Origin of the sequence: Candidatus Frackibacter sp. WG13 (assembly GCF_900114655.1) — a bacterium.
Lineage (GTDB): Bacteria > Bacillota > Halanaerobiia > Halobacteroidales > Acetohalobiaceae > Frackibacter.
On sequence record NZ_FOTT01000027.1, the window covers coordinates 1 to 45,906 of the forward strand.

Consider the following 45,906-nt stretch of genomic DNA (forward strand, 5'->3'; position numbering starts at 1 on the left):
TCAGATGGCAAGGCTGAGGGCGTTCAAACATAACGGAGGAAATAAGGATAAATTACAAGAATTAATTTTAAATAATAAACGAAAGAATAAAAAGGAAGAAGTTTTAGCAAAATTAGAAGCAAAAATTACAACAAGCAAATTAAAAAAGAAATTTGGAGAACCAAAAGAAAATGTTCCAGCTATCAAGCGTGGTAAAAGAACTGGATTATTTCATGCATTAAAAGCTCTTGCTTAAAATTTAGAGAATAAATAAGTTTTATAGATAGTTTGCGTTCATAATCAATTGATGTTAGCCATTTAAAATGGAGCAGACTGGAATGAAGTTGAGCATGAATAAGGCTGTTTCATGTTTGACCGAAGGGAGTTTGAAACAGCCCATGCTCAACTTTATGGAAGTCGTCGCGGAATTTGTAGGCGGTATCAATTGATTATGAGAGCACAGGAATAACAGTCTTATCATAGAGGGAGTCAAAAATAATTTGAGTTATTTCCTATAGTAACTTGACACAATCTAGTTTTTAGGAGAATTTGACAACAAGGTTTAAGTATGATATCATGCCAAATGATGTTTGAAAAAGAAGATAATTTTGTAAGGAGGTATTAGTTATGGTTTCATTAGGTGAGATTTTAGGTGATGATGCTGAAGAATTTTCTGATTCAGCTTCTGAAGCAGAGCAGACTGGTCAAGTAAAGTGGTTTGACACTAAAAAAGGTTACGGTTTCATTGAACAAGAAGATGGCGATGACATTTTTGTTCATTATTCTTCAGTTCAAGGCGAAGGTTTTAAAGACCTTGAAGAAGGAGCGAAAGTAAGCTTCGAAGTTGTAGAAGGAGACAAAGGCTTACAAGCTGAAAATGTAGTCAAACTATAAGATAATATCAAGTATATTATCTTAATATATTACTTAATTAGAAATGTTTAATTAGAGACCTAAGTGGAAATTTTGATCCTTCCATTTAGGTCTTTTTGATTTGAAATAATTTGCAGGAGAACTACCATGCATAGAGAATAATTTAAGTATACGCTATAGAAAAATTAAGAATGAATATGGTATGGGGAGATGAACTATCATATGTCACAAATAAATCAAGTACTAACTATTGCTGGCTCTGATTCAAGTGGCGGTGCTGGGATTCAAGCTGATATTAAAACAGTAACTATGCTAGAGAATTATGCTGCTTCTGTAATTACTGCTGTTACTGCCCAAAATACTCAAGGTGTAAGAGGAGTTTCTATGTTAGATGGAGAGTTCGTTAAGGAGCAGTTAGAGACGATCTTAAATGACTTAGATATTAAAGCAATTAAAACCGGAATGTTAGGAACAAGTGAAATAATTGAAATTATCGCTTCAATTGTAGAGGATAGAGAATTAGAAAATTTAGTAGTTGATCCGGTAATGGTAGCAACTAGTGGTGACAGACTTTTAGATGTAGAAGCTGAGGATCTTTTAAAGGCGCGACTACTACCTTTAGCAACTGTAGTAACACCAAATATAGAAGAAGCTAAAGTATTAATTGATAGAGAAGTTAGTAGTCCAGAAGATATGGAATATGCAGCTAAACAGATAAGTCAACTAGGTCCAACAGCGGTTTTACTTAAAGGAGGTCATAGTACTGGTGAGGAAGCTGTAGACCTTCTTTATTATGATAAAGAGATACATTATCTATCAGCTGCAAGAATTAATACTACTAATACTCATGGAACAGGTTGTACTTTGTCAGCAGCTATTGCTTCTAATTTAGCGAATGGTATGGAAGTTGTTACTGCTGTAAAAGAAGCGAAAGACTTTATTACTAATGCTTTGAGAAATGCAAAGCAGATAGGTCGGGGTAATGGACCAGTTAATCACTTATGGAAGTTCGATCAAAAATAATTGTAGTTAAAATTTGGGTTTGTCACATTTTTGTAAAGAAGATTATGTATAATTTAGTTAGTAAGATATAATAATGAAATAGAGGAGGAATAGTATGAAGAGTTCATTAAATTTTGACAAAGCATCATTAGCTAATTACTTAGTTATTGCTTTAGTAGGATTACTAGTAGGTGGCCTATTAGTTAGTGTAAATTCTGAAAGAGTAGTTGCTAAAAAGAATACTAATGTATCGCCACAGATTTTTAAACAGAATGTCTTTGCTGATATAGCCTCTGAAGTTGATTCAGCAGTGGTGAGAGTTAATGCTAAAATTAAGATCGATTCTAAAAAGATGAAACGACAGAATCCTTTTTATAATGACCCTTTCTTTAAGAAGTTTTTTGGTAATGATTTTCCTAAAGGAAAGAATGGACATCCAAGAATTAGGCAAGGGTTTGGCACAGGATTTATCATTAGTAAAGATGGATATATTTTAACTAATGAACATGTGATTCATAATGCTGACCAGGTTACTGTTAAATTGACTGATAGAAAAGAACCAGTTAAAGCTGAGCTAGTAGGTTCTGATTTTCGTTTAGATTTAGCTGTTTTGAAGATTAATTTAGATGAAGAGTTGCCAACAGTAGAGTTAGGCAATTCTGATAAGATTAGACCAGGAGATTGGGCAGTAGCTATTGGTAATCCTTATGGTTTAAATCATACGGTTACAGCTGGAGTGATTAGTGCATTAGAACGTCCATTACGTATTAATCAAGGCGATAAACCGCGACTATATGAGAATATGATTCAGACTGATGCTGCTATTAATCCTGGTAATAGTGGTGGGCCATTATTAAATATTAACGGTAAAGTAATTGGGATTAATACTGCAATTAATGCGCAAGCGCAAGGAATTGGATTTGCAATTCCAATTAATGAGGCTAAAAAAGTGTTAAGTGAGTTAAAGAAGAAAGGCAAAGTTATTAGACCATGGATGGGAGTCTATATGCAGCCTGTTACTAAAGAGATTGCTGACTACTTTGGGTTAAATAGTACCCGAGGTGCTTTAATAGCTGATGTAATGCCAGGTAGTCCAGCTGAAGAAGCAGGTTTAAAAGCTGGTGACGTAATCTTAGAATTTAATAAAAAAGAAGTAAAGAGTCCTGATGATGTAGTAGATTTAGTAAATAAATCTAAAGTGGGTAAAGATATAATATTAAGAATTTCAAGAGATGGAAATAAGTTATTCTTAACAATGAGTTTAGGAGAAAGACCAAAAGAATATTAAGATTTTTATTAAAGAGCCAAGGAATCAAATTTGATTCCTTGGCTCTTTTTTATATTATTTAACTTGACATGAAAGGTTTGGGTATTATATAATTAATCAAAGAATTAAATACATATAGGATTACTCGGGATTAAAGAGATTTTATAGAGTTTGTTATAAGAGAGTATAAATTTAATGCTTCACAATTGCATATTAATGAATAGGAGTAACTAAAAGTAGGTTTATATCATATTATAAGAATAGAGGGTTTATAAAATTAAAATATTATTTATATTTGTGAGGTGGTTGTTAAGATGGAAAAGGAACTTGATATAGAAATTATTAAAAAAGAGACTGATTTGTTAATCATTGGTGGGGGAGCTGCCGGGATCTTTGCAGCGGTTAAAGCTAAAGAAATGAAGCCAGAATGTGAAGTAACGATTATGGAGAAATCAAATATTAAGTGGAGTGGTTGTCTAGCAGCTGGGATTAATGCTATCAATGCTTATATCACGCCAGATGAAACGCCAGAAAGCTTTCTGGAATATGTTAAGAATGATAATAACGGAGTTGTTCGGGATGATTTAGTTTATACGATTGCTCAGCAGTTAAATCAAGTAACCGAAGAGGTAGAAAGATGGGGTTTGCCAATTAAGAAAGATGAAAATGACAATTACCTAGCACGAAGTAGGCGAAGTATTGAGATTAATGGTGATGAATTTAAGCCGATTTTAGCAAATAGAGTTGAAGAAGAGGATGTTGAAATTTTAAATAGAGTAGTTGCTACTAATTATTTAGTAGAAAACGGTGAAGTGTACGGAGCATTTGGATTTTCGATACGAGAGAATAGATTTTATGTGATTAGAGCTAAAGCTGTAATCTGCGCTACCGGGGGGGCTAGTGGTATCTATAAGCCTAATAATGAAGGGGGAGCTAAGCATAAGACTTGGTATCCACCGTTTAACGCAGGTGCTGGTTATGCAATGGGAGTTAGAGCTGGAGCGGAGATGACTAGTTTTGAGATGAGATTTATTGCTTTACGTGTTAAAGATGTGATAGCACCGACAGGAACTTTAGCCTTAGGTGCTGATGCTAATCAGATTAATGCGTACGGAGAGAATTATCTAAAGGATTATGATAGAATAACAACACCGATTCGTTTGCAGGCTACTTTACGTGAAAATAAACTTGGTAGAGGACCTTGTTATCTAGATGTAAGCCATCTAGATGAAGAGGGGTGTGAAGGATTAAGGAAGAAGTTCTTAAATATGAGTCCTAGTATTGTTTTACAATGGGCTGACCGCGAAGTGGAACCAAATGAAGAGCCGATTGAAATTACTGGTTCAGAGCCCTATATAGTAGGAGGTCATGGTCAAGCTGGTTACTGGATTGGAGTAGATCGGAGCACTACTTTAAAAGGGCTTTATGCGGCCGGGGATGTAGCAGGTGGAGCGCCAAAGAAATATGTAACCGGAGCTTTTGTAGAGGGGAAGATTGCTGTAGAGAACGCTCTAAAGTTGATTAAAGAGAGAAGTGAGAAAAAAGTTGACGAACGATTCATTTGGCAAGAGTTCCAACGAGTCTATGAGCCATTACAGCAACCTGGAATACTAAAGCCACAAGAATTAGAAATTAGACTACAAAAGGTAATGGATGAGTATGCAGGAGGAATCAGTAGTGGTTATCAAGTTAATAGAAAAAAGTTATTAATTGCTAAAAAGAGATTAAAACAGATTGAAGCAGATGTGGAACGATTAAAAGTAGAAAACTTACATCAATTGATGGCAGCCCACGAAGTGGTTGACAGAATTTTAATAGCTAAGGTAGTAGTTGCTCACTTATTACATAGAAAAGAGACGAGATGGCCGGTTTACCAAGCAAATTTAGATTTTCCTGAACAGAATAATCAAGAATGGTTTAAATTTGTTAATTCAGTCTATGACTCTAAACGTGAAAAAGTACTAATTAAGGAGAGGAAGTGTCATGACCTAGAGGAAGTAGGTGTTCAGTATGAGTGTGCGTATTAATAATAAATCATGTAATTTATGTGGAATATGTATTGATATTTGTCCAGGTAATCTTTTATTAAAGAAAGAAGATAAAGTTGTAATTAGAGCACCAGAAGAGTGTTGGGATTGTGCTGCTTGTGTTAAGGAGTGTCCTACCCAAGCAATCGAATTATATTTACCTTCGGAGATTGGGGGGCGAGGGGCTACTCTACGAGCTAAAAAGGAAGGAAATGAGAGAATTTGGGCTTGTAAGAACCCTGCTGGTGAAATAAATGAATATCGGATTAAGATTAAATAGATAATAAAGTAGTACCTATTTATTTCACAACTTATCACAAAGGAGTGGTTCTTTAATGAAACGCTATAAATGTGTAGAGTGTGGTTATATATATGATCCAGCAGAAGGTGATCCAGCCTCAGGAGTCGAGCCAGGAATCTCTTTTGCAGATGTCTCTTATAGTTGGGTATGCCCACAGTGTGGAGCCGATAAAGAGATGTTTAGAGAAATAAATTCATAGTTTAATCTCCTCTTCTCTTTAGTAATTGGGTAAATTAATTGTTAATTTAAAAATTATATGTTATAATTTAAATTAACAAATTTACTCAAAGAGGGGAGGGGAATTAATGGCTAAAAACGATAGACAAAAAACGATTGCTACTTTTATGGTGGTTATTTTTGTTGCTTCTATCTTTGTTGCGGCTGCAGGATATTTTAGTTCATCTAATAATGGACAATCATCTAACTCTCAACAGCCTAACTCTCAAGCTGGGAATGAGACAGCAACAATTGCTAAATATAAAGAGCAATTAGCTAATAATCCACAGGACGTTAATGCTATGGTGGCTTTAGGAAATGCTTACTATGACCAACAGAATTATAGACAAGCTATTAATTATTATGAAGCAAGTTTGAAGTTTGAATCTGATCATCCACATGTATTAGTGGATTTAGGAACTGCTTATTATTATCAAGCAAATTCAAATCCTAAGAAAGCAATAGAAGTGTATAATAAAGCATTGGAGCTAGATCCTAAATTTAAGAATGCTTTATTTAATAAAGGGGTTGTTTTACATTTTGGTTTGCAAGATTATCAAAAATCAATTAAGGCTTTCGAAGTATTTTTAGAGAAATATCCTAATGGAGAACTGGCTAATAAGGCTAAACAGTTTATTACAGAAGCAAAAAAGACAATGAAATAATTTTTTTATTTTTACCCCCGGCTATACTGTTCGGGGGTTTGACTTTTGTAGTGAAAAGTGTTATTATTAATTCAAAATATTTTGAAATCTGTATATAATATGAGAGGAGAGAGATTGAGTGAAAAAGACAATTGTGGGGATGTTGTTGACAATCTTAATTCTAATAGTAGTTGCTTATTTAGAATCTCCACTACTGCCATTAAAAGGTTTCAAAGTAGGGTTAATAATGACAATTAAGATTATACCATTATTAATTTTTGCTTTTATTATTGCTGGTTATATTCAAGTATTAATTCCGCAAGAAGTAATTGCTAAGTGGCTAGGAGAGGAATCAGGGTTTAAAGGGATAATTTTAGGCAGTATTGCAGGTGGTATTATTCCAGGCGGTCCTTATGTAAGTTACCCAATTGCTGCATCTTTTTTAAAAGCTGGTTCTGACCTAGGAACTGTAGTGGCTTTTGTAGCAGCTAAGCTGTTATGGTCGATAAGTAAATTAGTAATGGAAGGGGCTATTTTAGGTTTTAGACTAATGGCAATCAGGTTAGGAGTAACATTAATCTTTCCACCTCTAGTTGGTTTATTAGCTAGTCTATTCTTTGGAAGGTTTAATGATAGATTAGTTGCTAGGGAAGCAGGTGAGAATTAGTGCTGAAATCCACTATTATCATGGCTGTTATTGCTCTATTCTTATTTATTATTGCTTATGTGAAAGAGGGTAATTTACATATTGAAGGATTAAAGGCTGGTAGTCAAATGTTAATTAGAACAGCGCCGTTACTATTAATAGCTTTTGTTTTAGCTGGATTATTACAAGTATTAATTCCACAATCATTAATAATTAATTGGTTAGGTGAAGGCGCAGGAGTAAAAGGAATTTTAGTTAGTTGCATTGCTGGTTTAATTACTCCAGGTGGACCTTATGTTGCGTTTCCATTGGCAGCGGCCCTTTTTAAAAGTGGAGCTAGTTTAATGACTATTATTACTTATATAACTGCATGGTCAGTTTGGAACGTAAGCTCACTTTCATTTGAAGTTGCATTGATTGGCCCTAAATTTACATTAATTAGACTTGTAACCATGGCTTTTATTCCTCCATTAGTAGGTTTAGTTATGTACCTTTTTGGATAGTATGATTTTTCACAAATGATGGAGGATAATTTTAACTTATATAGAATAAATATTATTGATGTGTAATTAATAGTATATCTTGAGAGGAGTGTTCACAGAGTGATTAGAGAAAAGAAGATTGGTGATTTTATGGAAGAATTTGCATCTAGCTCACCTACTCCTGGTGGAGGGAGTGCAGCGGCTTTAAGTGGAGCTTTAGGTGCTGTATCTACTTGTATGGTAGCTTCTTTGACGGTAGGTAAAGACGATTATGCAGATGTGCAAGAAGAGATGGAAGAGTTAATTGAGGCAACTACTCAGCTTAAAGAGGATTATCTTGACTTAGTAAATCAGGATATGAAAGTCTTTGGCGAGTATATGGAGGCTTTGCAGATGCCAAAAGAGACTTCAGAGGAAGAAGAAAAACGGAATAAAGCTATGAAGAAGGCATCAATAGAAGCAACCGAAGTTCCTTTTTCCATGGCTGAAAAGAGTGTAGAAATTCTAAAACAAGCACTAATTGCTGCAAAGAATGGTAATACCCATGCGGTCAGTGATGCTGGAGTAGGTGCTATCGAAGCATGGGCTGCTTTAGAGGCTGCCGAGTTAAACGTGAATATTAATCTAGCTTTTATGAACGATGAAGAGTATGTTACAGAAAAGAGAGAAGCAATGGAAGCTTTAAAATCAGAAGCAAAAGAATTAAAAGAAGAAGTATTGAAGATTACTAATGAAAAAATAGGTGGTTAAGTAATTAGAAATGTATAAGTGCAACCAGTGAGATAAATTTTCTCGTCTGGTTGCATTTTTTACATTTTGAAAGGAGTTTGAAGAGCGAAGTGTCTAGTTTATTCATTGTTATGGACCTTTTCGAGTTGATGATATTGCTCTATTAATGCTTTTATATATTCTTGACGAGTAATTTTTTTATCTATTAATTTATATATTAACTGCGATTCATGTTTTAATTTTTTCATTAACATTCAACTCCTTTAATTTTTAGTGTCACTGTTCTACTATTATTCTGGTTATTAAAAGTTTTTTAATACTAGTATATCTTAACAAGGATAATGATGGTGTTTAAAACATTAATTTAAAGTTATAAAAATGATAAATTGCGACAAGCTAAGAAATAATAAATTTTATAATTTAAAAGGAGGCAGATTAATGACTACAAAAGATGATCTACAACAAGCAGTAAGTGCGGCTGAAGGTTTAAAGACTCAATTGGAGACTTTTGCTCAGGATACTAATGACCAAGAAGCAGCCCAGATGTTCAAAGGTTTAGCGCAGAATCTGGATAATTGTACCCAACAGTTAAATGGTAGATTTGATTATGTTAAGCAAGAAGAACCACAATATCAAGGTCAATAGATAATTATAAATTAAATATTTTTTATGATAGGCGTTCATCTTGATTGGTGAACGCCTGTTTTTATATTCAAATTCAGCATAAAATTCAATATATTTCATATACTATTAAAAAGCTAGGAGGTGTAATAATAATGAAAGCAACAGGAATAGTAAGAAAAATAGATAATTTAGGTAGAGTTGTAATTCCTAAAGAAATACGCAAAGAAATGAAGATCAATAATGGAAACACTTTAGAGATATTTGTAGACCAAGATGATAGTGTGATATTAAAAAAGTATAGTCCAGTAGAAGAGTTAGACCGGGTAGAAGACTATATTGATACCTTAGTAGAAACTACCGATTGTGATGTTATGATCACTGATGCAGATAAAGTAGTAGCGAGTTCTGAAGATATGGAATGTTATGTTAAGAAACCAGTTGGTCATGGAGTTAAGGAAGCTATGCAGAGTAGGACAACTAAAACAATTAAGACAGCTAAAGAAGAAGATATTTGTGAAGAGTGTGGGAAACAAGAAAAATGTCAATTAGAATCAGTCTTAATAGCTCCCATTATTAAACAAGGTGATGTATTAGGTTCAGTTATTTTATCTACAACAGGAAGAGAATTAGGTGATTATGAAGGGAAAGTAGCAGAAACAACTGCTAAAATTTTTAGTAAGCAATTAGGATTATAATAAATTAATAGTAGTTCAATTTTACATCAAGGGCCTTCAATCGAGAAGGCCCTAAACGCTATGTGACAAAAATCACATAAAAATATGACTTTTAAACTTTCATTCTCTAATTAGATAAGTTAAAATATTATATATAAGCTTAATATCTAATTGGAGGGATAGTATATGGAAAAACAGAAATGGTATAACAATATAGTAAAAGTTAGGAATATAGTTCAAACTATTTTTTCTCTTTTTTTACTGTATGCAGGATGGCAATTTTATCGTTTTGTACGTTACTTTGAAACTGGAGGTAAGACAGAGTTTGTAACTAGACCAGAAGCAGTAGATGGTTTTTTACCAATTAGTGCTTTATTGGCTTTAAAACAATTATTGGTTGCTAAGGTTTTTGACCCGCTTCATCCAGCAGCGTTAGTAATATTTTTAACGATTATATTAATTTCGTTCTTATTTAAGAAAGGTTTTTGTAGTTGGTTATGTCCGGTAGGAACAATTTCAGAATGGCTTGGTAAATTAGGAGAAAAGCTTTTTGGCAGAACATTTGAACTACCAAAGGTAGTAGATTGGTTACTAATGATTCCTAAGTATTTGATTTTAGGTTTTTTTGTGAAAGTTATCTTAATCGATATGCCCATTATGTCGGTAATGGGCTTTTTACAATCTCCTTATAACTTAATAGCAGATGTAAAGATGTTACATTTCTTTCTTGATTTAAGTTCATTTGCAATTAAAGTTTTAATCTTTTTGGCTGTTGCTTCAATTTTAATTAAAAATTTTTGGTGTAGGTACTTATGTCCGTATGGTGCTTTATTAGGAGTAGTTAGTTTAGTCAGCCCAATTAAAGTTACTAGAAATGAAGAGACATGTATTAATTGTGGTTCATGTACAAAAGTTTGTCCTAATCAAATAGAAGTGCACAATCAAGAGCGTATCAGTTCACCTGAATGTAATGCTTGCTTAAATTGTATTAGTAATTGTTCGCAAGAGGATGAAACTCTAAAGCTTTCAATCTATAATAAATTAAAGGTGTCTACAATGACATATCCAGTCTTATTATTAGGAGTATTTTTATTAATGATTACAATTGCTAAATTAACTGGGTATTGGGAGAGTGGAATTACTAAAGAGATGTATCAACAATTTATTCCTAAGGCGGAGTACTTTAACCATTAGATATTTAAAAGCAATTGCTAATTAGCAATTGCTTTTGTTTATGGTATAATTAAATTAAATATTAAAAAGGTTGGGATCTAATATGGAAGAAGTCTTAGTTATGAGTCTTTTAGCTGGATTAGCAATTGTTTTAGGTGGTTTATTAACTTTTATTATGGATAAATTAAGTTCAAAGTTATTAGCTGCTATATTGGGTTTTTCTGCAGGAATAATGATATTTATATCTATTTTTAAGTTTATACCATCTTCATGGAATAATAATACCCCCTTGGTTACAATATTAGGTTTAGGAATGGGGATTACTTTAGTCTGGTTATTAGATATCTTTATACCTCATCACTGTTTGCATCGTTCACATTCTGAAAATAATGGTAGTTCAAATAACGATGGTCAATTGATAAAGATAGGTTTAGTAATCGGTTCGGGAGTAGCTTTACATAATTTAGTAGAAGGCTTGGCGGTAGGGGCAGGACACTTTGCAGAGGAACATTTAGGAATCTACATTGCATTGGCTTTAGCCTTACATAACTTACCGATAGGGGTTGCTATTGCTACCCCCTTGAAACTAGGAAGATTGAATAATATTAATATATTATTGATTACGACTTTAGTAGGGTTATTTACCCCTTTAGGAGCACTTATTAGCCTTTATCTATATAAAATATCAGAAGCTTTTATTTCTTTTGGTTTGGCATTATCAGCAGGACTAATGTTAAATATTATTCTTCGAGAGTTAATTCCTGAAGCATATGAGTATAATAAAGGATTTGCTAGTTTAGGTTTAATTTTGGGTATTATACTTCTTAAACTATTACATTAGATAGGTTTTGTGGTCAAACCATTCGATCATTAGACATAACTATTGACAGGAGGCTGATTATTATTTATAATTAATAATAGTTTAATGGTAAGTTAAAGTAATTAAGTAAAAAATATTGAAGCACTAGGTGATTAAAATGACAATCGAAAACAAAGAAAAAGTTAACTAGGAGGAGTTATTATGCGTGTAGTAATGTTAGAATCATTATCAGTAGAAGAAGAGATTATTAATGATTTGGCAGGTGAGCTTAAGAGTAAGGGACACGAATTTGTGGCTTACGATGACCGTGTAGAGGACGAAGATGTAATTATAGAGCGAGCCGCTGATGCAGATGTTTTAATCATAACTAATCTGCCTCTTTCTAAAAGAGTCATTGAGTCATGTCCAAATCTTAAATTCATTTCTGTTGCTTTCACGGGAATCGATCATATTGCTGTAGAAGCATGCAAAGAGCAAGGTATTACGATCTCTAATGCACCAGGTTATTCAACTCATTCAGTAGCTGAATTAGCAATCGGTCTTATAGTATCAGTTATGCGTAATATAGTTGCTTGTGATGCTGCTACAAGAGAGGGGAAGACTAGAGAAGGATTGATTGGGAACGAATTATATGGTAAGACGCTTGGCATTATTGGAACTGGAAGTATAGGTTTACGAGTTGCTGAGATTGGAAAGGCTTTTGGTTGTGAGTTAATTGCTTATAGTCGTTCTGAAAAGCAAGAAGCTAAGGACTTAGGGGTTACATATGCTGACTTAGAGACTGTGATGTCTAAGAGTGATATAGTAAGTCTTCATGTTCCGTACACAAAGGAGACAGAAGGACTTATAGATGAAGAATTGATTTCTTTGATGAAAGAGTCAAGCGTCTTTATTAATACGGCTCGCGGGCCTATTGTAGATAGTGAGGCGTTAGCTAATGCCTTAAATGAAGGTAGGATTGCTGGAGCAGGTATTGATGTATTTGAAATGGAGCCTCCGATTACGGAAGATCACCCATTATTAAATGCACAGAATACGGTTGTAGCTCCACATGTTGCTTTTGCTACCCCAGAAGCTTTCTATCGAAGAGCTCAAACTGTTTTTGAAAATATTATTAACTGGGATGCAGGAAATCCACAAAATATAATGGTGTAAGTAAAGCTTAGAAAAAATTAAAAGATATTGATTAAAAATAATAACTTCTATCCTTCTATTATACTTTGGGAAGGATAGGAGTTTATTATTTTATAGAGGAAAATCAAGTAATTTCACAGTAATATTGTTGTAGGGTAAAGGGTTGAGAAATAGTAAATTAGAAAGGAAGATATAAATGTCAATTATGGATAATGAAAAAATAGGTTATATTTTTATTATTTCAGCTATGTTAATTTGGGGGAGTGTTGGGGTATTTGCTCGTTTTATTCCTCAACCTTCAATAGTTATCGTTTTTTATCGTGTTTTATTTGCGTCTCTTTCTTTATTATTTATGTTAGCATATAATAAGGATTTAAATTTTGATTTAAAAGGGAATAATAAGATTCTTATATTAACGATGGGGGTTGCTTTAGCTCTAAATTGGATTTTCTTTTTTAAAGCAATCAAGATCACCACTATTGCTAGTGCTACTCTAAGTTATTATTCTGCGCCTATCATACTAACTATGTTATCAATTATATTTTTAAAAGAAAAGTTAACTAAACAAGGGACTGCAGCTTTGCTATTAGGTTTTATCGGTATTTCAGTTATGTTACTAGGTGGGAGTAGTAACGGTTTAACAACAATACAGCTAAAAGGAATAGGCTATGGATTAATAGCAGCTGCCTTTTATGCTTTATTTACTTTAAATAATAAATTAGTTTCTAATCTTTCTGCGCAGTATTTGACGTTATTACAAACAGGAATATCCTGCTTGATTTTATTGCCATTTATTATACATTATCCATTACCAAACTTAAAGTCATTATTCTTATTGTTAATTATGGGGGTTGTACATACAGCAATTGGACTAATTTTATATATTAAAGGTTTAAGGATTAGCAAGGTGCAGGATGTAGGAGCTTTGAGTTATTTAGATCCTTTAAGTGCTATATTTTTTGGTATTATTGTATTTGGGGAGATTCCTAGTCTTGCTACTTTGATTGGAGGAGGACTAATTTTGTTTGGGAGTTATATAATTATTTCTAAGTGATTAAGGCTAGTGAAGATATGATGTATATAAATAAGGTTAATTGAAATAATAAAAAATGATAAGGTTATTTTTAGATGGTAGGAGAAGTTGATAGAAGACTAAGGGTGGTTGGGTTAAGGAGTGAAAAAAATGGCCCACAAATACGTAAGTTGGAAAGTGTTGATTGTAGCTTTAGTTGTAGTAGGAGTTTTAGGATATGGAACTATTAAGTATACTGAACGTCCAAAATTTTGTGCCAGTTGTCATGAAATTGAACCTGCATATAATAGTTGGAGTACTTCTACTCATGACGGTATTAATTGTATGGAATGTCATGCTGACGAAGGAAAAATTGGATTAATTAAGCGCAAATTGGCTGCCTCAAAAGAAATCTATAAACATCTGCTAGGTGAGACTGAAAATATTGAGGGAGATGTACCTAGTGAGCGTTGTATAAAATGTCACGAAGAGATTGAAACAGTAAGCGAGAGCGACCAAATTAATATTCCTCACCAAAAACATATAGGTGCTAATATTGAATGTACTGCTTGTCATGCAGAAGTCGTTCATGGAAGTACAGGGTATAGAAGTCCTGGGATGGCGGTATGTTCTAAATGTCATGATGTTTATAATCCTGACAAGTGTATTAAATGCCATCAAAAAGTTAGTTAAAGACGTTATAGAATTAATTTTACAATATTCTTAGCTAGTGTTTAATATGGATATGGAAGTAATATCGAAGCATCTCTTCTATATAGAAGAGATGCTTTTTAGTCTAAGTTAAAGTTAAAGGAGATGATCAAATGTCAGAAACGGTTTTCTTTATAATTGCCTTAATTGCTGGTATATCAATGGCTATTCAAGGTTCATTAAATTCAGTATTTGGTAAGATAGTTGGTCTTTGGGAAGCAACATTTGTAGTTCATATAATTGCTACTACTTTAGTGGCGATTATTATATTTATCTTGAATTTAAATAAAGGAGATTTTAGTAACTTAGCAGAGGCACCGTGGTATACGTATTTAGGTGGAATTTTAAATGTTATTATCTTATATGGAGTTGTAATTAGTATGCCAGAATTAGGAGTTGCTAATGCTACAACAATAATTATTGCGGGACAGGTTACTACAGCAGTAATTATTGATCATTTTGGTTTTTGGGGTTTAGATGCTGTACCTTTTCAATGGATTAAGTTATTAGGAGCAGCCTTTTTAGCGGTCGGGGTTAGATTGATGTTAAGTACTGGATAAAAATAATTATATTAAAGACAAATCTATTGACAATTCTTTTAGGAGACTATATAATATTATTAAAAGCACCCCAACTGGGAGGGGATAGAGTGATTAAAAGGGCTTATATAGATTTAGAAGCTTGTAATCAATCACGTGATTGTGAAGCGATGAAGCATTGTACTAAAGAGGCTATTAATTTTGATGATGGTAAGCTATTTATTGACCAACTTTGTAATGGGTGCGGAAAATGCAAAAAATATTGTAGTAATCAAGCAATTAAGTTAGTTTGATAAGTAATTATGATTAATAAAGAGGAAAGAAAAGAGTTTTATAGAATAAATTACTTAGTTAATAATAGTTAAAAGGAGGCGTTTAAGTTATGGCAGGAGAAAATGTGATTGAATTAAATGAAGATAATTTTCAAGAAGAGGTTTTAGAAGTAGAGGGAAAGGTATTAGTTGATTTTTGGGCTCCTTGGTGTGGACCTTGCAAACAGATAGCACCATTTGTTGAGGAACTAGCTGATGAGTATGCTAGTGAATTAAAGGTAGGAAAGGTGAATGTTGATAATAATCAAAATTTAGCTGCTGAGTATGGTGTAATGAGTATTCCTACGTTACTTGTATTTGAAGGTGGAGAGATTATTGAGAAGCAGGTTGGCTTTACTAATAAGGATGGTTTAAAGGAATTAATTAGTGATTAATTATTTCTAATTAAACGTATAAACATTAAGTAGGAGTAGAGTTCTTTCTCTACTTCTATTTTTTAGTCTGATTTTTATTTAAATTAATATTGGGAGGGTATAGTAAAGTGAATAATAAAGTTGTAGTAATTATATTACTTTTATTAGTAGGTTTTGTAATGTTTAGATCATTTTCGATGACAAAGAACCAAGGGTATCAAGATATTACTGCTTCAGAAGCTCAAAGAATGATTAAAAATGGAGATGTATTAGTAATTGATGTTAGACAGCCTTATGAGTTTCAAGAAGGACATATTAATGGTTCACAATTAATTCCTTTAGGCAAGATTAAGACTGCTTATAAGGAACTTGACCCTAATCAAAAGATTATCTTAGTTTGTACAAGTGGATCACGAAGTTCAAGTGCTGCTAATTTTCTGTCGCAACAAGGCTTTACTAAAGTTTATAACTTAGATGGAGGTCTTTTAGCGTGGAGTAAACTATAATAGTATTAAAATTATGGAAATGAATTGTTTATTTCCTTGACAATTTAGATTATATACTATATAATTTAAATGTAAGTACCCCAGCCCCATGGGGGAACAAAAAATAAATAAGCTATGAGTATCCCCTTATAACCCCTATCAATTTTTAAAATTATACCTCTCAGTTATAATTTTTTATAAGGGGATATTTTTTTTATTTTAGTAGATACTAAGATAAAAGCTGAGAGGAGGCTTAATAATGAATCATGAGATTAAACTTTATACTACTCCTACCTGACCTGCTTGCCACCAGGTGAAAGAGTTTCTTTCCCGCAAAAATGCAAATTATACTGAATTTGATGTAGCTAAGGATACAAATGCTAGAGAAGAGATGATTAATATGACTGGGAAGTCGGCGGTGCCAGTGGTTTTAGTAGACGATGAAGTGATGGTAGGGTTTGATCCGAATAAATTGAATGAAATTTTACACTAGAGGATTATTTTGAAGGAGCTGGTAAAAAACTAGCTCCTTTTTTTGTCATTTAAGCAGGTATTTTATATGTTTAAGTCTAAATAATATATCAGTGAGAAAAATCACATATAAAAAGTTTGAATTTCTAGGGTGAAAAATGTATAATGATATATGTTATACATTTGAAATGAACTATTTTAAAGGAGGTATAATTAACTTGAGTTTAGAGTTGTCGGAGAATGCCAAAAATTTATTAGAGAATAGATATTTAAGGAGAAATGAATCAAGAGAGATAATCGAAACACCAAAAGAGCTTTTTGAAAGGGTAGCTAAAAATATAGCTGATGCTGAAGAAGATGAGGAGAAAGAGAAGTATTATGAAGAAGAATTCTATAAGTTAATGACTGAATTTAAATTTTTACCTAATTCACCAACATTAATGAATGCGGGAACAGAATTACAACAGTTAGCTGCTTGTTTTGTTTTGCCGGTACCAGATAGTATGGAAGGAATCTTTGATGCTGTTAAGAATGCTGCTTTAATACATAAGTCTGGTGGAGGTACAGGTTTTGCTTTTAGTAGGCTTAGACCTCAAAATGATGTAGTTAAGAGTACAGGAGGAATTAGTTCTGGGCCACTTAGTTTTATGGAGGTCTTTAATACTGCAACTAATACTGTAAAACAAGGTGGAAAGCGTCGTGGCGCTAATATGGGGATGCTGCGAGTAGACCATCCGGATATTTTAGATTTTATTAATTGTAAAGGTGAATTAAATGAAGCTAATCAAGAGTTATATGACCAATTTAAAGAACGTTTAGAGTCTACTTATTTAAATCAAGATAAAGTGAAAGAAGAGTTAAAAGAATATAAAAGAAAACTTCTAGATAAACAATTTTCTAACTTTAATCTTTCTGTAGCAGTAACGGAAGAATTTATGCAGGCTGTAAGAGAGGAAGAGAATTATGATTTAATTAATCCTCGTAATGGACAAGTAGTTGGACAATTAGATGCTAGGGAAGTATTTGATTTAATCGTTGGTTATGCTTGGAAGAATGGAGAGCCAGGAGTAATATTTCTTGATGAAATTAATGAAAAGAATCCGGTACCTCATTTAGGTGCAATAGAAGCAACTAATCCATGTGGAGAACAGCCACTTTTGCCTAATGAGGCATGTAATTTAGGTTCAATTAATTTATCTAAGTTTATAAAAGGGGGAGGAGTTGACTGGGAGGCTTTACAAGAAACTGTTCAAATGGCAGTTCGTTTCTTAGACAATGTGATCGATATGAACAATTATCCACTCCCTGAGATTGAAGAGCAAGTTATGAAAGCAAGAAAAGTTGGTTTAGGTGTTATGGGCTTTCATGAGATGTTAATTAGACTAGATATTGCTTATAATAGTCAGGAAGCTGTTGATATGGCTAAGAAGGTGATGGAGTTTATTAAAGATAATGCTCATCAATATAGCCAAGAGCTAGCAGAAGAAAAAGGACCATTCCCTGCTTGGGAGGATAGTATTTATGATAAGCCACAGCGAAATGCAACCTTAACTACTATTGCTCCGACGGGGTCAATTTCATTTTTAGCTGGAACGAGCGGAGGTATAGAGCCGTTCTTTGACTTCTCTTATACTCATACTGATGGTGAAGGAAATGTATCTACTTTTGAATATGACTTTACTGAAGATGCTAATGAGGAAGTATTAGTGACAACAATGGATATAGAGTCCGAATGGCATATTAAGATCCAGGCTGCTTTTCAGGAATATGTAGATAATGCTGTTTCTAAGACTATAAATCTACCATATTCAGCTACTAAAGAAGATGTAGCTAATTCATATCTATTAGCTCATGAGCTAGGTTGCAAAGGTTTAACTGTTTATCGAGATGGTTCAAGAGGTAGTCAGGTTTTAAAATCTAGTTCTGCTGAAGAAGATGAAAATATAACACAGACAGATAAGATCTATCCACAAAAACGACCATTAGCTGCTTTAGGAGAGACGATAAAGTATGACACAGGCTGTGGAAAGTTATATCTTACTATTAATATTAATAAAGAAGGAGAGCCGATCGAAACTTTCTTAACTACAGGGTCAGATGGTGGCTGTAATGTTATGACTGAAGCAGTAAGTAGGTTAACTAGTATGGCTTTAAGAGCAGGGATAGCACCTGAAAAGGTAATTGATCAGTTGCGCTCTACTAGTACTTGCCCAAGCTTTATGTATCGAAAGGGTAAGGGTAAGAACTTAACGGGACGTAGTTGTTCAGATGTAGTGGGGAGAGCTTTAAATGAAATTTTAAAGTCTAATGAATTTAGAGATATGTCTAGTGAGGTAACTGCTGTCATTGAAGAAGAAGTTGTAAGTAGTTATCAAGATGAATCTGCTGATTATGAAGTTGAAAAACTGAAGGATAAAATTTCTATTCAAAGACCGGATTGTCCGGAATGTGGTCAAACCTTACACTTTGAACAGGGATGTAATTCTTGCAAAAACTGTGGTTATAGTAGTTGTGGTTAATAAAATATCGAAATTTAAAAGCCTTGTTGGAAAACCTCTGATAAGGCTTTTATTATATTGAATAGATAGACGGTTGTTTCCTCCTAAGTTAGTATAAATTACTATACCAAATCTTCTGGATGTTTGTTATAATCACTATGTAAAAGCCTAAATTAGGGAGTGAATCTAGAAATGAATAGAGTAATATTGAAGAAATTAATTACTTACGTTTTACTAGTAAGTTTAATGGTACCTTTCTTAACAGGGGTTCTATTAATTGAACCTGCTATGGCTTTTGATGGTGATGGATGGAATTATAAGAAAGTATTAAAAGGATTACTTATGATGTTTTTATTATCATTTGTCAGTAAACAAAATTCGGAAGCAGAACCACCTAATATAGAGTTGCCAGATTCTGATGCCCAGGCTAAAAAGCAAGGTGAAAATTATATTCGTTATCAGCCGCAACCTGGTGAATTAGAGACCTTGGCTAAGGCAATTTATTCTGAAGCTAGAGGAGAAAGCTATACTGGACAAGTTGCTGTAGCGGCAGTAATCTTAAATCGAGTTGATAGTTCACTTTTTCCTGATACGATTGATGGAGTTGTTTATCAGAAAGTTGATGGTTCTTATGCTTTTTCAGCAGTTTTAGATGGCCAAATTAACTTAACTCCTGATGCACAAGCCTATGATGCGGCTAGAGATGCACTAAATGGTTGGGACCCTTCAGAAGGAGCTCTTTATTATTATAATCCACGAACAGCAACCGCAGATTGGATCTTTAATAATACAGAAAAAATTAAGAGAATAGGTGAGCATGTATTTGCTAGAAGAAAATATTAACGGTAGATAATAAAGATTAAGACACTATCAAATTTGGTAGTGTCTTTGATTTATGATGAAAAGTTTGGTATAATATAACTATATAATAGTACCACCCTGAAGTGTGGGGTAGGAGAGGAGAGATAGGAACTATGAAAGCAATTAAATCAAAAATAAGTAGTATTGGAGCAGTAATTTCAGCATTTTTTACTGGGATTTGTTGAATTACGCCAGTTATTTTTGCACTACTAGGGCTTAGTGGTGTCGGCTTAGGTCAATTGGCTATCTTAGGTAAGTATCAACCTTACTTTTTGTTTTTAACTGTAATTATGTTAAGTTATTCTCATTATTCTTATTATGTTAAGGGACAGGGAGATAAGAAGACGAGGAATATTCTATGGTTTAGTACAATCATGGCTGGTAGTTTAATTCTGTATACTTATCGCTATCTTTTTATATAATATAGATACCTAAATTAGCACCTATGATAGGTGCTAATTTAATATTAAAAACATAATATTTATAAAAGGGAGAATAAATAATGACTAATGACCATACAGATAGAATAAAAAAAAGATATAATCGAGTAGCAAGAGTTTATGACCTTTTAGAAGCACCGATGGAATTGATGGCGCAAGGACGCTTAAGGGAAGAAGTCTTTTCTCATGTAGAAGGAAGAGTTTTGGAGGTAGGGATTGGGACAGGAAAGAATATCGATTACTATCCAGAAGGAGTAAAGGTAGTAGGAATTGATTTTAGTGAAAAAATGTTGGAACGTGCGAGAGAGAAGTTGCATAGAATAGATGTAAAGATAGATTTAATCGAAATGGATGCCCAAGATATGACTTTTGCTGATAATACTTTTGATACATTAGTGACTACTTGTGTTTTTTGTTCTGTGCCGGATCCAATTAAAGGTTTGAAGGAGATTAACCGGGTATGTAAGCCAGAAGGTAAAGTAATCATGTTAGAACATGTTCGTAGTAAAAATTTAGTCTTAGGAAAGTTTATGGATCTAATCAATCCAATTCCAGTGAGGTTATGGGGAGCTAATATAAATCGTAAGACTGTAGAAAATGTTAGAGAGGCAGGGTTGAAGATTGTAGAAGTAAAGGATGTAGCTACTTCATTAGTTAAGTTAATCATTGCTAAGCCTAGTTAATGGTTAAATTTATAATTAATGTAATTAATTTCTTGACAAAGTCTAATGTATGTTATATAATACAGTTAAGATATTAAAAAATAGAGATAATTAGTTATATTTTTCAGTTAAGGTCAATATATATTAAATAAGTTAAAATTAAAGATTAATTAAGTCCAGCGACGAAAGAGTCCAGAGGCCATAGAGCCCAGAGGCCATTCAGAGTCCAGAGACCTTTAGAGTCCAGAGGCCAAGTAATTCGTTCCGTTTAAAGGAGTGAGTTACTTGGCCTTTTTTATATTTTGTGAAAAAATAATCATATTTTAGAGAGAAAGGAAATATATATTTAGTAAGTAAAGTTAAATATTGGTAAGTCCAGCGACGATGGAGCCCAGAGGCCTTTAGAGCCCAGAGGCCATTCAGAGTCCAGAGACCTTAGAGTCCAGAGGCCAAGTAATTTGTTCTTTTTTAAGAGAACGGATTGCTTGGCCTTTTCTATTTAAATAAATTGAAAGGAGGTGAAGTAGTAGGAGATAAGTGAAAGGTTATAATTAATTAGGAGAGTCTTTAAGAATGGGAGGTTTGAATTAATGGTTACTTTAAATCATTACTTACTATTAGCAGCAGCTTTGTTCTGTATTGGCTTATTTGGAGCATTATCTAAGCGTAATGCTATAGCTGTATTGATGTCAATTGAATTAATGTTAAATGCTGTTAATATTAACTTGGTAGCATTTTCACATTTTCTCGCTGATACAGTGGGGCAGGTATTTGCAATCTTCGTTATTGCTGTTGCAGCTGCAGAGATAACTGTTGGAATAGCAATGGTTATTGCTATCTATCGCAACCGCTTTTCAGTTAACGTCAATGAGTTTAATCTATTGAAATGGTAATTAATAAAGTTAGAGAGGGGTGACCCTGTTAATGGTAGAATATGCTTGGTTGATTCCGGTATTGCCACTGTTTTCTTTTTTAATCATCGTTTTATTTGGGCGATACCTTAAAAATGACAGTGATAAGATTGGGATAGGATCTTTATTTATCTCGTTCTTATTAGCCATTGGAGTATTATTAGAAGTAATCAATGGATCTACTATAACAAAAGAATTTGTCTGGGCAACACATGGAGATATTGAAATTGCTTTTGGTTATAGTGTAGATGCATTGACTGCCATGATGTTTGTGGTAGTTACATTCGTAAGTTTGATGGTACATGTATACTCTAAAGGCTATATGGAAGGAGATAGTAGATACAAACGTTTTTACGCTTGTTTATCATTATTTACTGCGTCAATGTTAGGTTTAGTAATTGCTAATAATTTACTTTTACTCTTTATCTGTTGGGAATTAGTAGGATTATGTTCTTACCTATTAATTGGTCATTGGTTTGAGGATATTGAAAATGTTTTGGCAGCAAATAAAGCCTTTTTAACTACTCGTGTTGGAGATATTGGAATGTTAATAGGTGTAATTATGATCTTCGCCATGGGTAAGACCTTTAATTTTGCTGAGTTAACGCATCTTGTTGAACATGGAGAAATTGCAGGGGTGGGTTTAACTGTAGCAACAATATTTCTTTTTGTTGGTGCTATAGGTAAATCAGCTCAGTTTCCACTACATGTTTGGCTACCTGATGCTATGGCTGGTCCGACACCGGTGAGTGCTTTAATTCACGCTGCTACTATGGTAGTAGCTGGAGTTTATTTAGTAGCAAGAATGTTCTTAATCTTTGCTGCGGCTAAGACTACATTAACAGTAGTAGCATTTATTGGTGGCTTTACAGCTATCTTTGCTGCAAGTATAGCTTTAGTAGAAGAGGATATAAAAGGGGTCTTGGCTTACTCAACGATCAGTCAGTTAGGTTATATGGTTTTGGCTTTAGGAGTAGGAGCTTATACAGCTGGAGTATTTCATCTTATGACTCATGCTTTCTTCAAAGCACTATTATTCTTAGCTTCTGGTAGTGTAATCCATGCAGTGCATACCCAGAATATGCATAAGATGGGTGGTTTATTAAAGAAAATGAAGGTTACAGGTTGGACTTGGATTATAGGTTCGGCTGCCTTAGCTGGAGTACCACCTTTTAGTGGATTCTGGAGTAAGGATGAAATTCTATTAGGCGCTTATCATTCCGATTATAAAATTCTATTTTGGATTGGAGTTATTGCAGCTTTCTTTACAGCCTTCTACATTACTAGAGCAACAATTATGACTTTCTTTGGAGAACCTAGAGATGATCATGCTTATGAACATGCACATGAATCACCATCAGTTATGACTATTCCATTAATTCTTTTAGCTATATTAGCATTTGGATCTGGATTTGTGAATTCTCCATTGACAGATATGGCATTTGGAAAGTTTATAGCTCTTGAACATGGTCACCATGCTTCACCAAGTAGTTTTGTCCAGATGACAGCAGTTGGAGCGACGCTATCAGGAATTATTTTAGGTTGGCTTATCTATGGACTTAGGATCATTTCACGGAAGTCAATTATTAAGTTCCTATATCCGGTTTGGCGCTTATTAAAAGGAAAATACTTTATCGATGAAATTTACAATGTAGTTGCTATTAGAGGTTCTTTAGCTTTATCCAAATTAATTGGTGCGTTTGATAAGTATGTAGTAGATGGAATAGTTAATTTAACTGGTAGGCTAGGCGTCTTTATAGGTGATTTAATAGGTGACTTTGATAACAAGGTGGTTGATGGTGCAGTCAATGGTGTCAGAAATACTTTCTATGTTGGAAGTAGGTTAATAAGGAATGCACATACTGGTTATTTACAGTCATATGCTTTAACATTATTTTTCTCTGTGCTAATTGGTTTAATTATTATAGTGATAGGAGGATAAGATTATGTTATCTACATTAGTATTTGTTCCTTTAATTGGAGCGATTATCACTATGTTCTTGCCAAAAGAAGAAGATAGGATAATTAAGATATTTGCTCTGTTAGTAAGTTTAATTCCTATTGTATTGGTAGGAATGATGTGGTTAGATTTTGATATGGCTGCTGCAGGAATGCAGTTTGTTGAAAAAGCAGAATGGATTCCAAGTTTAGGGGTTACTTATCATTTAGGAGTTGATGGGATCAGTTTTCCTTTGTTAGTCATTAGTGCTTTAATTACTACTATGGCAATCATTACATCCTGGAATATAGACCATCGAGTAAAAGACTTCTTTGCTTTTGTTCTTTTGTTAGAAACTGGTCTATTAGGATTGTTTGTTGCTCTTGATTATGTATTATTCTATATCTTCTGGGAGATTGTTCTGGTTCCTATGTATTTCTTGATAGGAATTTGGGGTGGACCTAGAAGACGTTATGCTTCAATTAAGTTCTTCATCTATACCTTGTTAGGTAGTGTAGTGATGCTAGTTGGTATTTTGGCTCTATACTTTGGGAGTGGGTTACAGACATTCGATATATTAACTATTGCCCAACAGGCTAATCTATCTCCAACCTTCCAATGGTGGTTGTTCTTGGCTTTCTTCTTAGGATTTGCAGTCAAGGTACCAGTCTTCCCGTTTCACACTTGGTTACCTGATGCTCACGTGGAAGCGCCAACTGGCGGTAGTATGTTACTAGCTGGTGTATTATTAAAGATGGGGGCTTATGGGTTCTATAGAATTTCATATACTACTTTTCCGGATGCTGCACAATCTTTCGCTTTATTCATGGGAGTCTTAGGAGTTGTTAATATTATTTACGGTGCATTAGCTGCTATGGCTCAAGAGGATGTTAAGAAGATGGCTGCTTATTCAAGTATTAGTCATATGGGCTTTGTGTTGGTTGGTTTAGCAGCAATGACTCCGATGTCAATGAATGGTGGATTATATGTTCTCTTTTCACACGGATTGATTTCACCACTAATGTTCTTCTTTGTAGGTAGTGTCTTTTATGATAGAACTCATACACGAATGATGGGAGAATTAGGAGGCTTATATACTAAGATTCCATTAGCAGCTGGTTTACTTGCTTTTACCGCTTTTGCTAATCTAGGTCTACCAGGGTTATCTGGATTTATTGGTGAGTTCTTCACCTTTGCTGGTACTTGGACTGAGTTGCCTAATTTAGTAATGATTGCGGTAGTTGGTTTAGTATTCACTGCGGCTTATCATTTGCGGATGATGCAAAAAGTATTAATGGGTGATGCGCCTGCTAAGTACGATGGACTACCGGATATTAGTGCTCGGGAATTATGGGTAGCAATTCCATTAATGTTACTTATCATTTGGGCTGGCATCTATCCCAATACTTTATTATCATTCTTTAATCCATCAGTAGAGTCAATCTTAGCAGTACTAGGAGTGATGTAATATGAATGTTGGAATCTTTACTCCAGAAATAGTGATGGTTATTACACTAATAGTTATTTTAGGTGTTAAGTATCTGGCTAAGAATCAATTTACAGTGGGATTAACAGCAGTAGTGGGCTTGATAACTGCTGGAGTTTCATTAGCTTATCTAACTGATGACTTAGGCATGATATGGGGACACTCATTTGTTGTAGATAGTTATTCTATCTTCTTTAAAGCTTTATTAATAGGTGTTGCTGTGGTAGTAAGTGTCATCTCATTTAAGTATGTAGAGGAGAAGAAGATAAAGCCTGGTGAATTCTATAGTTTATTAGTTGCTTCGACATTAGGTATGTTAGTGATGGTTTCGTCTTATAGTTTAGTTTCAATCTATATAGGATTGGAGTTAATGTCAATTTCGGCTTATATTCTTATCGGTATGTTACAGGAGGATAAGCGTTCAACTGAAGCAGCATTAAAGTACTTATTAATTGGAGCATTAACTTCAGCATTATTACTCTTTGGAGTTTCTCTACTTTATGGAGTGACTGGTACTACCAATTTAATTCAGATTGCTGAAGTAGTAAGCTCTGGCCAAGGTGCTTTAACAGCTACAGCTGCTTCTATGACTCCACTTTTGATGATGGGAGTAGTCTTCGTTTTAGCCGGTTTTGGGTTTAAAGTAGCAGCTGTACCATTCCATATGTGGGCACCTGATACTTATGAAGGAGCACCGACTTCGATTACTGCTTTTTTGATCACTGGTTCTGAAGCGGCAGCATTTGCAGCATTGTTAAGAGTGTTTAATGTAGGACTTAGTGAATTGGCAGAAACTTGGTCACTATTGATTGCGATTTTAGCTCTGCTTTCAATGACTTTAGGTAATATTGGTGCTTTAACTCAGACCAATGTTAAGCGAATGATGGCTTATTCAGCTATTGCTCAGGCAGGTTATGTGTTAGTAGGGGTTGCTGTTGCTACTCAAAGTGGAATCTTCCCGGTACTTTACTATCTGTTAGCTTATGCATTTATGACTCTAGGTTGTTTTGCAGTCATAATCTTGCTTAGTAATAACTTCGATAGTGAAGAGTTAGATGACTTTAGAGGATTGAGTGAGAAGGCACCAATGTTTGCTGCGGCAATGACTCTATTCTTTTTATCATTAGTTGGAATTCCACCAACAGGAGGATTTTTAGGTAAATTCTTTATCTTTAAAGCAGCGATAGGGAGTAACTATCTATGGTTAGCCTTAGCAATGGCAATTAATAGTGTTATCTCTTTACCTTACTACTATGGTGTAGTAAAGAATATGTACCTTGAAAGCCCAACTAATAATATGAAACTGACTATACCATCAGAATTAAAATTTGTAGTCGGATTTTCAGCAATAGCGATTTTAGGATTGGGCATTATTCCTGAAAAGTTTATTAACCTAATTCAATTAGCAGCTAACTTTGTCTTCTAAACTAATATGAAATAAAAGTATTTAGGAGGTGCTCAAATGTATGAGTTTAATGGGATTGTAATATTCTTTATTCTGGGTCTATTAATGCCTATTGGTGCTTTGATTGGAGCTTATATCTTAGCGCCTACAAAGTCATCCCCACAAAAATATTTAACGTATGAATGTGGTCTAGATACCAGAGGAGAAACTTGGGTTCAGTTTAAGATCTGTTACTTTCTATATGCATTAGTCTTTTTAGTCTTCGATGTAGAAACGATATTTTTATACCCATGGGCTGTTACTTTTCAACAGCTAGGAACATTTGCTTTTGTTGAAATGTTTATCTTTATTGCAATATTGATAATAGGCTTTGTTTATGCCTGGAAGGAAGGTGCGTTAGAATGGTTTTAGATGAAAAGAATAGGAGTAGAGTTTCTCTACTCCATGAAATTTTAGATAAAGATAATGTAAAGAATAATATAGTTTTAACTACTGTTGATAAGGCACTTAATTGGGCACGAGGTAATTCAATTTGGCCTTTGACTTTTGGGTTAGCTTGTTGTGCAATTGAGATGATGGCAACAGCTGCTTCACGGCATGATTTAGCCCGGTTTGGTTATGAGGTATTTCGAGCCTCACCTCGGCAAGCTGATTTAATGATTATCGCCGGTACCATTACTAAGAAGATGGAGCCGGCTGTGCTAAGAGTTTACGAGCAGATGCCAGAACCTAAATATGTATTAGCTATGGGCAGTTGTGCTATTAGTGGAGGACCATTTGCTGAATCATATAATGTGGTAAATGGTGGAGATGAATTCTTACCAGTAGATGTATATGTTCCTGGTTGTCCGCCACGACCTGAAGCGTTGATCTATGGAATTTTGGAATTGAGACGAAAAATTCAATCATAAAGGAGGGTCAAGATGAAGCCAAGTGTAATCAAGAATCAAATTGAAGATGGAAGTATTAATATAGAGGCTGATAGGTTATATAAGACAATGAAAATTTTAAAGACAGCATCAGAATTTAATTACGAGTATTTAATTAACCTTACAGCTGTAGATTATCAAGAATACCTAGAAGTAGTATATCATCTATTTTCATTACAAACTGGTGATCGCTTAGAAGTTAAAGTTGAAGTAGACCCTCAAGAACCTGAGGTTCCATCAGTAATGGATATCTGGGGGTCAGCTGATTGGCAGGAGCGTGAAGTTTATGATATGTTTGGGATAACTTTTAGTTGTCATCCTAACTTAAAACGAATCTTACTAACGGATAATTTTGAAGGATATCCTTTGCGTAAGGATTTTAAATTAAGTACTTAAATTTAAACTAAGATAATAAGAAATGAGGTGTAAAAGATGAAAGAGGTTGTTGACCAAGGGATTAAAACGCAAGAAATAGAGGTTAACTTTGGTCCTCATCATCCTAGTACTCATGGTGTTTTTCGAATGGTTTTAACTCTTGATGGTGAGAATGTTCGTAAAGTTAATCCTCATGTTGGTTATTTACATCGAGGTATTGAAAAGTTAGCAGAGAAGCGAACTTATGCACAATGTGTACCTTTTACTGATCGTCTAGATTATATCTGTTCTATGACCAATAATTTAGCTTATGTGCAGACAGTTGAACAGCTATTAGATTTAGAAGTGCCAACACGGGCTGAATATATTAGAGTGATAGTTTCTGAATTACAAAGAATAATTAATCATTGTGTTTTTTGGGCGACTTTTGGTAATGACTTAGGTTCACAAACGGCTTTAATGTATGGCTTTAGAGACCGAGAGATGATTCTAGATGTATTTGAAGAGTTAACAGGCTCACGAATGACTTACAGTTATATGCGGATTGGAGGTGTAGCTAAAGATATCTCCGATGAACAGTTGAAGGAGATAGAAAGAATAGTAGATTATATGCTAGATGAAGCACTGCCAGAATATCATAATTTGATCACTGGTAATGAAATATTCCAAGCACGGACTAAAGATATTGGAATACTCAAACCAGAAACAGCGATTGATTATGGAGTAACAGGTCCTAACCTTCGAGCTAGTGGAGTAGAATATGATGTACGTAAAGACCAGTCATATGGGATTTATGATAAGTTTGATTTTGATGTACCTACAAGAGATAAAGGAGATACATATAGCAGATATATAGTCCGCTTAGAGGAAATAGAACAGAGCTGTTTAATTATTAAGCAAGCGTTAAATATGATACCAGAAGGTAAAGTCCAAGTTAAGAGAGTACCAAAGCGGCCACCAGATGGATCTACTTACAGTAGTATTGAGTCACCAAAAGGTGAGTTAGGCTTCTACTTAGTAAGTGATGGCTCCAAGAGACCATATCGTTTTCGAGTACGTCCTCCGACCTTTATTCACTTGATGGCACTAGAAGAGATGATGATTGGTGAAAAAGTTGCAGATGCTATTGTTATCTTAGGTAGTATTGATATTGTTTTAGGCGAGGTAGATAGGTAAAGAATTATTACTAAAACTAATTTTAATTAGAGGAGACGATTCATATGGGTGCTTTACAGAATTTATTTGTTAACCTAGCTCTATTTTTTCGCGAGAGTATGGTCAATATAGGTTTTTCACAACTTGGCATTGAGGCAACTATGGATCTTGTAGCAGGGATAGGAGTTTTAGCTGTAATCGCTATTTCAGCATTGGTTTTGATCTATGTTGAACGAAAAGTTGCCGGTTTTATTCAAGTAAGATTAGGACCTAATCGAGTAGGACCAAAAGGTACGTGTCAGACTGTAGCTGACGCTTTAAAATTAGTTGGAAAAGAGGATATTATACCAGATAGAGTTGATAAAGTACCATTTATGATAGCACCTATTCTATTTTTTGCTCCAGCAGTTTTGGCTTTTGCTATTATTCCTTTTGGAGAAAATATGATTCCTATAGATATGAATATTGGGATTTTCTATTTCATCGCTGTCTGTTCTTTAAGTACTATTCCTATAATCATGGCTGGATGGAGTTCGAATAATAAGTATTCGTTGTTAGGAGCAATGCGAAGTTTAGCTCAGTCATTAAGCTATGAAATTCCACTAGTATTTTCGATTCTAGGGGTAGTAATGATTACAGGTTCTTTGCAGATGAGTGATATTGTTGCTGCTCAATCGGATATGTGGTTTATCGTAACACAACCGATAGCGTTTTTGATATATCTTATTGCTGGAGCAGCTGAGACTAATCGACCACCTTTTGATTTACCTGAAGGTGAATCGGAATTAGTTGCTGGGTATATGACAGAGTATAGTGGAATGAGATGGGCTCTCTTCTTCTTAGCTGAATATGCACACCTGTTTATAGTTTCAGCTATGGCTACTACTTTATTCTTAGGTGGGTGGCATGGACCTATCTTACCATCTTACATTTGGTTCTTATTAAAGACAGGGTTTATGATCTTTATCTTAATTTGGGTAAGATGGACTTTTCCACGGATCAGAATAGACCAACTATTAAGTTTAGGTTGGAAGTTTTTACTACCACTTTCGTTATTAAATATATTAATAACTGGAGTTGTACTTTATATTATCTAAGTGGGGGTGATTAGATGTATGGGCAAGGATTGTTAAAAGGGTTAGCTACTACTCTAAAAGAGTACTTTGGAGGTTATACTACGCAGGAATATCCAGATGAATATCCTAATCTACCGGATACTTTCCATGGTTCATTTGAATTAGACGTAGATAAGTGTGTTGGCTGTACAGTATGTGATAGAAATTGTCCTAACTCAGTAATTGATTTAAAGATAAATCGTGGTGAAGATAAGAAGAAAGAGATTGTTAGATTTAAAGTTGATTTAACAAGGTGTCAGTTCTGTGGATTATGCACAGAAGGATGTCCAACAAATGCTTTGAAATTTAATCAAGAATTTGAATTAGCTACTTATAATAAAGAGGATTTAATATTGAACTTATTAGCTGAGAAACCAACTCAAACAAAACCAAAGAAGAAAAAAGAAGTCAGTTAACTAATATAGGCTGGAGGTGAAATGAATGGGATTAGAGGCTATAAGCTTCTTGGTTTTAGCGATTATTACCTTAAGTTCGGCTTTAGCATTAGTATTATCAAGAAATATAGTTCATAGTGCCTTGTTTTTAATTCTCAGTTTTGTTGGGGTGGCTGGATTATATCTTTTAATGCAGGCTAATTTTTTAGCTGCGGTTCAAATATTAGTATATGGTGGAGCGATTGCTATAATTTTAGTCTTTGGAGTTATGTTAACTCAAAGAGAAGATATGTCTAGTACTAACCTGTTTAATAAACAGAAAGGATTAGCTCTTTTAGTTGCTTCAGTATTATTAATGGTTATTAGTAGGGTTATTTGGCTGACTAAGTGGGGAAGCATTACTACGATTAAGACTACTGTTCATAATATAGCTACTGTAATGTTACAGCAGTATGTGCTTCCGTTTGAGATAGTAGCTATATTGTTATTAGTAGCAATGATTGGTGCTATAGTTCTAGCTAAAAAGGTAGAGAAAGCAAGCTAAGTATAAAGAATATAATTGAATATTTAAGTCCAGCGACAAGCAGAGTCCAGAGACCATGAGTCCGGAGGCCAGAATTTTATCAAGAGAGTTCTTGATAAAGTTCTGGCCTTAATTTATTTTAAAAAAATATATGAGGTGATAAAAATGTCAAAAGTAGATTTAGTTTTGTTGCATCCACCAAGTGTGTATGACTTTAGAAAGAAATCGATTTTTTACGGCCCGGTTAGTGATTTAATTCCTTCTTCACCAGTATTTGAAATGTATCCATTGGGATTTTTAACAATCCAGAGTTATTTAGAAGAACAAGGTTATAAAGTAAGAATCGTTAATTTAGCTGTAAGAATGATGAAAGATGAGAATTTTGATGCACGAGAGTTTATTTCTAAATTGGATCCTAAAGCTTTTGGAATTGATCTACATTGGTTGCCACATGCACATGGCTCCTTAGAAGTGGCAAAGATAGTTAAGGAAGAGCATCCTGATACTCCAGTTATCTTTGGTGGACTTTCATCGACTTATTTTCATGAAGAGCTAGTAGATTATCAACAGGTTGACTATGTACTACGAGGTGACTGTACCGAGGTTCCGTTCTTAAAGCTTTTGAAGAATATTGAAAATAATAATACTGATAAAGATTCTTTAGAGAAAGTACCTAACTTAACTTGGCAAGATGAAGAACAAACTATTATAAATAAACTAGATTTTAATCCGGATAGTTTAGATTATGTTGATTTAAGACCGGAGATTATGATCAAAAATGTATTTAGATATCATGATTTAGAAAGTATACTACCATTTGATGGTTGGTTAAACAATCCAATTACAACAGTATTTTCAGTGAAGGGTTGTAAGCAAGGGTGTATTACATGTGGGCGTTCAGTGTGCACTAATGAGCACTATAACAAACGCCAAGGTCCGATATTTAGAAGTCCGGCTAGTATGGTAAAGAATATGAAAAAGATTGCTCAGTTCTCTCGCGGGCCAATCTTCATTGTAGGTGATATTAGGCAGGCAGGAGGTGGCTATGTGAGTGAATTTCTCAATAGGTTAAATAAGGCAAATCTTAAGAATGAGATTGTATTTGAGTTATTTAGTCCAGCTTCCGGAAAGTTCTTAAAGAAGATAGATGAATCAGTACAAAATTGGAGCTTAGAGCTTTCTCCTGAAAGCCATAGTGAAGTTGTAAGAAAGGCACAAGATAGAACTATCTTTTATACTAATGAAGAGATGGAAAGAACATTGGATATAGCTACTGAATTAGGTTGTAATCGTATTGATGTTTTCTTCATGATTGGGTTACCTAGACAGACTCCAAAATCAGTACAAGAGACAATTGATTATTGTGAGTATCTGTTTGAGAAGTATGATGAAAGATTATCATGTTTTATTTCACCAATGGGGCCGTTCTTAGACCCTGGTAGCTTAGCTTTCGAGCATCCAGAAAAGATGGGTTATAAGAAGTTGGCGCATACATTAGATGACCATAGAAAGCAATTGACTAATTCTTCGTGGGAAGAAATTCTAAGTTATGAGACAGATTGGATGACACGAAAAGAGATTGTAGAGCAGACCTATTCAGCAGCAGAAAGGTTAAATAAGTTGAAACATAAATACGACAGAATTGATGACCAGACTAATGAGAATATCACTAACCGAATTAGTCAGGCTAAGAAGTTAAAAGAGCTTCTTGAAAAGAAAGATGAAGAGTTAGACTTTGTAGAACATTTAAAACTAAGAGGTGAGATTGACAAGTATAGTATCTCTACTGTTTGTGATAAGACAGAGTTAGATTGGCCAGTTAAATTTATAAAGTTTAAGTTATCAGGAATCTTTAAGATGTTATTAGCTTGAAACTTTAAAGCTTTAAAATAATAAAATTATTTTACTTTTATTACCATATTTGCAGGAGAATACCTCAGAAATCTAGAATTAATATTATAGAAAGGATGTGATGATATAAGTTCTTGTGATAAAAATAACAATCTTGATTATAATCCAATTATATTATAATTAATGACAAAATAATTTAGTTGGATTATATTAATAAACTAATATTCAACTCAAGGTAAATGTTAAGGGGATAGTTTCAAAACTTAAAGATATTAAAGTGTAGACTTTAAGGGGGTCATATTCACTTTAATATCAAAAAAAGGGAGGATCATTAATGAAAGATGTAAGATGTGCCTGTGATAAGTTGGTGTCTAAGATTGAAGAAGACAAGATCATTATTAAGTGTAGGCATTGTAAAAGGTTTGTGGTGATTCAGGATCGTCAGATTACAAGAGTTGAATATAAGAATTATAGACAAAGTTCAGAGACAAGAGTCCAGAGACTTTAAGTCCAGAGGCCAGCGTTGTGTAGTTTACAATGCTGGCTCTTTTATATTTAAAATGAAATATTAAGATTATGCTCATGATTAATTTGAGTCCAGAGACTTTAAGTCCAGAGGCCAGCATCACAGAAGTATTGTTGTGATGTTGGCCTCTATTTTTATTTAATCCAATTTTATTAGAAAGGGGGGATTAACAATGACATTCATCCTAGCAGTTAGCGCATTATTGATAGTGTTGTTTAGTTTTGGAACAGGTTGGTTATTAGTTGATGAAACGTTTGATATTCAGCACAAAGTCTTAAAAGGAGTTACTTTTGTTCTCTTAAGCGGAGTATTACTAGCATTAACTTCAGTGCTTTATACGATGGTTATTTGGCCAACTAATTTTTAAAAGTAATTGATTAGTCAGAACTTATAGTAAAGGAGGTGGAGGTGTGGAGGCAGATGCCATAGATGATTATTTAAGGTGTAAGTGTGGAAAGATTGTTTGTGAGATAGTAGAGGATAAGGTGATTATTAAGTGTAGACACTGCAAACGATTTGTAGTTATTGAAGCCGAACAGGTAAAGACGATTGAGTATAATTGAATATTCTAAATAGAGATAGTCCAGAGACGTTAAGTCCAGAGACCAGTGCTATTAATTTAGCTGGTCTCTATTTTTATTTTTTATTTATTGAAAGGGGTGAAAAATTTAAAAATGAATATAAGAAAAGGATTATATTTAATATTGATGCTGAGTTTATTATTTGTCTTTAATGGTGTGCTTTTAGCCCAGGATAATATTCCTGCTGCTAATAAATCATGTTTGACTTGTCATCAACGAGAAGGGTTTAGCACTAAGCATGACGGCAAAGAGATATCATTAACTGTTGACCCAGCTGTACTAGCAGATTCGGTTCATAAGAATAATCCATGTACTACTTGCCACATGAATATTCAAGGTTTTCCGCATCAAGATGTAGTTTATGGTCAAGAGTTAACAGTACAGGTGACTAAGAGTTGTCAGATGTGTCATGCTAATGTAGCTAAGGATTATAAAGCAAGTAAACACTGGAAGGCAACAAAAAATGGTATGGCTGATGTAAGCTGTAATGCGTGTCATGGTGAGCATAATGTGCAGAAACTAGAACTAACTAAACAAGAGGAAGTTAAAATGTGTACTCAATGCCATCAAGGAGCTATTTTAGAAGGTTATAAGCAGAGTTTTCATGGTAAAGCAGTATTATTAGGCAGTCAAGAATCAGCCAGTTGTGTAGACTGCCATGGCGCCCATAAGGCATTAGGGGATGAAGTAGCTGCCTCACCAGTCTCAGCCAAGAACAAACCAGCTACTTGCGCTAAGTGTCATCAGGATGCGCAAGCAAATTTTGCTAAAGGAAGTGAACACTTAACTTTATCAGCAAAAGATAAGAATAAGATTCCATATTACATTAGTAAAGCGTATATATGGTTGATTATCTTAACTATTGGGTTTATGTTAGTTCATATCTTAATTGAGTTATTTGGTAAGTTTAGAAAGGCTAAGAAAGATGATATTACGATAGATGTAGATGATTCAGATATAGATCTTAATTAAATTTAAGGAGGGATAGATGCTAATGGAAGAAAGAATATCATTCTCTGAAGAACGCGGTCTGATGTTTCAACGACTCACATTGAATCAGCGGATTCAACACTTTGTTAACTTCTTAACTTTCACTACTTGTGTAATAACCGGACTACCAATTAAGTATCATGGAGCAGCTTTATCTGCTAAGATAGTTTCATTATTTGGTGGGTTTGATACAATGTTCTATACACATGTAGTTAGCGGTATATTGATGTTATTAGCGTTTAGTTATCACTTTGTTTACTTAGCAGCATATGCATACTTAAACGAACCTTCATTTGCGATTCTACCAAAGTGGAAGGATGCAGTAGAGATAGTACAAACGATAAAGTATAATTTGGGATTGACAGATGAGCATCCAGAATACGGTAGATACTGTTATAAAGAGAAGATGGAATATTTAGCATTAATTTGGGGTACAGTGGTTATGGGTTTGTCTGGTTTAATGATGTATTTCCCACAGATAACAGTTAAGTTTGTACCCCGTTGGGTAATCGAAGCATTTAGAGCAGCTCATAGTGGTGAGGCGGTACTAGCAGCATTAGCAATCGTTGTTTGGCATATGTATAATGCTCATTTAAGTCCAGACTTCTTTCCAATGAATAAGACTTGGATTACAGGGAAGGTAAGTAAGACGCAGATGGAACATGAACATCCAGAGGAATTAAGAGAGATTATGGATGAGATCGATTATAAGGAAGAATTGAAAACAGATGTTGAAGACTCTAAAAGCTTTAAATTTGCTAATAGCAGAGGGTTAATAGGAGTAGAAATAGCACTTTATGCAGTATTTTTAGTCTGGTTATTAAAGACATTTGTTCCGTTAGGATTTTAGCTTGCAAATTTTAGAATAATTATCTTCCTTTTAAGAAAGAATATTAATAAGTAATTTTAAAAATTCATTCTAAAGAAGGAGGATGATTATGAGTTCATTTAAGTGTAGTGATTGCGGCACTGAATTCTCAGCTCCATTATGTTGTGGTGAGGAGATGGCTAGTGCTGGCAGTAACTATGTTTGCGAAAACTGTGGTAAAGTAATGGATGAGGTAGAAGCTAGTGTTACCGATGTGAACTGTTGCGAATAATTACCTTTTCAAAAGCATCCTGTATTTACAGGGTGCTTTTGCTATTGACAGTACAGAAGTGGGGTGATAAGATGTGGCTTGAAGGAGGGATAGAATGAGAATAAAAGTAGGACTTATATTAATAGGAGTTATGATACTAGTTGTTGGTTGTAATTTAGCTAATATTATTGATTCTTCACCAGCAATTTATAAAGCAGATCAAGAGCTAAAAGGAGATTGGTTTAAAAAGGATCTCCCTCAGAATGGTAAATACAAGTTGATTACAGCTAAGAATAAAGAAGAATTATTAAATGATTGGAGTTTGGAGAAGAATAAACCTTATTACCAAGAATTAAAAGAGACTGATTTAAGTAATAGAGTGGCTATATTAGCATATTTAGGAGAAATGCCAAGTGGAGGTTATGGTATTCAGATTGATAAAGTGGCAAAGAAAGATGATAAAGTATTGGTCAAAGTTAAGCGAGTAAGTCCTAGTCCAGATGATATGGTAACAATGGTGATTACTTATCCTTATGATTTAATTACAATTGATAAAGATAAATTTGGAAGTGCTGAAATTAGCAAGTTGGATTTAGTAGTTGTTAATCAAGATGGTGAAGTATTAAATAAATAAAGAAGTTTTGCGACCTATCTCATTAAATGGAGGTAGGTCTTAGTATTTTTTATGATGTTTTTGAAAGATATCACAGCTACCACTTTGCCAATAAACACATAGATCACACTGAGCATCTTCTAATGCTTCTAAATTAGTTAAAAATGAAATGCCATATCCCTGGGCGGCAGTGATAGCCTCATATTCAGGACATTTGTCAGCGACTTGATGAAGTATTTTTTCGTCATACATTTATTTTATACCTCCTATCATTATCAATTTATAATTATTCTTCCTCAAGGTGATAAATTTTATTCATCTTCTTTTTCATTCTTTAGCAGGATTTAGATTGAAGAATAAAGAATTAGTTGTATAAAGCACTTATATAGTTAATTGCTGATGCCAAAAATTTCTTGTTAATTATGTTCGAAATTTAATTATGTTATGAAATTTACTTATATAAGAGTTCTGGGTATTAAATGGGTATTAAACTTATACTGTTAAAAAGTAAAGGGTGAATTTAGTAGTGAAGAAAAAGTGTCTTTTAATAATTATTATTTTGAGTTTATTAATAATTCTTGCTGGTTGTAATGGACAAGGGAATTTGAAGGTAGTCGTGTATGACCAGCAACAGAATCTAATTAGTGATATTTATGTTGGGCTATATACTTCAGATTTTCAACATAGAGTTAGATTTGCTTATACTATTAAAGGTGAAGCAGATTTTTATGGTTTAAGAAGTGGAATATATGCTGTCAGAATTGTTGGGAACAATATTGAGAAGGAAACTAAAGTAAGAATACAGAGTCAAGAAACCAATTATATTAAAGTAACTCTTAGTAAGTAGAAACGAGGGATTGATATTGATGAGAATTTTCAATAAAAGTAGAGTTGTTATATTAATTTTGCTATTTTTATTATTAATTAGTATGCCAGTAGATGCAGTATCAGATTTGGAAAAGGAAATTGCTAAAAGGAATTTAAAGAGGTATACTGAACGCTATGGGAAAGCCAAGTTAAAACCTAGAGTCAGAAATAAAGTAGAGAAAATTTTTAATAAGTTAGCTAGTAAAGCTGAAAAGGATGCTCCAGATATTGATTTTAAGTTGCATGTAGTTGATACGAAGGTGCTAAATGCTGTCTATTTGGGCGATGGTCATGTGATGTTATTTGAGGGAATGTTAAAAGCGACAGAGAATCGAAATCAATTGGCAGCAGTATTAGCTCATGAATTAGGACATGGAGTTAATGATGATATTCAAGATAGTATTGATTTAATTCAAGGGATTAGATTAGGGAGTCTTTTAATTGACTATGCTAAGGATGGGCAAGTTAATCAAGAAGGTCCGGGTTTTATAACTGCCCTCAGTTGGCAATTGTTACAGAAAGGATTTAGTCGTAAGCAAGAAAGAGAGGCTGACCGTTATTCGGTTTTTTTATTAGAGGAAAGTAATTATGATCCTGCGGGGACTATTGGGTTAATGAAGGTATTAAAAGCGGGTCAAGAAAGAGTGAATGATTCGGAATTATTAGAACTATTTTCTAGTCATCCTAATGTAAATGATCGAATTAATTATTTAGCAGGATTAGTTAGTAAATTAAAAGCAGCTAAGGAATTATACTATTCTCCTATTGCTACGACGAGGCGGTTGACTACTGGATTATTAAGGAATGATATTTCGGTTATCTATTCTACATATTCAGAGATGGTTCATAACAATATTAATTTAGAAAAGTTTAAGGATAACGAGCAATTAATAAAGATTCGTAAAAAGATTAAAGAGTGGCAAGGACAATATCGTTTGAGCTATTCGTTAGAGATTAGAAATCAAGTAGAAGGAACAGCACGAGTAGCGATTACATTCTTTGCAATTAAGAATAATGTTAAACAGAAGTTTAAGCAGCATAAGTTTAAAAGTCATAAGAAAGTTAAGATTCATCAAAAGAAGAAGTTACATAAATTCAAAAAGTTTGATCAGTTAGAAAAAAATGGTGTCTTTGCTATTGACTTAATAAATGAAGAGTATGGTTGGAAGGTTTTAAGAGGGCCGATTATGTATTAAATTAGTATATTTTTTTCTTAGATTCAATACTTATAAATTAGGTAGTACTGAATCTAAGGAGGAGTAGAGTATATGTTTTTGGTTATTAAGAAGAAGTACTTAATATATATACTTTTTGTTCTATTTTTATTTCTTTTTCAGTTAGGGAAAAGATATAGCGATTTGCCGGTCTTTATTCGACTTAGAAATCCTTTGCAGAAGAAGGTAATTGTAATTGACCCTGGTCATGGTGGAATAGATGGAGGGACTAATCGCAAGGGATTATTAGAAAAAAATATTAACTTAGCTATTAGTTTAAAACTAAGAGAGGTATTAGAAGATAATAATGCTGAGGTAATTATGACTAGAGATAAAGATACAGCATTAGATCATTTAAATAGTCGGTCTCGGAGTCGTCACGTCAGAGACTTATGGGCAAGGGTAGAGATAATCAATCAAGAGAAAGTAGATCTGTTTATTAGCATTCATGTTAATGCTGGTTCTTCATATTTAAGAGGACCATTAGTCTTTTATCAAGATGATAATAAAGATTTAGCTCATTTATTTCAAGTAAAGTTAAATGAGATGGAATTTAAAGGTTTAGAACCGGTTGATAATGCACCAATTGAAGGAGATTATTTCTTGCTTAGGAATGCTCAAAAACCTGGGCTCTTAATAGAAGTAGGATATATTACAAATCCTATGGATAATCGTTTATTACAAAAAGATGATTATCAATGGTTAGTAGCTAGAACTCTATATTATGGTATAGAAGAATATTTTTCTAGTTTTGCTTTCTATTTAGATAGATTAGAGCAAGGTTCAACAATAAAAACAAATGGTAGTTTTAAATAGAGATCGTCTGCTGAATTAGCAGGCGATTTTTTGATTTTTCTATTATATATGATATATTAAGTGTTGGAGGAAGTAGTTAAAAAATAATTTAAAAAATTTGCTTTAAAAATGAACTTTTTTTTATTTTTTACGTCTAATATACTGAAAGGTCATTTTACACGGGGGTTATCTTAATGAATAAGGGAGAGAAAGGTTTAATCCAAAAATGTAAGAATGGAGACAAAGATGCGTTTCGCATTTTAATTAATAAATATAAGACAGATGCTGTTAATGTAGCATATCAGATGATTAGTGACCGACAGTTAGCAGAGGATATAGCTCAGGAAGCATTTATCCGTGTTTATAAAAATATTAAAAATTTTAAGGAAGATTCTAGTTTCTTTACATGGTTATATAAGATTATTCTTAATCTCTGTCGTGATTATTTTAGGCAACAGCCGGATGAGGATTTGCTTTCTTTAGAGGAACCACCATTGAGAAATGTTTTAAGGAGACAGGTTCCTGATGAAGAGGATGCTCCGGAGAGATATTTAGAGAAGAAAGAGTTACAGAGAGTAATAATGGAAGGACTTGATACTTTATCTTTTAAACATAGACAAGTAATTATCTTACGAGATATGCAGGGTTTTACTTATCAAGAGATTGCAGATTTTTTAGAGATTCCTTTAGGTACTGTAAAGTCTCGGTTAAACACGGCTCGCAGTCGTTTGCAAAAATATCTAACTAATAGTAAAAAAAAACAGATAAATTAAATAAGTGAGGAGGCTTAAATCATGGAGTGTCATAAGATACAAAGAGAGTTATCAGCTTATTTAGACCAGGAGGTACCATCATTTACTAAAAAGAAGATAGAGAAACACTTAGATGGATGCTATGAATGTAGATTAAAATATGAAGAATTAAGTGCTTTAGTAGGAAATTTAAATAATTATCAATCAATAGGTCTTTCTAATGATTTTACTGATAAAGTAATATGTAAAATTGAAGAGGAAAATGCTATTTATAATTTATCATTAGAGGATTGGTTAAGTAGTTTATTTGTTAATAATAAGTTAATTACTATTGCTATGTTAATTATTTCTTTCTTAGGTGCAATCTCATTAGCATTTATTGCTAATGAACTACAACTCTTTACTTTAGGTACTATATTATATCATCTGTTCAGTAGCTCTTATTTTGTTAGTGATAAGTTAATACAACTATATCCGGAGTTAATGCTTTATTTACAGAGTGCTTTAGTAGTTAGCATCTTAAGTTTTATTGTAGTGATTCAGCGTTTTAAGAAACGTGATGATTCATAATTATTATTAAGGAGAGTTGAAGGATGTCAATCACAAGTAATATAAGTTCCAAACAGATTATTATAATATTAATAATAATATTGTCAATTTCATTATTAAGTATTACCCCTATTTTTGCTAAAGAAGATTCAGAAGTTAAGAATGTAATTGAACATGGCAATGTTATGATTACAAAAGATCAGGTAGTAAAGAATGTAATTGCTGTTGGTGGGGAAGTGATTATTGCTGGGACAGTAAAGGATGATGTAGTAGTTTTAGGTGGAGACTTAGTAATTAAGCCTTCAGCTATAATTCTAGGTAATATAGGAGTAATTGGTGGCAAGGTTACACAAGCATCAGAGGCAAAAATTACGGAAAATATCTTTAATTTAGAATTATTAACGTCAGATTTTGATATTCTATTAGTAGGTCTACTTTTATTACTCTTCTTTATGTTTATTAAGTATTTAGTTGCTATTATATTACTATTATTAAGTATTTTATTAAATTTATTGATTCCCAAACAGATTAATTCTATAGCTGATACAGTTACCAATGATTTTATAAAGGTTGCTTTGATTGGAGTTACTAGTTTGCTTTTATTTAATTTATTAATTATTATTACTGCTTTTACTATAATTGGTTCTGCTTTTAGTCTTCTGTTATTGAGTTTACTATTAGCAGGTATTTTTATTGGTTTAAATGGAATGGCATATTTGATTGGGAAGCAATTGTCGAAATTAATTACAATTAAAATAGATAGTCAAATCACTTTAAGTATATTTGGGATGAGCTTGATAGCTCTATGTTGGTTTATCCCAATAATAGGGGGATTATTCTTAATAGTTTTAGCTACATTAGGATTTGGAGCTATAATTTATAATTTATTACCGTTGAAATAGATAGAGAGAAGTGGAGTGAATAGTGTGGATAATCGGATTAGAAATGGCCTGATCTTCTTTTATATTGTAAGTTTATTAGTAATTGGAGGTATTATTTACTATACAGCAAATTTTGAAACTTGGCAACAGATTTTTAGATTAAAGTTACATTATATCTTATTAACTTTAGTTTTAACCATAGTAATGTGGTTCTTTGATTTTATGAGAATTAAGGAATTAGCAAGAGGAATCGGTGAGGATATTTCCTTTCCTTTAGGTTTTAAATTAGTTTGGACTAATCTATTTTTAGCAGCAGTGACTCCTTTTCAAACTGGTGGGGGTCCAATGCAAGTCTTTTTGCTACATCGAAAGAAGGTATCTATTTCTAGAGGAATCGTTATTACTTCTATGAAGTTTATTATTGCCCTTTTATTCTTTGCTGTTATAAGTCCACTTATTATAATTTTATATCCTGAATTATTGCCGCAAAGTAATTTTAAATATGTATTTTCTTATATCATCTTTTTCTTTGCTTTGACCGGTATCTTGTATATAGCTATTATTTTATTTCCTAAGAGAATTAAAAGCTTCTTATATATAATAATAGATTTTTTAAATAAGTTTAAATTCATCAATAAAAAGCATACTGATAAATTACTAAAGTTCGCTTTAAAGAATATAAATGAATTTAATACTAGTTTTCGAGTATATTTAACTAAAGGAAGGAAAAACTTATTATTAAGTATTATTTATACCATTCTGTTTTTAGTGGTACAATTTAGTATTCCGGTATTATTAATTAAAGCTTTTGGTTTTGAAGTGCCTTTTTTCACGATTATTCTAAATCAAGTTATCTTAACAACATTGATGTATTTTACACCTACTCCTGGTGGAAGTGGAATAGCAGAAGGTGGCTTTATGATTCTATTTTTACGGTATGTGCCTAAGTATTCGATTGGATTACTAATTTTATTGTGGCGATTTTTTGTGATCTATTTAGGTGTTGCATTAGGATTATACGTATTTATTAAGGTTTTAGGTCAGGTTACTTTAGATAAAATTATGAATGTCGAAGGTGAAAAAGAAGGGAGTTGATTTATATGCATATCGCTATGTTTACTAATAACTATCGACCGTTTGTAGGTGGGGTCCCGATTTCAATAGATATTTTTGCTAAAAAGTTTAGAGAGATGGGGCATCAAGTTACTATTTTTGCCCCTAAATATAAGGACCTTACTGAAGATGAGGAGAATGTTGTTCGAATTCCATCGCTGAGAGTACTTAAGCATGGTAATAATTATTTGCCGATTCCTGTGTCTATATTAAGTAGTTTAAAACGAAAGTTTTTTGATTTAGATATAGATGTAATTCATTGTCATCATCCATTCTTTTTGGGAAGAGTAGGGCAGAAATTAGGTAATAAATATGGTATACCAGTAGTTTATACTTACCATACTCGTTATAAAGAATACTGTCATTATCTACCTTTAGGAGTAGATAAGGTTTGTGGAATAGCTTTAGATAAGATAGTTGGGGACTTCTGTAATCAATCTAATTTAGTCTTTACCCCGACTCGAGGGATGACTGAATACTTAAAGAATATTGGTGTTAAATCAGATATTAAGGTAATGCCAACGGGAATGGACCTTAGCAATTATGATGAAGTAGAAGTTGGTGATTATGCTAGTAATAAAGGAATCGATGATAATGAGTTATTACTCTTTGTTAGTAGATTGGCTACGGAGAAGAATATTGATTTTTTAATTAATTCTTTAGAATCGGTGTTAAAGGCAGACTTGAAAAGAAAGTTACTAATAGTTGGAGATGGGCCAGAAAGAAAAAATTTAGTTCAAATGACTAAGGATTTAGGAATTAATGAGCAGGTTGAATTCTTGGGTAGAAAAGAACGTAAAGAACTAATTAAACTCTATAAGATAGCGGATGTTTTTGTTTTTTCTTCTTTATCAGAGACTCAAGGAATGGTAATTACAGAGGCTCTCGCCGGTAAGACACCAGTTGTAGCGTTAGAAGGAACCGGGGTTAAAGATATTATTACTGATGGTGAAGATGGTTATCTATTACAACCTGGTGATAGTCAGGGTTTTGCGCGAAGGGTAGAGAAGTTATTAACAGATAAAGACCTATATCAAAAAATGAGTAAAAAAGCATTAGAGAAGTCTAATCAATATAGTATTGATAAGTTAGCTAACGATGTATTAGGACATTATTATACGCTATGTAAACGTAAAGTTAGCTATCAACCGGAAGTAGTTGTAGGAAGAAGGTAGTTAGGGTTAAGGTTAAGATTAAGGCTAATGATAATAATATTAAGAATTAAGTAATTAATAATGAGGTTCAAACTGAGTATTTACTTGGTTTGGGCTTTTTTGTTTTTATGGTTTAATAGGGGAGTATATTTAATTGTAATATTATTTATGCAGGAAGTTAATTGTTTTGTCTAGTATAATATATTAGTAAATAGAGAGGTTAAGGTTTAGGCTAAGGTTGAGGAAAAACAGAGGAGGTAAATATCACAAATATGATACAAAGAGAAGCAGAGATCTATCATCTTTATCATAGTGGGGTTGCAGTTGAGACTTCTAATTCTTTTTTAATTTTTGATTATTTTAATGATTCTCCAGTTGGTCAAGAAAGAAGTATTGAGAACGGAGTAATAACAGCAGATAGTTTACAAGCTAAAGATAATAATTTAGTATTTGTAAGTCATAATCATGCTGATCATTTCAACTCTGTCATTTTCGATTGGGTAAAGAATAATTCAAACATCAATTATATATTAAGTGATGATATAGACGTCTCAGATAAGAGTAACTACTATAAAGTTAAAGAATACCAAAAACTTGAATTAGATGATATATATATCGAAACATATGGAACTACAGACCAAGGGGTTTCGTTCTATGTAGAAGTAGATGGTCTTAATATCTTCCACTCTGGAGATTTAAACTGGTGGCATTGGAAGAAGTTTACCACTAAAGAGCAAAAAAGAGAGGAAGAGGATTATAAAGCAGAACTTAACAAATTAAAAGGAAAAGAGATTGATATAGCATTTGTACCGGTTGATCCTAGGTTAGAAGAATTTTATTATTTAGCTGGAAGATATTTTGCAGAGAATATTCAACCGAAATTAATAGTGCCCATTCATTTTAGAGATAACTATTATATTACTACAGATTTTGCTGCAGAGATCAAAGAATTACCTGTAGAGACTGTAGAAATTAAGAGAAGAGGTGAAAAAATTAATGAAGCAGGAAGGTGGTAGCCAACGATGAATAGGGATTTAGACAAGATAAAAGAGATGTTACAAAAACCCCCTGGAATTAGTGGCAAAGAAAGATATTTTAATTCTGCTGTTTTAATACCTTTGGTATTAATAGATGGTGAATATCAGTTTTTATCTAAAACAGCCAAGAAAACACCATCTAAATCTGTGATTTAGGTGGTGATAAATTGGCTATTTTAAGTTTAATTAAATATTGAATTTAAAATTACTCTTTTCCTTGATTTTCAATATATTCTTTAATTGTTTCTATGGTAGCACCACCAGTAGATACAACGCAATAGCTTCTAGACCAAAAAGCAGATTCCAAATGGAGGAGGTGTAAAGAAATGAAATTAACTTTTAAATTCAAACCTAATTTTAGTCATAAACAACTAGAAATAGTTAAAGAACTAAGTTGGCATTGTTCAAAATTGTATAATACAGTTAATTATCAAATAAAGAATAATGAAGAAGTCAAACCTGTATATACTCGATTAGAAAATAATTTTAAATCTAATTGGCATACAGATTATTTACACAGCCATAATAGACAACAACTATTTAAACAATTAGCTCAAGATTGGAAAAGTTACTTTAACTCAATCAAAGATTACAATAATAATCCTAATAAATATCAAGGTCAACCAAAACCACCTAATTTTAAATATTTAAATAGTAATCCAAGCGAAATAATATTTACTAACTTAGCTACCAGAATTAGAGAAGGAAAACTGTTA

At 33.3% G+C, this 45,906-nt stretch carries 56 protein-coding genes and 4 pseudogenes; 57 read left to right on the forward strand and 3 right to left on the reverse strand.

All coding sequences use genetic code 11. From position 1 onward, the window contains the following. The 11 genes and pseudogenes from BM077_RS13775 to BM077_RS12055 form a co-directional block, all read left to right on the forward strand. A pseudogene (locus BM077_RS13775) lies at positions 1–235 on the forward strand (ISLre2 family transposase); the annotation flags it as partial. Positions 236–678: 443 nt separating this feature from the next. Further along, positions 679–873, forward strand: a pseudogene (locus tag BM077_RS12010) (cold-shock protein); the annotation flags it as partial. 201 nt (positions 874–1,074) lie between these two features. Beyond that, the gene (gene thiD / locus BM077_RS12015; RefSeq protein WP_089750766.1) at positions 1,075–1,875 is read left to right on the forward strand and encodes a bifunctional hydroxymethylpyrimidine kinase/phosphomethylpyrimidine kinase; all 801 of its coding nucleotides are present in this window, start codon (positions 1,075–1,077) and stop codon (positions 1,873–1,875) included. 94 nt (positions 1,876–1,969) lie between these two features. After that, positions 1,970–3,142, forward strand: coding sequence for a S1C family serine protease (locus BM077_RS12020; RefSeq protein ID WP_089750764.1), 1,173 nt, complete (start codon positions 1,970–1,972; stop codon positions 3,140–3,142). A 293-nt stretch (positions 3,143–3,435) separates the two neighbouring features. After that, entirely contained in the window at positions 3,436–5,148 is a 1,713-nt protein-coding gene (locus tag BM077_RS12025; RefSeq protein WP_089750762.1) for an adenylyl-sulfate reductase subunit alpha, read from the forward strand. Beyond that, positions 5,132–5,428: a 4Fe-4S dicluster domain-containing protein gene (locus BM077_RS12030; RefSeq protein ID WP_089750760.1), complete on the forward strand. Its 297-nt coding sequence runs from the start codon at positions 5,132–5,134 to the stop codon at positions 5,426–5,428. Before BM077_RS12025 ends, BM077_RS12030 begins: the two co-directional genes overlap by 17 nt. Before the next feature lie 55 nt (positions 5,429–5,483). Continuing rightward, complete coding sequence (locus BM077_RS12035; protein WP_089750759.1) at positions 5,484–5,648, forward strand: rubredoxin; 165 nt, start codon at positions 5,484–5,486, stop codon at positions 5,646–5,648. Positions 5,649–5,754: 106 nt separating this feature from the next. Beyond that, entirely contained in the window at positions 5,755–6,330 is a 576-nt protein-coding gene (locus BM077_RS12040; protein ID WP_089750757.1) for a tetratricopeptide repeat protein, read from the forward strand. 118 nt (positions 6,331–6,448) lie between these two features. Beyond that, positions 6,449–6,976, forward strand: coding sequence for a permease (locus tag BM077_RS12045; RefSeq protein ID WP_089750756.1), 528 nt, complete (start codon positions 6,449–6,451; stop codon positions 6,974–6,976). Continuing rightward, a complete protein-coding gene (locus BM077_RS12050; RefSeq protein ID WP_089750754.1) occupies positions 6,976–7,458 on the forward strand; it encodes a permease in 483 nt (160 codons plus the stop codon). The genes BM077_RS12045 and BM077_RS12050 overlap by 1 nt, the downstream gene beginning before the upstream one ends. Positions 7,459–7,557: 99 nt before the next feature. After that, entirely contained in the window at positions 7,558–8,187 is a 630-nt protein-coding gene (locus BM077_RS12055; protein ID WP_089750752.1) for a cyclodeaminase/cyclohydrolase family protein, read from the forward strand. A 98-nt stretch (positions 8,188–8,285) separates the two neighbouring features. Here the strand turns inward: BM077_RS12055 and BM077_RS14085 are convergent, their stop codons facing one another. Beyond that, positions 8,286–8,414 carry a hypothetical protein gene (locus tag BM077_RS14085; protein WP_255361638.1) on the reverse strand — a complete coding sequence of 43 codons (129 nt, stop codon included), beginning with the start codon at positions 8,412–8,414 and terminating at the stop codon, positions 8,286–8,288. A 190-nt stretch (positions 8,415–8,604) separates the two neighbouring features. On the opposite strand from BM077_RS14085, the gene BM077_RS12060 reads away from it, so the two are divergent. From BM077_RS12060 to BM077_RS12210, 35 genes and pseudogenes are all read left to right on the forward strand, one after another. Continuing rightward, positions 8,605–8,811: a DUF1657 domain-containing protein gene (locus BM077_RS12060; RefSeq protein WP_089750750.1), complete on the forward strand. Its 207-nt coding sequence runs from the start codon at positions 8,605–8,607 to the stop codon at positions 8,809–8,811. A gap of 131 nt (positions 8,812–8,942) precedes the next feature. Next, a complete protein-coding gene (locus BM077_RS12065) occupies positions 8,943–9,485 on the forward strand; it encodes a stage V sporulation T C-terminal domain-containing protein (RefSeq protein WP_089750748.1) in 543 nt (180 codons plus the stop codon). Positions 9,486–9,650: 165 nt separating this feature from the next. Further along, entirely contained in the window at positions 9,651–10,658 is a 1,008-nt protein-coding gene (locus BM077_RS12070; protein WP_089750747.1) for a 4Fe-4S binding protein, read from the forward strand. An 82-nt stretch (positions 10,659–10,740) separates the two neighbouring features. Next, entirely contained in the window at positions 10,741–11,478 is a 738-nt protein-coding gene (locus BM077_RS12075) for a ZIP family metal transporter (protein WP_089750745.1), read from the forward strand. Positions 11,479–11,658: 180 nt separating this feature from the next. Further along, a complete protein-coding gene (locus tag BM077_RS12080; protein WP_089750743.1) occupies positions 11,659–12,612 on the forward strand; it encodes a 2-hydroxyacid dehydrogenase in 954 nt (317 codons plus the stop codon). Positions 12,613–12,787: 175 nt separating this feature from the next. Continuing rightward, positions 12,788–13,645, forward strand: a complete 858-nt coding sequence (locus BM077_RS12085; protein WP_255361637.1) for a DMT family transporter — start codon at positions 12,788–12,790, stop codon at positions 13,643–13,645. A 129-nt stretch (positions 13,646–13,774) separates the two neighbouring features. After that, on the forward strand, positions 13,775–14,296 hold the full coding sequence (locus BM077_RS12090; RefSeq protein WP_089750741.1) for a NapC/NirT family cytochrome c: 522 nt from the start codon (positions 13,775–13,777) through the stop codon (positions 14,294–14,296). A gap of 131 nt (positions 14,297–14,427) precedes the next feature. Next, positions 14,428–14,874: a DMT family transporter gene (locus BM077_RS12095; protein WP_089750739.1), complete on the forward strand. Its 447-nt coding sequence runs from the start codon at positions 14,428–14,430 to the stop codon at positions 14,872–14,874. Positions 14,875–14,963: 89 nt separating this feature from the next. Continuing rightward, positions 14,964–15,146, forward strand: coding sequence for a 4Fe-4S binding protein (locus tag BM077_RS12100; RefSeq protein WP_089750737.1), 183 nt, complete (start codon positions 14,964–14,966; stop codon positions 15,144–15,146). Positions 15,147–15,235: 89 nt separating this feature from the next. Further along, complete coding sequence (gene trxA / locus BM077_RS12105; RefSeq protein WP_089750735.1) at positions 15,236–15,559, forward strand: thioredoxin; 324 nt, start codon at positions 15,236–15,238, stop codon at positions 15,557–15,559. Between the two features lie 107 nt (positions 15,560–15,666). After that, positions 15,667–16,044: a rhodanese-like domain-containing protein gene (locus BM077_RS12110; RefSeq protein ID WP_089750733.1), complete on the forward strand. Its 378-nt coding sequence runs from the start codon at positions 15,667–15,669 to the stop codon at positions 16,042–16,044. Positions 16,045–16,333: 289 nt separating this feature from the next. Further along, positions 16,334–16,516, forward strand: a pseudogene (locus tag BM077_RS12115) (glutaredoxin family protein); the annotation flags it as partial. Positions 16,517–16,712: 196 nt separating this feature from the next. Further along, positions 16,713–19,013, forward strand: a complete 2,301-nt coding sequence (locus tag BM077_RS12120; RefSeq protein ID WP_218149537.1) for an adenosylcobalamin-dependent ribonucleoside-diphosphate reductase — start codon at positions 16,713–16,715, stop codon at positions 19,011–19,013. A gap of 171 nt (positions 19,014–19,184) precedes the next feature. Continuing rightward, positions 19,185–19,835, forward strand: coding sequence for a cell wall hydrolase (locus tag BM077_RS12125; protein WP_089750730.1), 651 nt, complete (start codon positions 19,185–19,187; stop codon positions 19,833–19,835). A 257-nt stretch (positions 19,836–20,092) separates the two neighbouring features. After that, complete coding sequence (locus BM077_RS13620) at positions 20,093–20,275, forward strand: hypothetical protein (RefSeq protein WP_143018634.1); 183 nt, start codon at positions 20,093–20,095, stop codon at positions 20,273–20,275. Positions 20,276–20,355: 80 nt separating this feature from the next. Continuing rightward, the gene (locus BM077_RS12130; protein WP_090095278.1) at positions 20,356–20,976 is read left to right on the forward strand and encodes a class I SAM-dependent methyltransferase; all 621 of its coding nucleotides are present in this window, start codon (positions 20,356–20,358) and stop codon (positions 20,974–20,976) included. A gap of 569 nt (positions 20,977–21,545) precedes the next feature. Continuing rightward, positions 21,546–21,848 (forward strand): NADH-quinone oxidoreductase subunit NuoK, encoded by a 303-nt coding sequence (nuoK, locus tag BM077_RS12135; RefSeq protein WP_089750726.1) that lies wholly within the window; start codon positions 21,546–21,548, stop codon positions 21,846–21,848. A gap of 31 nt (positions 21,849–21,879) precedes the next feature. Further along, positions 21,880–23,808, forward strand: coding sequence for an NADH-quinone oxidoreductase subunit L (nuoL, locus tag BM077_RS12140; RefSeq protein ID WP_089750724.1), 1,929 nt, complete (start codon positions 21,880–21,882; stop codon positions 23,806–23,808). A 4-nt stretch (positions 23,809–23,812) separates the two neighbouring features. Beyond that, positions 23,813–25,273 carry a complex I subunit 4 family protein gene (locus BM077_RS12145; protein ID WP_089750721.1) on the forward strand — a complete coding sequence of 487 codons (1,461 nt, stop codon included), beginning with the start codon at positions 23,813–23,815 and terminating at the stop codon, positions 25,271–25,273. A gap of 1 nt (position 25,274) precedes the next feature. Then, positions 25,275–26,717: an NADH-quinone oxidoreductase subunit N gene (locus BM077_RS12150; protein ID WP_089750719.1), complete on the forward strand. Its 1,443-nt coding sequence runs from the start codon at positions 25,275–25,277 to the stop codon at positions 26,715–26,717. A gap of 84 nt (positions 26,718–26,801) precedes the next feature. Then, positions 26,802–27,107: an NADH-quinone oxidoreductase subunit A gene (locus BM077_RS12155; RefSeq protein ID WP_445082270.1), complete on the forward strand. Its 306-nt coding sequence runs from the start codon at positions 26,802–26,804 to the stop codon at positions 27,105–27,107. After that, a complete protein-coding gene (locus tag BM077_RS12160; RefSeq protein WP_089750715.1) occupies positions 27,098–27,607 on the forward strand; it encodes an NADH-quinone oxidoreductase subunit B in 510 nt (169 codons plus the stop codon). Before BM077_RS12155 ends, BM077_RS12160 begins: the two co-directional genes overlap by 10 nt. A 12-nt stretch (positions 27,608–27,619) precedes the next feature. Continuing rightward, positions 27,620–28,021, forward strand: coding sequence for an NADH-quinone oxidoreductase subunit C (locus BM077_RS12165; protein ID WP_089750713.1), 402 nt, complete (start codon positions 27,620–27,622; stop codon positions 28,019–28,021). Positions 28,022–28,057: 36 nt separating this feature from the next. After that, positions 28,058–29,176, forward strand: coding sequence for an NADH-quinone oxidoreductase subunit D (locus BM077_RS12170; protein WP_089750711.1), 1,119 nt, complete (start codon positions 28,058–28,060; stop codon positions 29,174–29,176). Positions 29,177–29,220: 44 nt separating this feature from the next. Further along, positions 29,221–30,252 (forward strand): NADH-quinone oxidoreductase subunit NuoH, encoded by a 1,032-nt coding sequence (gene nuoH, locus BM077_RS12175; RefSeq protein WP_089750709.1) that lies wholly within the window; start codon positions 29,221–29,223, stop codon positions 30,250–30,252. A gap of 14 nt (positions 30,253–30,266) precedes the next feature. Next, positions 30,267–30,686, forward strand: a complete 420-nt coding sequence (locus BM077_RS12180) for a 4Fe-4S binding protein (protein WP_089750708.1) — start codon at positions 30,267–30,269, stop codon at positions 30,684–30,686. A gap of 25 nt (positions 30,687–30,711) precedes the next feature. After that, positions 30,712–31,209: an NADH-quinone oxidoreductase subunit J family protein gene (locus BM077_RS12185; RefSeq protein ID WP_089750707.1), complete on the forward strand. Its 498-nt coding sequence runs from the start codon at positions 30,712–30,714 to the stop codon at positions 31,207–31,209. A gap of 144 nt (positions 31,210–31,353) precedes the next feature. After that, positions 31,354–33,060 carry a TIGR04190 family B12-binding domain/radical SAM domain protein gene (locus BM077_RS12190; RefSeq protein ID WP_089750705.1) on the forward strand — a complete coding sequence of 569 codons (1,707 nt, stop codon included), beginning with the start codon at positions 31,354–31,356 and terminating at the stop codon, positions 33,058–33,060. 313 nt (positions 33,061–33,373) lie between these two features. Further along, positions 33,374–33,547: a hypothetical protein gene (locus BM077_RS13780; RefSeq protein ID WP_176941728.1), complete on the forward strand. Its 174-nt coding sequence runs from the start codon at positions 33,374–33,376 to the stop codon at positions 33,545–33,547. Between the two features lie 190 nt (positions 33,548–33,737). Beyond that, positions 33,738–33,932 carry a hypothetical protein gene (locus BM077_RS12195; protein WP_089750703.1) on the forward strand — a complete coding sequence of 65 codons (195 nt, stop codon included), beginning with the start codon at positions 33,738–33,740 and terminating at the stop codon, positions 33,930–33,932. Positions 33,933–33,975: 43 nt separating this feature from the next. Beyond that, positions 33,976–34,128, forward strand: a complete 153-nt coding sequence (locus BM077_RS13785) for a hypothetical protein (protein ID WP_176941727.1) — start codon at positions 33,976–33,978, stop codon at positions 34,126–34,128. A gap of 111 nt (positions 34,129–34,239) precedes the next feature. Continuing rightward, positions 34,240–35,118, forward strand: a complete 879-nt coding sequence (locus tag BM077_RS12200; protein ID WP_090095280.1) for a cytochrome c3 family protein — start codon at positions 34,240–34,242, stop codon at positions 35,116–35,118. Positions 35,119–35,140: 22 nt separating this feature from the next. After that, the gene (locus BM077_RS12205; protein WP_218124691.1) at positions 35,141–35,986 is read left to right on the forward strand and encodes a formate dehydrogenase subunit gamma; all 846 of its coding nucleotides are present in this window, start codon (positions 35,141–35,143) and stop codon (positions 35,984–35,986) included. Positions 35,987–36,074: 88 nt separating this feature from the next. Beyond that, the gene (locus BM077_RS13790) at positions 36,075–36,236 is read left to right on the forward strand and encodes a hypothetical protein (RefSeq protein ID WP_176941726.1); all 162 of its coding nucleotides are present in this window, start codon (positions 36,075–36,077) and stop codon (positions 36,234–36,236) included. 94 nt (positions 36,237–36,330) lie between these two features. Beyond that, on the forward strand, positions 36,331–36,849 hold the full coding sequence (locus tag BM077_RS12210; protein ID WP_089750700.1) for a protease complex subunit PrcB family protein: 519 nt from the start codon (positions 36,331–36,333) through the stop codon (positions 36,847–36,849). Positions 36,850–36,888: 39 nt separating this feature from the next. Here BM077_RS12210 and BM077_RS12215 read toward each other — a convergent pair whose 3' ends face one another. Then, complete coding sequence (locus tag BM077_RS12215) at positions 36,889–37,080, reverse strand: hypothetical protein (protein ID WP_089750698.1); 192 nt, start codon at positions 37,078–37,080, stop codon at positions 36,889–36,891. Positions 37,081–37,354: 274 nt separating this feature from the next. Here BM077_RS12215 and BM077_RS12220 point away from each other — a divergent pair, with 274 nt between their 5' ends. The 10 genes from BM077_RS12220 (at position 37,355) to BM077_RS13795 (ending at position 45,346) form a co-directional block, all read left to right on the forward strand. Next, the gene (locus BM077_RS12220) at positions 37,355–37,675 is read left to right on the forward strand and encodes a hypothetical protein (RefSeq protein WP_089750696.1); all 321 of its coding nucleotides are present in this window, start codon (positions 37,355–37,357) and stop codon (positions 37,673–37,675) included. Positions 37,676–37,694: 19 nt separating this feature from the next. Then, positions 37,695–38,891 carry a M48 family metallopeptidase gene (locus BM077_RS12225; RefSeq protein ID WP_089750694.1) on the forward strand — a complete coding sequence of 399 codons (1,197 nt, stop codon included), beginning with the start codon at positions 37,695–37,697 and terminating at the stop codon, positions 38,889–38,891. A gap of 72 nt (positions 38,892–38,963) precedes the next feature. Beyond that, positions 38,964–39,725 carry an N-acetylmuramoyl-L-alanine amidase family protein gene (locus BM077_RS12230; RefSeq protein ID WP_089750692.1) on the forward strand — a complete coding sequence of 254 codons (762 nt, stop codon included), beginning with the start codon at positions 38,964–38,966 and terminating at the stop codon, positions 39,723–39,725. Positions 39,726–39,898: 173 nt separating this feature from the next. Then, the gene (locus BM077_RS12235) at positions 39,899–40,477 is read left to right on the forward strand and encodes an RNA polymerase sigma factor (protein ID WP_089750690.1); all 579 of its coding nucleotides are present in this window, start codon (positions 39,899–39,901) and stop codon (positions 40,475–40,477) included. 21 nt (positions 40,478–40,498) lie between these two features. Further along, entirely contained in the window at positions 40,499–41,026 is a 528-nt protein-coding gene (locus BM077_RS12240) for an anti-sigma factor family protein (protein WP_089750688.1), read from the forward strand. A 23-nt stretch (positions 41,027–41,049) separates the two neighbouring features. Then, positions 41,050–41,907 carry a hypothetical protein gene (locus tag BM077_RS12245; protein WP_089750686.1) on the forward strand — a complete coding sequence of 286 codons (858 nt, stop codon included), beginning with the start codon at positions 41,050–41,052 and terminating at the stop codon, positions 41,905–41,907. A gap of 24 nt (positions 41,908–41,931) precedes the next feature. After that, the gene (locus BM077_RS12250; RefSeq protein WP_176941725.1) at positions 41,932–42,981 is read left to right on the forward strand and encodes a lysylphosphatidylglycerol synthase transmembrane domain-containing protein; all 1,050 of its coding nucleotides are present in this window, start codon (positions 41,932–41,934) and stop codon (positions 42,979–42,981) included. Between the two features lie 5 nt (positions 42,982–42,986). After that, positions 42,987–44,174, forward strand: coding sequence for a glycosyltransferase (locus BM077_RS12255; RefSeq protein WP_089750682.1), 1,188 nt, complete (start codon positions 42,987–42,989; stop codon positions 44,172–44,174). Between the two features lie 251 nt (positions 44,175–44,425). Next, positions 44,426–45,169 (forward strand): MBL fold metallo-hydrolase, encoded by a 744-nt coding sequence (locus BM077_RS12260; RefSeq protein WP_089750680.1) that lies wholly within the window; start codon positions 44,426–44,428, stop codon positions 45,167–45,169. A 6-nt stretch (positions 45,170–45,175) separates the two neighbouring features. Then, the gene (locus BM077_RS13795; protein ID WP_176941724.1) at positions 45,176–45,346 is read left to right on the forward strand and encodes a hypothetical protein; all 171 of its coding nucleotides are present in this window, start codon (positions 45,176–45,178) and stop codon (positions 45,344–45,346) included. A 49-nt stretch (positions 45,347–45,395) separates the two neighbouring features. On the opposite strand, the gene BM077_RS14235 is transcribed toward BM077_RS13795, so the two are convergent. Further along, positions 45,396–45,539, reverse strand: coding sequence for a transposase (locus tag BM077_RS14235; protein WP_089750678.1), 144 nt, complete (start codon positions 45,537–45,539; stop codon positions 45,396–45,398). On the opposite strand from BM077_RS14235, the pseudogene BM077_RS12270 reads away from it, so the two are divergent. After that, positions 45,517–45,906, forward strand: a pseudogene (locus BM077_RS12270) (RNA-guided endonuclease InsQ/TnpB family protein); the annotation flags it as partial. The gene BM077_RS14235 and the pseudogene BM077_RS12270 sit on opposite strands and share 23 nt — an antisense overlap.

Coding starts and splice junctions, on each gene's coding strand:
- thiD (WP_089750766.1), top strand. CDS start 1,075: ATGTCACAAATAAATCAAGTACTAACTATTGCTGGCTCTGATTCAAGT.
- BM077_RS12020 (WP_089750764.1), top strand. CDS start 1,970: ATGAAGAGTTCATTAAATTTTGACAAAGCATCATTAGCTAATTACTTA.
- BM077_RS12025 (WP_089750762.1), top strand. CDS start 3,436: ATGGAAAAGGAACTTGATATAGAAATTATTAAAAAAGAGACTGATTTG.
- BM077_RS12030 (WP_089750760.1), top strand. CDS start 5,132: ATGAGTGTGCGTATTAATAATAAATCATGTAATTTATGTGGAATATGT.
- BM077_RS12035 (WP_089750759.1), top strand. CDS start 5,484: ATGAAACGCTATAAATGTGTAGAGTGTGGTTATATATATGATCCAGCA.
- BM077_RS12040 (WP_089750757.1), top strand. CDS start 5,755: ATGGCTAAAAACGATAGACAAAAAACGATTGCTACTTTTATGGTGGTT.
- BM077_RS14085 (WP_255361638.1), bottom strand. CDS start 8,414: ATGAAAAAATTAAAACATGAATCGCAGTTAATATATAAATTAATAGAT.
- BM077_RS12060 (WP_089750750.1), top strand. CDS start 8,605: ATGACTACAAAAGATGATCTACAACAAGCAGTAAGTGCGGCTGAAGGT.
- BM077_RS12065 (WP_089750748.1), top strand. CDS start 8,943: ATGAAAGCAACAGGAATAGTAAGAAAAATAGATAATTTAGGTAGAGTT.
- BM077_RS12070 (WP_089750747.1), top strand. CDS start 9,651: ATGGAAAAACAGAAATGGTATAACAATATAGTAAAAGTTAGGAATATA.
- BM077_RS12075 (WP_089750745.1), top strand. CDS start 10,741: ATGGAAGAAGTCTTAGTTATGAGTCTTTTAGCTGGATTAGCAATTGTT.
- BM077_RS12080 (WP_089750743.1), top strand. CDS start 11,659: ATGCGTGTAGTAATGTTAGAATCATTATCAGTAGAAGAAGAGATTATT.
- BM077_RS12085 (WP_255361637.1), top strand. CDS start 12,788: ATGTCAATTATGGATAATGAAAAAATAGGTTATATTTTTATTATTTCA.
- BM077_RS12090 (WP_089750741.1), top strand. CDS start 13,775: ATGGCCCACAAATACGTAAGTTGGAAAGTGTTGATTGTAGCTTTAGTT.
- BM077_RS12095 (WP_089750739.1), top strand. CDS start 14,428: ATGTCAGAAACGGTTTTCTTTATAATTGCCTTAATTGCTGGTATATCA.
- trxA (WP_089750735.1), top strand. CDS start 15,236: ATGGCAGGAGAAAATGTGATTGAATTAAATGAAGATAATTTTCAAGAA.
- BM077_RS12125 (WP_089750730.1), top strand. CDS start 19,185: ATGAATAGAGTAATATTGAAGAAATTAATTACTTACGTTTTACTAGTA.
- BM077_RS12130 (WP_090095278.1), top strand. CDS start 20,356: ATGACTAATGACCATACAGATAGAATAAAAAAAAGATATAATCGAGTA.
- nuoK (WP_089750726.1), top strand. CDS start 21,546: ATGGTTACTTTAAATCATTACTTACTATTAGCAGCAGCTTTGTTCTGT.
- nuoL (WP_089750724.1), top strand. CDS start 21,880: ATGGTAGAATATGCTTGGTTGATTCCGGTATTGCCACTGTTTTCTTTT.
- BM077_RS12145 (WP_089750721.1), top strand. CDS start 23,813: ATGTTATCTACATTAGTATTTGTTCCTTTAATTGGAGCGATTATCACT.
- BM077_RS12150 (WP_089750719.1), top strand. CDS start 25,275: ATGAATGTTGGAATCTTTACTCCAGAAATAGTGATGGTTATTACACTA.
- BM077_RS12155 (WP_445082270.1), top strand. CDS start 26,802: ATGCCTATTGGTGCTTTGATTGGAGCTTATATCTTAGCGCCTACAAAG.
- BM077_RS12160 (WP_089750715.1), top strand. CDS start 27,098: ATGGTTTTAGATGAAAAGAATAGGAGTAGAGTTTCTCTACTCCATGAA.
- BM077_RS12165 (WP_089750713.1), top strand. CDS start 27,620: ATGAAGCCAAGTGTAATCAAGAATCAAATTGAAGATGGAAGTATTAAT.
- BM077_RS12170 (WP_089750711.1), top strand. CDS start 28,058: ATGAAAGAGGTTGTTGACCAAGGGATTAAAACGCAAGAAATAGAGGTT.
- nuoH (WP_089750709.1), top strand. CDS start 29,221: ATGGGTGCTTTACAGAATTTATTTGTTAACCTAGCTCTATTTTTTCGC.
- BM077_RS12180 (WP_089750708.1), top strand. CDS start 30,267: ATGTATGGGCAAGGATTGTTAAAAGGGTTAGCTACTACTCTAAAAGAG.
- BM077_RS12185 (WP_089750707.1), top strand. CDS start 30,712: ATGGGATTAGAGGCTATAAGCTTCTTGGTTTTAGCGATTATTACCTTA.
- BM077_RS12190 (WP_089750705.1), top strand. CDS start 31,354: ATGTCAAAAGTAGATTTAGTTTTGTTGCATCCACCAAGTGTGTATGAC.
- BM077_RS13780 (WP_176941728.1), top strand. CDS start 33,374: ATGAAAGATGTAAGATGTGCCTGTGATAAGTTGGTGTCTAAGATTGAA.
- BM077_RS12195 (WP_089750703.1), top strand. CDS start 33,738: ATGACATTCATCCTAGCAGTTAGCGCATTATTGATAGTGTTGTTTAGT.
- BM077_RS12200 (WP_090095280.1), top strand. CDS start 34,240: ATGAATATAAGAAAAGGATTATATTTAATATTGATGCTGAGTTTATTA.
- BM077_RS12205 (WP_218124691.1), top strand. CDS start 35,141: ATGGAAGAAAGAATATCATTCTCTGAAGAACGCGGTCTGATGTTTCAA.
- BM077_RS13790 (WP_176941726.1), top strand. CDS start 36,075: ATGAGTTCATTTAAGTGTAGTGATTGCGGCACTGAATTCTCAGCTCCA.
- BM077_RS12210 (WP_089750700.1), top strand. CDS start 36,331: ATGAGAATAAAAGTAGGACTTATATTAATAGGAGTTATGATACTAGTT.
- BM077_RS12215 (WP_089750698.1), bottom strand. CDS start 37,080: ATGTATGACGAAAAAATACTTCATCAAGTCGCTGACAAATGTCCTGAA.
- BM077_RS12225 (WP_089750694.1), top strand. CDS start 37,695: ATGAGAATTTTCAATAAAAGTAGAGTTGTTATATTAATTTTGCTATTT.
- BM077_RS12230 (WP_089750692.1), top strand. CDS start 38,964: ATGTTTTTGGTTATTAAGAAGAAGTACTTAATATATATACTTTTTGTT.
- BM077_RS12235 (WP_089750690.1), top strand. CDS start 39,899: ATGAATAAGGGAGAGAAAGGTTTAATCCAAAAATGTAAGAATGGAGAC.
- BM077_RS12240 (WP_089750688.1), top strand. CDS start 40,499: ATGGAGTGTCATAAGATACAAAGAGAGTTATCAGCTTATTTAGACCAG.
- BM077_RS12245 (WP_089750686.1), top strand. CDS start 41,050: ATGTCAATCACAAGTAATATAAGTTCCAAACAGATTATTATAATATTA.
- BM077_RS12255 (WP_089750682.1), top strand. CDS start 42,987: ATGCATATCGCTATGTTTACTAATAACTATCGACCGTTTGTAGGTGGG.
- BM077_RS12260 (WP_089750680.1), top strand. CDS start 44,426: ATGATACAAAGAGAAGCAGAGATCTATCATCTTTATCATAGTGGGGTT.
- BM077_RS13795 (WP_176941724.1), top strand. CDS start 45,176: ATGAATAGGGATTTAGACAAGATAAAAGAGATGTTACAAAAACCCCCT.